The sequence below is a fragment of the Arthrobacter paludis genome (assembly GCF_056782315.1).
This window is the reverse complement of sequence record NZ_JBXAEW010000008.1, coordinates 57,672-112,401: the sequence shown is the minus strand read 5'-3', so window position 1 is coordinate 112,401 and position 54,730 is coordinate 57,672. Positions and strand designations below refer to the sequence as shown.

Here is a 54,730-nt window from a genome sequence, read left to right as displayed (position 1 = left end):
GGGCAGGCCGTAGCGGCGCATCGCGAAGCCGAGCAGGCCCAGGGCGAGCAGCAGCATGAGGTCGAACGCCTGCAGGTTGACCGCGTACGCGCCCAGCGCCGCGAAGAACAGGATCCCCGCGTACAGGTACGGGCGCGGGATCTGCAGCAGCTTGGCCCAGACGGGGGCCAGCGGCAGGTTGATCAGCACCAGCAGGGTGTTGCCGATGAACAGGCTCGCGATCAGCGCCCACACCAGCTCCGGCTCGTTCTCCAGGAGCAGGGGGCCGGGCTGGATGCCGTACTGGATGAACGCGGCGAGCATGATCGCCGCCGTCGCGTTGGTCGGCAGGCCGAGTGCCAGCATCGAGGTCATGGTGCCCGCGGCCGACGCGTTGTTCGCGGCCTCCGGGCCCGCCACGCCCTCGATCGCGCCGTGGCCGAACTCCTCGCGGTGCTTGGAGAGCCGCTTCTCCGTCACATAGGACAGGAAGGTGGGCACCTCGGCGCCGCCGGCGGGCAGGGCCCCGAACGGGTAGCCGTAGACGGTGCCGCGCAGCCACGGCTTCCAGGACCGCTTCCAGTCCTGGCGGCCCATCCAGGGCCGCCCCACGGGGATGGTGCTGGTCGGCTTCCGGCGCAGGTGCGCGGCGATCCACAGGGCCTCGCCGACGGCGAAGATGGCGACGGCGACGACGACGACGTCGAGCCCGTCCACGAGCAGGGGCTGGTCGAAGACCAGGCGCCGCTGGCCCGTGACGGGGTCCATGCCGACCAGCCCGATGCCCAGGCCGAGCCCGAGGGCGGCGAAGCCGCGCAGTTTGGACTGGCCCAGGACGGCGGTGACGGCGACGAGGGCCAGGAGCATGATCGCCAGGTAGCTCGGGTCCCCGAGGGAGACGGCGAACGCCACGACGATCGGCGCGACCGCGACGAGCAGCGCCGTGCCGATGGTGCCGGCGACGAACGAGCCGATCGCCGCCGTGGCCAGGGCCTGCGCGGCGCGGCCCGCCTTGGCCATCTTGTGTCCCTCGAGCGCCGTGATCACGGTCGCGGACTCGCCGGGCGTGTTGAGCAGGATCGAGGTCGTCGACCCGCCGTACATGCCGCCGTAGTAGATGCCGGCGAACATGATGAACGCGCTCGAGGCCTCGAGCCCGTACGTGACGGGGAGCAGCAGCGCGACGGCCATGGCCGGGCCGATGCCCGGCAGCACCCCGACGGCGGTGCCGAGCAGCACGCCGACGAACGCGTAGAGCAGGTTCATCGGCGTGGCGGCGGTCGCGAAGCCGTCCAGCAGCAGGTTGAGTGTCTCCACCTAGAGCACCCCCTCGAGGATCCCGGCCGGCAGTTTGATGCCGAGGCCGAGGTAGAAGCCGTAGAAGGTCAGGAGGGACAGGGCGACCGCGATCAGCGGGTCCCGGACCCAGTGGCGGCTGCCCAGCGCCGTCACGGCGCCCCAGAACAGCAGCGTGCCGGCGACGACCCAGCCGAGCGTGTCGATCACGAGGGCGGCGACCAGGAAGACGCCGATGAGCGGCAGGACGGTCTTCCAGTCGGTCGGCGTCCCGGGCTCGATGTCCTCGCCCTCCTCGGCCGGGGCGTGGTCGCCGCGGACGACGCGCACCGCGAGGACGACGGCGCAGACCAGCAGCAGGCCGCCCACGAGGTAGGGGAACGTCGCCGGTCCGATGGGGTCGGCCTGGGAGTACGGGACGCGCAGCCGGGACGCGTCCCAGATGGCGAGCGCCCCGGCCGCCCCGAGCAGGGCCGCGAGGCCCAGCTCGGAGCGGTCCTTCAGCCAAGTGCGGGCAGAACTCATTCCAGGCCCAGCTTCTCCAGCGTGTTGGCGACCCGGTCGTCCTGCTCGGTCAGGAACTGCTCGAAGTCGTCGCCGGTCTCGAAGGCGTCGATCCACTGGTTGGCCTCGAGCGCCTCGTCCCACTCCGGGGACTCGTGCATCCGGGTCACGGCGCCGATGAGCTGCTCGCGGTCGGCGTCGGAGATCTCCGGCGGGGCGACGATGCCGCGCCAGTTCGTGAAGACCAGGTCGATGCCGGAGTCCGTGAGCGTCGGGGCGTCGATGCCCTCGATGGGCTCCTCGCCGCTGACGGCCAGGACGCGGATGTCGCCCTTCTCGATCTGCTGCTGGAACTCGCTCGGGCCGGTGGCGGCCGCGTCGATCTTCCCGCCCAGCAGGGCGGGCAGCAGGTCGCCGCCGCCGTCGTAGGAGACGAAGTTGACCTTCTTCGGGTCGATGCCGACCGCCTCCGCCAGCTGCATCGGCAGCAGGTGGTCCGGACCGCCCGGCGAGGAGCCGCCGCCGACGCTGACCTTGGCGGGGTCCTGCTTCCACGCGGCGATCAGGTCGTCGATGGTCTTGTAGGGCGAGTCCTTCGGGACGACGATGGCGCCCGGCTCCTCGATGAGCTTGGCGATGGGGGTCGTGTCCGTCAGCTTCGCCTCGGTGTCGTTCGTGTAGCTGGCACCCACGACGCCCAGGCCCATCAGCATGGCCAGGTCGCCGTTGCCCTTCTCGTTGACGGTCCGGGCGAGCCCGACGGTGCCGCCGGCGCCCGCGAGGTTGAAGACCTCGATGGAGTCGGCGATGCCGGCGTCCTCCATGGCCTTGGCCGCGACGCGGGCGGTGGTGTCGTAGCCGCCGCCGGCCGTGTTGGGGACCATGATCCGCAGCCCCGTCAGCTGCTCCTGGGAGGCCGACGCACCGGCGGCGCCCTCCTCGGCGGTGCTGCCGCCGGTGACCCCGCAGCCGGTCGCGGCGAGTGCGAGGCCCGCGGCCATGGCCAGCAGGCCGGTTCCCTTGCGTACGCGCATTGTTCCGTCCTCTTTTGTCCTGTGGTGGGTGAACGAGACCCACGTTACGAATGCCGGTGACGCCGGTCACCGTTGTGGTCGCAGTGGACATTGTGGTCTTTGTGTTCCCGTACCCCGCCGGGGCGGGCGGCGCCCGGCGGTATCGTTTCACCGTCCCCGCCCGCCGTCGAAGGAGCGCCATGGCCCCCGGAACAGCGCCGCGCCCCCGGCGCCGGATGTCGCTGGCCGGCCAGTACCTGCTGCTGCAGCTGCTGATCGTGGCGGTCGTGCTCGCCGGGGTGTTCGCGATCTCCGTGGCGCAGTCGACGCGCGCGTTCGAGCGCACCGAGAGCCGGCGGGCGCTCTCCGCCGCCGAAACCCTCGCGGCCCTGCCGGTGGTCCGGGGGACGCTGCAGGACACCGAGCCGCGCATGGGGGCGGCCCTGCCGGCGGCCACCGAATCCGTGCGGGCGCTCTCGGGCACGAGCCTCGCGCTGCTGGCGACGCCGGACGGGACGGTCGTGGCCTCGACCGACCCGACCCTGCTGGGCGACGGGCTGCCGCGCCCCGCCGGCACGCAGCCCGGCCGCGCCTGGACCGGCCACGCGGGACTCGGCGGGCGGGAGACCCTGGCCGCGTACGTGCCCGTGATCGGCAACGACGGCGGGGTGGCCGGGACGGCCGTCGTGGCCCGCGAGTACCCCCCGTTCGTCGAACTGGCCGCGGCGGCGACACCGAACCTGGCCGTGTACCTGGGCATCTCCCTGGCCCTGGGCACGGCCGGGTCCCTGCTGCTGTCGCGGCGGGTCAAGCGGCAGACGCTCGGCCTGGAGCCGCGGGAGATCGCCGCCCTGGCGGAGCACCGCGAGGCCGTGCTGCACGGGATCAAGGAGGGCGTGGTCGCCGTCGACGGCTCGGGCCGGATCACCGTGGCCAACCTGCCGGCCCGGGACCTGCTGGGCCTGCCGCCGGACGCCGTCGGCCGTCCGGTCGCCGGGCTCGCGCTCGAGCCGGCGGTCCGGGACGCCCTGCTGGAACAGGACGCCATCACGGACCGCGTGGTCCTGGCCGGCGAGCGCCTGCTCGTGCTCAACCGCCGGCCCATCGGCACGGGCGGCCGCGTCGAGGGGGCCGTGACGACCCTGCGCGACCGGACGGAGCTGGAGACCCTGGAGCGTGAGCTGGGCACCACGCGGGCGACCACGGAGATGCTGCGGGCCCAGACCCACGAGTTCGCGAACCAGCTGCACACGATCTCCGGGCTGATCCAGCTCGGCCGCTACGACGCCGTCGTCGGTTTCGTGGACGGCATCCAGGAGGACCGGACGGCGTTCCGCGACGCCGTCGCCGCGCGCATCGCTGACCCGGCCGTGGCCGCCCTGCTGGTTGCCAAGTCGAGCCTCGCGGCCGAACGGGGGGTGCGCCTGGTGGTGGAGCCGGCCTCGTCCCTCGGGGAGGTCGGCGACGACCTGGCCCGGGACCTGTCCTCCGTCGTCGGCAACCTCGTCGACAACGCGCTGGACGCGTCGGCGGGCTCGCCCGGCGCGGAGGTGTCGGTCCGCGTCGAGGACGTGGGCGGGCGCGTCCGGGTCACGGTCGCCGACTCCGGGCCCGGGGTCCCCGAGGGCGACCTGGACGCCGTGTTCCGCCAGGGGTACAGCACCAAGGGCGCGCCGCGCGGGGACCGCGGCTACGGGCTGGCGATCGTCCGGGCGGTGTGCGCCCGCCGCGGCGGGCGCGTCGCGGTGCGCAACGACGACGGCGCCGTGTTCACGGCCGAACTGGGGAAGGGATCCGTATGACCACCGTCCTGATCGTCGACGACGACTTCATGGTCGCCAGCGTCCACGCGGGATTCGTGCAGGACGTGCCCGGCTTCTCCGTGGTGGGGGTCGCACACACGGGGTCGGAGGCCCTGGCCGCGGCGCGCCGGCTCCAGCCGGACCTGGTGCTGCTGGACATCTACCTGCCGGACGCGTTCGGGGTCGACCTGCTGCCCCGCCTGCGCGAGGCGTCCCCGCAGACGGACGTGATCGTCGTCAGCGCGGCGCGGGAGGCCGAGACCATCCGCCGCGGGCTGCGCGGGGGCATCGTCAACTACCTCATCAAGCCGTTCAAGGCCGCCGACCTGCGCGCCAAGCTGGAACAGTACCGCCGGCTGCACGAGTCGCTCGGCGCGGGGGCCGGACCCGCCGACCAGGCGGAGGTGGACCGGCTCTTCGGCGCGGCCGGGGACGCACGCCCGCCCAAGGGGTACAGCCAGGAGACGTTGAGCCTGGTCGAGGACCTGCTGCGCCGCCGCGGCGGGGACGTCTCCGCCACGGAGGCCGCGGAGGCGTTGGGGACGTCGCGCGTGAGTACCCGCCGGTACCTGGAGCTGCTCGTGGAGAGCGGGCGGGCGCGCGTGGGGCTGAAGTACGGGACCGTGGGCCGGCCCGAGCGCCGCTACGGGTGGATCGACCCGGCGGGCGGGTCGGCCCCGGGCGGGGCCGGGCCCTAGGAGCCGGCGGACGGGCTAGGCGTCGCCGGGCCCGGGGCCGTAGCTGCCGTGCGCGGGCGGCCCCGCCGTCTCGTACGTGTGGACGGCCAGGCCCGCCGTCGTCGACACCGACCCCACGAGGCGCAGCCCGGCCGGCGCGCCGCCGTCGGGAAAGAGCCGCCGGCCCTGGCCGAGGACGACCGGGGCGACGACGAGGCGCAGGGTGTCCAGCAGGCCCGCCGCCAGCAGGGACTGGGCGAGCGTGGCGCTCCCGTGGATCTGCAGCTCCCGGCCGGGCCGGGCCTTGAGCGCGGCCACCTCCTCGGGGACGTCGCCGGCGAGGAGCGTGCTCGGTTCCCAGTCCGCGGACTCCAGGGTGCGGGAGGCGACGTACTTGGGCAGCCCGTTCATCAGTCCGGTGAACGGGTCCCCGGGGTCCGTGATGCGCGGCCAGTCCCGGGCGAAGGCCTCGTAGGTCCGCCGCCCGAGGAGCAGCCCGTCCGCCTCGCGCAGCCAGGCGGCGGCCAGGTCGATGAACTCGCCGTCGACGAAGGGCACGAACCAGCCGCCCTGCGTGAAGCCGCCGCTCGGGTCCTCGTCGGGCGAGCCGGGGCCCTGGGCGACGCCGTCGAGGGACAGGAACTCGGTCAGGACCAGTTTCATGGGGACTCCTCCCGGTTGCGGCGGGCCAGCGACCGGGCGTGGCGCAGCACCACCTCGTCCACCATGCGCCCCCGGAAGCGGAACGCGCCAGACTCCGTGCGCGCGGCCTCCAGGACGCCGCGCGCCCATTCGAGCTCCCCGGGGTCGGGCGCGTAGGCCCGGCGGATCGCCTCCACCTGGGCGGGGTGGATGCACGCGGTGGCCGCGAATCCGCTGGCGACGGCGTCGCGGGCCTCCGCGCTCAGCCCCGCCTCGTCGGCGAGGTCGAGGTGCACGGCGTCGATGGCCGCCTTCCCGTGCGCCCCGGCGGCGAGGCGCACGGCGGCGCGGGCGTGGCGGGCGACGTCGCGGTACGTCCCGTCGGGGTGCCGGCTCGAGGTGCCGCCGAGGGAGGCCACCAGGTCCTCCGCGCCCCACATCAGGGCCACGGTGCCGGGCTCCGCCGCCAGCTCGCCGGCCCGGTGGACGCCGCGGGCCGTCTCGCACAGGGCGACGACCCCGTAGCCGTCGAGCGCGCGGACCTGCTCCGGGTCCTCGGCCTTCGCGAGCATGGCCAGCCGGTAGCCGGTGCCGCGCAGTGCCTCCAGGTCGCGGGCGAAGTCCTCCGTGCCGGCCGGGTTGACGCGCACGATCGTGCGCTCCGGGTCCAGCGGGGTCGCGGCCAGCGCCCGGCGCGCGGCCGGCCGGTCGGCGGGCAGCACGGCGTCCTCGAGGTCGACGACGACCGCGTCCGCGCGCGCGGCCGCCTTCGCGTAGCGCTCCGGCCGGTCCGCGGGAACGAACAGGATCGCCGGGCCCAGCCCGAACGCCGCCGCCCCGCCGTCGTCCGTTCCGGGCCGGAACCCGCCCTCCGGCGCGTTCACGCCGTCGTCTCCCCGCGCCGGGCCGCCTCGTGGGCCTCGCGCGTCCACATGAGGCAGCTGCGCGTGACCTCGGCGACGGTGGCGCCGTGCTGGTTGCGTCCGGTGTGCCGGAACGTGGCGATCCCCTGGCCGGGCCGCGACCGCGACGGGCGGGCCTCGACCACCTCCGTCTCCGTGTAGAGCGTGTCGCCGTGGTGGACCGGGTGGGGGAAGCGCACGTCGGTCAGCCCGAGCTGGCCGACGATCGTGCCCTGGGTCAGCTGGGGCACGGACTGCCCGACGACGGTGGCCAGCGTGAGCATCGAGTTCACGAGCCGCTGCCCGAACGGCTGCGTGGCGCTCCACGCCGCGTCCAGGTGCAGGGCCTGGGTGTTCATCGTCATGGTCGTGAACAGCACGTTGTCGGCCTCCGTGAGCGTGCGGCCCGGCCGGTGCACGTACACGGCCCCGGTCTGCAGCTCGTCCAGGTACAGGCCCCGCTGTTCGATGCGCGGCGCGTCGTCCATCTGCCGTCCCCTCCCCTACAGCCCGAGTTCGCGGGCGATGAGCATCAGCTGGACCTCGGTCGTGCCCTCGCCGACCTCGAGGATCTTCGAGTCCCGGTAGTGCCGGGAGACCAGGAACTCGTTCATGAACCCGTACCCGCCGAAGACCTGGGTGGCGTCGCGGGCGTTGTCCATGGCCGCCTCCCCGGCGACCAGCTTCGCGATGGCCGCCTCCGTCTTGAACGGCTTGCCCGCGAGCATCTTCGACGCGGCCGCGTAGTAGGCCAGCCGCGCCGTGTGGGCCCGGGCCTGCATGCGGGCGATCTTGAACTGGATGCCCTGGTGGCTGCCGATGTTCGTGCCGAACGCGTGGCGCTCCTTCGCGTAGCGCACGGACTCGTCGACGCAGCCCTGTGCGGCGCCGGTGGCCAGGGCGGCGATCGCGATGCGGCCCTCGTCGAGGATGGACAGGAAGTTCGCGTAGCCGCGGCCCCGCTCCCCCAGCAGGTTCGACTCCGGGACCCGGACGTCGCGCAGGGTCAGGGGGTGGGTGTCGGAGGCGTTCCACCCCACCTTGTTGTAGGCCTTCTCGGCGGTGAAGCCCGGGGTCCCGGCCGGGACCACGATGGTGGAGATCTCCTTCCTGACGCTGCCGTCCGGCCCCTCGCTGGTTCCGGTCACGGCGGTGACGGTGACGTGCTGGGTGATGTCCGTGCCGGAGTTGGTGATGAATTCCTTGGTCCCGTTGAGGACCCACTGCCCGTCCTCCAGCCGCGCCGTGGTGCGCGTGCCGCCGGCGTCGGAGCCCGCCTCCGGCTCCGTGAGCCCGAAGCCGGCGAGCGCCTCGCCGGACGCCAGGGCGGGCAGCCACGCCCGCTTCTGCTCCTCGGTGCCGAACCGGTAGACCGGCATCGCGCCGAGGGAGACCCCGGCCTCGAGCGTGATGGCGACGGACTGGTCGACGCGGCCGAGCTGCTCGAGCGCGAGGGCGAGCGCGAAGTAGTCGCCGCCCTGGCCCCCGTACTCCTCGGGAAACGGGAGGCCGAAGAGCCCGAGCTCCCCCATCTGCCGCACGATGCCGTACGGGAAGCTGTGCTCCGCGTCGTGGTGCGCGGAGACCGGGGCGACGACCTCGTCGGCGAATTCGCGGACGGTGTCGACGAGGTCCTGGTGTTCCTCGCTCAGTTCGAGGTTCGGCATGCTACTGGTTCCCTTCGGGGTCGGGGTGGACGGTGGCGAGCACCTGGCCCTTGGCCACCTGGTCGCCGAGGCGGGCGTGGAGGGTGACGGTGCCGGCGACGGCGGCGGTCAGGGCGTGCTCCATCTTCATGGCTTCGACGCCGACCAGCTTCTGGCCTGCCGCGACCCGGTCGCCCGTGGCAACCGCCAGCGAGGCGACCGTGCCGGGCATCGGCGCCTTCGCCTCCGGATCCGCGGGGGCGCCGCCGCGGTCGACGGCGGCCAGCTGGCGGGCCAGGCGCTCCCTTCGGTCCAGCAGGCGCACCCGTGCGCCCCCGCCGGACGCGCTGACCCAGACGGTGTGCCCTCCGGCGTCGGCGGGGTCGGGCAGCGCGTCCACGGGCAGCGTGTGGCCGTCGACGGCGTAGCGGCCTGCGCCGGGCACGTCGTCCACCGTGTGGGTGCGGTCCCCGAGGCGCAGCAGCACCCGGGTGCCGCCCCCGGGGGCGGGGCGCGGCGGCCCGGCCTCGACCGCGACCGTCTCCTCCCCCGTCTCGAGTTCGAGGCGGCGCGGGTGCGGGCGCCCGGCCCGCCAGCCGTCCGCGGCATGCCACGGGTCCGCGCTGGCGGGGACGGCGGTGAGCAGCCGGTGGGCCGCGGCCGCGAGCTCCGCGTCCGTGGGCGGCACCGGGGCCGGGGTGCCCCGGCGGTCGATGAGGTTGGTGTCGAGCCGCCCCGCGGCGACCGCCGGGTCGGCGAGCAGCGAACGCAGGTAGGCCGTGTTGGTCGCGACGCCGAAGACGCGGGTCGCGGCGAGCGCCGCGTCGAGCCGGGCGAGCGCCGTGGCGCGGTCGGGCCCGTGGGCGATGACCTTCGCGACCATGGGGTCGTAGTCCGGGCCGATGGTGGCGGGCCCGTCCAGCATCGCGTCCACCCGCAGGCCCGGTCCGGAGGGCGCCCGGTAGTGGAAGACGCGCCCGGTCGAGGGCAGGAACCCGGAGGCGGGGTCCTCGGCGTAGACGCGGGCCTCGACGGCGTGGCCGGCCAGGCCGACGTCCGCCTGGGCGATGGAGAGCCGCTCCCCCGCGGCGATGCGCACCTGCCACTCGACGAGGTCCACCCGCTCCCCGCGGACCCGCACGACCTCCTCCGTGACCGGGTGCTCGACCTGGAGCCGGGTGTTCATCTCCATGAAGAAGAACTCGTCCGGGTCGGCGTCGGAGACCAGGAACTCGACGGTCCCGGCCCCGGTGTACCCGACGGACAGCGCGGCGTCGACGGCCGCCCGCCCGAGCCGCTCCCGCAGCGCGGCGCCGCCGTCGTACCCCTCCAGCAGGGGCGCGGGCGCCTCCTCGATGACCTTCTGGTGGCGGCGCTGCAGCGAGCACTCGCGCTCGCCGAGGTGGATGGCGTGGCCGTGCGCGTCCGCGAGGACCTGGACCTCGATGTGGCGGGGGCTGCGGACGAGCCGCTCGAGCAGCAGCGTGTCGTCGCCGAAGGCCCCCAGCGCGGTGCGGCGCGCGGTGGCGAGCGCGTCGGGCAGCGCGTCCGGCGCCTCGACGGCGACCATGCCCTTGCCCCCGCCCCCGGCGGAGGGCTTGATGAGCAGCGGGAAGCCGACGCCGGAGGCGGCCGCGACGAGTTCGGGATCCGCGAGCCCGGGCCGGGCCACGCCGGGGACCGTCGGCACGCCCGCGGCGGCGACGTGGTTCTTGGCGCGGATCTTGTCGCCCATGACCTCCAGCGCGTGCGTCCCCGGTCCGATGAACGCGATGCCGGCCTCCGCGAGCGCCCGCGCGAACGCGGCGTTCTCGGCCAGGAACCCGTAGCCGGGGTGCACCGCCCGGGCCCCGGTGGCCCGGCAGGCGCGGAGCACGGCGTCGGTGTCGAGGTAGCTCTGGGCGGCCGGGGCCGGACCGAGCCGGACGGCCTCGTCGGCCTCGCGGACGTGCAGGGCGCCGGCGTCGGCGTCCGAGTAGACGGCGACGGAGCGGATCCCGAGGCGGCGCAGCGTGCGGACGACGCGCACGGCGATCTCGCCGCGGTTGGCGACCAGGACGGTGTCGAAGAGTTCCATGGGTGTGACCTACATCCGGAAGACGCCGAAGGAGGTCTCCGGCAGGGGTTGGCGGGAGACGACATCCAGGGCCATGCCCAGGACGCGGCGGGTGTCGGCCGGGTCGATGATGCCGTCGTCCCAGAGCCGGGCGGTCGAGTAGTAGGGGTTGCCCTGGGCCTCGTACTGCTCGCGGATGGGCGCCCTGAACGCCTCCTCGTCCGCGGCGGACCAGTCCTCGCCGCGGGCCTCGAGCCCGTCCCGGCGGACGGTGGCCAGGACGGAGGCGGCCTGGTTGCCGCCCATGACGGAGATCCGGGCCGCCGGCCACATCCAGAGGAAGCGCGGCGAGTACGCGCGCCCGCACATCGAGTAGTTCCCGGCCCCGAACGAGCCGCCGATCACGACGGTGAGCTTCGGGACCCGGCACGTGGCGACCGCGGTGACCATCTTGGCCCCGTCCTTGGCGATGCCCCCGGCCTCCGCGTCCCGGCCGACCATGAACCCCGAGATGTTCTGCAGGAACAGCAGCGGCACGCCGCGCTGGTCGCACAGCTCGATGAAGTGGGCGCCCTTGCGGGCCGACTCGGAGAACAGGACGCCGTTGTTCGCCACGATCCCCACCGGGTGGCCGTGGATGCGGGCGAACCCGGTGACGAGGGTGTCCCCGTGGCCGGCCTTGAACTCGTGGAAGGCGCTGGCGTCGACCAGCCGGGCGATGACCTCCCGCACGTCGTAGGGCGCGTTGACGTCGACGGGGACCACGCCGTAGAGCCCCTCCGGGTCGACGGCGGGGTCCTCGGCGTCCGCCACCTCCCAGGCGGGGGCCTGCGGCGGCGGCAGCGTGGCGACGATGTCGCGCACGATCTGCAGGGCGTGGGCGTCGTTCTCGGCCAGGTGGTCGGCGACGCCGGAGGTGTGGGCGTGCAGCTCGCCGCCCCCCAGCTCCTCCGCGGAGACCTCCTCGCCGATGGCCGCCTTCACGAGGGGCGGCCCGCCGAGGAAGATCGTGCCCTGGTTGCGCACGATCACGGTCTCATCGCTCATCGCCGGCACGTACGCGCCGCCGGCGGTGCAGGAGCCGAGGACGGCGGCGATCTGGGGCACCTTCGCGGCGGACAGGCGCGCCTGGTTGTAGAAGATGCGGCCGAAGTGCTCGCGGTCGGGGAAGACCTCGTCCTGTTTGGGCAGGAACGCCCCGCCCGAGTCGACGAGGTAGACGCACGGCAGCCCGTTCTCGAGGGCGATCTCCTGGGCCCGCAGGTGCTTCTTGACGGTCATCGGGTAGTAGGTCCCGCCCTTGGCGGTCGCGTCGTTGCAGACCACCATGACCTGGCGACCGTGGACCAGTCCGATGCCCGCGATGACCCCGGCCCCCGGGCTGGCGCCGTCGTACATCCCCTCCGCGGCGAGCGGTGCGACCTCCAGGAACGGGGACCCCTCGTCCAGCAGGCTGTCCACCCGGTCCCGCGGGAGGAGCTTGCCGCGGTCGGTGTGCCGTTTCCGTGACGCCTCGGGCCCGCCGAGCGCGACCGCGTCGAGGCGCTCGCGCAGCGCGTCGACCAAGGCGCGCTGGGCGGCCGCGTTCGCCGCGAATGCGTCGCCGGCCGCGTCCGCTCGGGTCTCGAGTCTCTCCATGTCGGCCTTCCCCGGGCCCGCCGCGGGGTCCCCGCCGGGCCGTTCGGTTAGTATCTATTAACTGAAATCGACGGTACTGTTCAGGCACCGGAATGTCCAGCAACTTCCGTGGCGCGGGCCACACGATCGGGGAAACCATGGCGATGGCGGACGGGGAGCCGACGACGGGGCGCAGCGCCGCGAAGGCCAGCCGCCGCTCGACGCTGCTCGCCGAGGCCGCCCGGCTGTTCGCGCGACACGGGTACAACGGGGTCTCCATCGAGGACCTCGGCGCTGCGTGCGGAATCAGCGGGCCGGCCGTCTACCGGCACTTCCCCGGCAAGGCCGCCGTCCTCGGCGCGCTGCTGGTGGGCGTGAGCGAGGACCTCCTGGAGGGCGGCCGGCGGGTCGAGGCCGGGGACGGGGACCCCATCGAGGTCCTGCGCCGGCTGTGCCGCTTCCACGCGGACTTCGCCCTGGACCACCCGGACGTGATCCGGGTGCAGGACCGGGACCTGTCGAGCCTCGCGCCGGAGGACGGGGCCCTGGTGCGCCGGCTCCAGCGCGAGTACGTCGACGTGTGGGCCGGACAGCTGCGCAGGCTCCACGGCGACGAGGACCTCGACGCCGCGCGGTCCCGGGCCCACGCGGTCTTCGGCCTCATCAACTCCACGCCGCACTCGGCCCATGCGGGCCGGACGGCGCGGGAGACGATGCACGCGCGCCTCGTCACGATGGCCGTGGCCGCCCTCACGGTCCCGGTAGGCTAGGCGCAGGACAACGACCCCGAGGAAAGGGATGGCAGTGAGGCTACGCCCCGTGGAGCCGACGGACTTGGACAAGTTCTTCGAGCACCAGCAGGACCCCGAAGCGCAGACGATGGCCGCCTTCATCGCGAAGAACCCGGCCGACCGCGGCGTCTTCAACTACCACTGGGGCCTCATGCTCCGCGACCCCGAGACGGTGGCGCGCACCATCGAGCACGACGGCGAGGTCGCCGGCTCGATCATCGCCTACCCCAACGAGGGCACCCCCGAGATCAGCTTCTGGACCGACAAGAAGTTCTGGGGCCGCGGCATCACCACCTCGGCCGTCGACGCGTTCCTGGCCGAGTTCACGCAGCGCCCCGTGCGGGCCCGCGTCGTCACCGACAACATCGGCTCCCAGAAGGTCCTCGAGCGCCGCGGCTTCAAGGTCATCGGCGAGAACGAGGACTTCGCCAACGCCCGCGCCGCGGTCGTGAAGGAATACGTCATGGAGCTCGCCTAACGAGTCCCGGGCGGGCCTTCCCCGCACCACTGGCCCCGCCGCCCCGCGCGTGTTACCCAAGACGCATGAGGCACACCACAGCATCGAAGTACGCATCCATGGCGGCGGCCGGGCTGCTGGCCACTGCCCTCCTGACGGCGTGCGACACCGGTTCCGACGCCGCCGAGGACGGGGCCGCGGGCGGCCCGACGGCCGCGCCCGACACCAGCTCCTCGGCGGCCGGGGGCACGTCCGCCTCGGATTCGGCCCCGCCGTCGTCCGGGTCCGCCGCCTCCGGCGGCGCCGCCGCGGGCGGGGACCAGGCGGTCGCCGCCATCGCGGCCGCGACGTCCGGTGGCGGCAAGGCCATCGAGCTGGACCGCGAGGACACCGAGGAGGGGTTCAAGGTCACTGTCCTGGAGGGCGAGACCGCCCGCGAGGTCCGGATCGGGCCGGACGGCCAGGCGCAGGACGAGGAGCGCGGGGAACGGCTGGACGCGGACGAGCTCGCCGCGGCGGAGGCCGCCACGGTCGAGCTCTCCGAGGCCCTGCGGACGGCCCTCGGCGAGGCCCCGGACCGCGTCGTCGACGAGGCCGAACTGGACGACCGCAACGACACGGTCGCCTGGAAGGTCTCGCTCGACTTGCCGGACCGCCCCGACGACAACCAGGAGGTCTACGTCGACGCGGCCACCGGCGACGTCATCAAGTAGCGCGCCGCGGACGGCCCGCGTCACACCATCGCGACCAGCATCCCGGGGTCGGACAGGATGGTGCCGACGTCGGCCAGGAACCGCGAGCCCTGCTCGCCGTCGACCACGCGGTGGTCGAACGAGAGGCTCAGGGTCACCACGTCGCGCAGCGCGATCCCGCCTTGGTGCTCCCACGGCAGGCGCCGGACCTGTCCCAGGGCCAGGATCGCCGACTCCCCGGGGTTGAGGATCGGCGTGCCGGCGTCGACGCCGAACACGCCGACGTTCGTGATCGAGACCGTCCCCCCGCGCAGGTCCTCCGGCCGGGTCGCGCCGGCGCGTGCGGCCTCCACCAGCCCGGACAGGGCAGCGGCCAGGCCCGTCAGGTCGAGGGCCTGCGCGTCCTTGATGTTCGGCACGAGCAGCCCGCGCGGGGTGGCGGCCGCGATCCCGAGGTTCACGTAGCCGAAGCGCACGATCTCCCCGGCCTCCTGGTCCCAGCGCGAGTTCAGCGACGGGTTGCGCGCCAAGGCCAGGCACACGGCCCTGGCGACGACGGCCAGCACGTTCAGCCGCAGCCCGCGGAACTCGGGCCGGCTCCGGATCCGCTCGAGCAGGGCCAGGGTCTCGGTGGCGTCGACGGTCAGGAACTCCGTGGCGTGGGGGGCCGTGAACGCGCTGGCCACCATGGCCTCGGCCGTCGCCTTGCGGACCCCCTTGATCGGCGTGCGCTCCTCGCGGGGCGCGCCGTTCAACGTGGGCGCCGCGCCGGCCACCGCCGGCCCGGAGGCGGGGGTGGACGGCGCGGCCGCCCCGGCCCCCGCCGCCTCCTCGACGTCCGAGCGCGTGATCAGTCCGCGGGGTCCCGTGCCGGAGACCGCGTCCAGGTCCACGCCCAGGTCCCTGGCGAGCTTGCGCACCGGCGGGGTGGAGCGCGGCCGCTCGGCGGGCGACGGGTTCCCCGATCCCGCGGCGCCGGCCTCGGTGGCGGACTGGGCGCCGCCCGCCGCGGCAGGGGCGGGGGCAGCAGGCGCCGGGGCTGGCGGCGCCACGGACGCATCCGCCGCCCGCCGGGTCCGGCGCGCGGGACGGCCGTTGGACTCCGCCGCGGCGCCGTAGCCGACGAGCGTCGGCGTGCGCCGCGGCGCCGCTTCGCCGTCGTCCTGCGCCCCGGCACCGCCGTCCGCGGTGCCGGGGCCCGCGGCGGCGGCCGCGCCCTCGCCCTGCCCACCCTCGCCCTCCCGGCCGGTGCCGGGCAGGTCGAAGGAGACGATCGGCTTGCCCACCTCGACGGTGGCGCCGGGCTGCTCGTGGATCCGCGCGATGCGTCCCGCGTAGGGCGACGGAAGCTCGACGACGGCCTTGGCCGTCTCGACCTCCCCGATCACCTGGTTCAGTTCCACGGTGTCGCCCTCGGCGACGCGCCACGAAACGATCTCGGATTCGGTCAGTCCCTCCCCCAGGTCGGGGAGCCGGTACACCTTCAGCACGGTACTCATCTAGCCTTCCAGACTGCTCAGTGAGTTGGGGCGGTCCAGGACCCGGTCGACGCCATCGAGGATCCGGTCCAGGTCGGGCAGGTGGTGGGACTCGAGCTTCGACGGCGGGTAGGGGATGTCGAACCCGGTCACCCTCACGGGGGCGTGCTCCAGGTGGTAGAAGCAGCGCTCGACGACGGACGAGGCGATCTCCGCGCCGAGCCCGACGTGCCGGCCCGCCTCGTGTGCGACGACGAGCCGGCCCGTCTTGCGCACGGACGCCTCCACCGTGCCGAAGTCGATCGGCGACAGCGAACGCAGGTCCACGACTTCGAGCGAGACCCCCTCGTCCGCGGCGGCCACGGCCGCGTCCAGCGCCGTCTTGACCATGGGGCCGTACGCCACGAGCGTCGCGTCCGAGCCCTCGGCCACGACCCGGGCCTCGCCCATCGGGATGCCGGCGTCCTCCTCGTCGAGCTCGGCCTTGACGTGGTAGCGCCGTTTGGGCTCGAGGAAGACGACCGGGTCGTCGCAGGCGATCGCCTGGCGGATCATCGTGTAGGCGTCCTGCGGGTTCGATGGGCTGACGACGCGCAGTCCGGCGGTGTGGGCGAAGTACGCCTCCGGGGATTCGGAGTGGTGCTCGGGCGAACCGATGCCGCCGCCATACGGGATGCGGATGGTCAGCGGGACGCGCAGGCTGCCGCGCGTCCGGTAGTGCAGCTTGGCGACCTGGCTGACGATCTGGTCGAACGCCGGGTACACGAAGCCGTCGAACTGGATTTCGACGACGGGGCGGAACCCGCGGTAGGCGAGGCCGATCGCGGTGCCCACGATGCCGGACTCGGCCAGCGGCGAGTCCAGGACGCGGTGCTCGCCGAAGTCCTTCTGCAGCCCGTCGGTGATGCGGAAGACCCCGCCGAGCCGGCCGATGTCCTCCCCCATGAGCACGACCTTCCCGTCGTCCTCCATGGCGCGGCGCAGGCCGGCGTTGATGGCCTTGCCGAACGTCGTGGCGGTCACCGCGGCTCCCCCGTCCCCTCGAATTGGTCCAGGTACAGGCGGTACTCCTCGCGCTGGCGCTCCAGCCACGGGTGCTCCTCCGCGTACGCGTGGTCGAACACGCTCAGCGGCTCGGGGTCGGCCATCTGCGCGATGCCCAGGCGCAGGTGCGCGGCCGCCCGGTCGGCCTCCGCCTGGGCCCCGGCCCGGACGGAGGCGACGTCGGCTCCCCGGAGCCCGAGCAGCGCCTCGACCCGGGCGATCGGGTCCCGGGCGCGCCAGGCCTCCAGGTCCGCCTCCGTCCGGTAGCGGGTGGGGTCGTCGGCGGTGGTGTGGGCGCCCATCCGGTAGGTGACGGCCTCGATGAAGCTCGGCCCGCTGCCGGTGCGGGCCCGGTCGAGCGCCCAGCGGGTGGCCCCGAGGACGGCGAGGACGTCGTTGCCGTCGACGCGCATGGAGGGGATCCCGAAGCCGGGCGCCCGGTCCGCGAGCGGCGTGCGCGACTGCACCGTGACGGGCTCGGAGATCGCCCAGCCGTTGTTCTGGCAGAAGAAGACGCAGGGCGCCTGGTAGCTCGCGGCGAACACCATGGCCTCGTTGACGTCGCCCTGGCTGGTGGCGCCGTCCCCGAAGTACGTGACGGCGGCCTGGTCGCCGCCGTCCATCGCGATGCCCATGGCGTAGCCGGCGGCGTGCAGGGCCTGCGAGCCGATGACGATCTGCGCGGTGGCCACGTTGAACTCGTGCGGGTCCCAGCCGCCGTTGGCGTTGCCGCGCCACACGCGCAGGATGTCCACCGTGTCGATGCCCCGCACGTACATGACGCCGGTCTCGCGGTAGGACGGGAACACGAAGTCGTCCCCGCGCAGGGCGTGGACGGAGCCGATCTGGGCCGCCTCCTGGCCCAGCAGTGGCGGCCAAAGCGCCAACTCGCCCTGCCGCTGCAGGGCGGTGGCCTCCGTGTCGATGCGCCGCGCCGCCACCATGTCCCGGTGCAGGCGGGTCAGCATCGCGTCGTCGACGTCCTCGACCCAGGGGTCGAGCTCGGAATCCGGGCGCCGTTCGCCATTCGGGGCGATCAGCTGGATGGGATCGCCACCCCGCCCCGTGTGGACCGGCGCTGCCTCGTGGACGGTCACGTCGCACACCCTTCCGTGGTTGGTCCGGCGGGGCCGCGCGGGGTGTGCGCGGTCCGCCGTGGGGCGTCATCGCCCCGTTGCTGTGACCGTACTCACATCGCACACGACGCACAACCACCCCGAGGAAACCTGCGCAGGATGCACTGTGTCGTCCACCACTACCATGCTACGGTTGCGCATCATGCACCCCTTGGACGAGACCGACCGCCGCCTGCTCGACGCGCTCGCGGAGGACCCGAAGGCCACCGTCGTCGCGCTCGCCCAGCGCCTCGGGATGTCCCGCAACACGGTGCAGGCGCGGATGGCGCGGCTGGAGAACCACGGGGCGTTCCTGCCGTTCGAGCGGCGCATCGACCCGGCGGCCCTGGGCTTCCCGCTGACCAGCTTCGTCCACATCCACGTCACGCAGTCCCTGCTGGCCGAGATCGTCCAGGAGCTGGCCCGGATCCCCGAGGTCGTGGAGGCGCACGGGCTGACCGGCAGCGCCGACATCCTGGCCCGCGTCGTCGCCCGCGGCGCCGAGGACCTGTTCCGCGTCCACGGCACGATCCTCGGGATCGCCGGCGTCGAGCGGGCGGACACGTCCCTGTCCATGACGGAGCTCATCCCCCACCGGACCCGCCCGCTGCTGCGCACGCAACCGTAGCCACCGGCGGCACAGCGCGGGGAGCGCGCACTCCCCGCGGCCGGGGGAACCCTCCGCGGCGGCCTCCCCCACGCGCGGAACCGGCCCCGCCGCGGGCTGCGGCGGGGCCGGTTCGGCCTCGGGGGCGCCGGTCGGCGGCGCGGGCCCGGCGCTAGTGCTCCACGGCTTTCTCGGCGCCGACGCCGGTGAGGGAACGGACCTCCATCTCGGCCGCGATGACCGGATCCTCCGTGCGGCGGTCCGTCACGGTGCCGATCCAGCCGAGCAGGAACGCCAGCGGGATGGACACGATGCCCGGGTTCTTCAGCGGGAAGAGGGCGAAGTCCGCGGTCGGGATCATCGAGGTCTCCGTGCCGGACATCACCGGGGAGAACACGATCAGCAGGATCGCCGCGGCGAGGCCGCCGTACATCGACCAGACGGCGCCGCGGGTCGTGAAGCGGCTCCAGAAGAGCGAGTAGACGATGGTCGGCAGGTTGGCGCTGGCGGCGACCGCGAAGGCCAGTGCCACCAGGAAGGCCACGTTCTGGCCCTGCGCGCCGATGCCACCCAGGATCGCCAGGACGCCGATGACCAGCACCGTCCGGCGGGCGACCTTGACCTCCTTCTCCGGGGTGGTGCGTCCCTTGGCGATGACGTTCGCGTAGATGTCGTGGGCGAACGACGCGGCGGCCGTGATGGTCAGGCCGGCGACCACGGCGAGGATCGTGGCGAAGGCGACGGCGGAGATGACGCCGAGCAGCAGGGACCCGCCCAGCTCGAACGCCAGCAGCGGGGCCGCCGAGTTCACGCCGCCCGGGGCGGCCTGGATGCGGTCGGGGCCGATGAGCGCCCCGGCGCCGTAGCCGAGGACCAGCGTGAACAGGTAGAACGCGCCGATCAGCCAGATCGCCCAGACCACGGACCGGCGGGCCTCCTTGGCCGTGGGGACCGTGTAGAAGCGCATCAGCACGTGCGGCAGGCCGGCGGTCCCGAGGACCAGGGCCATGCCGAGCGAGATGAAGTCGAGCTTGGACATCTCGCTGGCACCGTAGGCCAGGCCCGGGTTCAGCAGCGCCTCGTTGCCGGCCGTGGCGACGGCGTCGCCGAGCAGGGCCGAGAGGTTGAAGCCGTACATCGCCAGGACCCAGATGGTCATGATGAACGCGCCGGCGATGAGCAGGCAGGCCTTGATGATCTGCACCCAGGTGGTGCCCTTCATGCCGCCGACCAGCACGTAGAGGATCATCAGCGCGCCGACGACCGTGATCACCAAGGACTGGCCGAGCTTGTCGTCCACGCCGAGCAGCAGGGAGACGAGCGCCCCGGCGCCGGCCATCTGGGCCAGCAGGTAGAACACGCAGACGGCGAGCGTCGTGGTCGCCGCGGCGATGCGGATGGGGCGCTGGTTCAGCCGGAAGGACAGCACGTCCGCCATGGTGAACTTGCCGGTGTTGCGCAGCAGCTCCGCGACGAGCAGTAGGGCGACCAGCCAGGCGACGAGGAACCCGATGGAGTAGAGGAAGCCGTCGTAGCCGTTGATCGCGATCGCGCCGCAGATGCCCAGGAAGGAGGCGGCGGAGAGGTAGTCGCCGGCGATAGCGGTGCCGTTCTGGCCGCCGGAGAAGGAGCGGCCGCCCGCGTAGTAGTCGGCGGCGGTGCGGTTGTTCTTGCTGGCGCGCAGCACGACGACGAGGGTCACGCCGACGAACAGGGCGAAGATCAGGATGTTGACCCACGGGTTGCCGACGTTGGTCGTTTCGGCGGCGGCGGCCGCCACGGGGACGATGGCGCTCACTGGTTCTCTCCTTCGCGGGCGTCGCCGGCGGCGGCCTCGATGCGGTGGCGGATGGCCTCGGCCTGGGGGTCGAGCTTCTTGTTGGCGAACCGCACGTAGGCGGCGGTGATGGCGAACGTGGAGACGAACTGGAGCAGCCCGAGCACGAGGCCGACGTTGATGTTGCCGATCAGCTTGATGGACATGAATCCGTGCGCGTAGTCGGCCAGGAGCACGTAGGCGAAGTACCAGACCAGGAACGCGACGGTCATGGGGAACACGAAGCTGCGGTGCGTCCGGCGCAGCTCGCGGAACTCGGCGCTGGACTGCACCTGGGCGAAGTCCGTCGCCGGGTCCTGGGCGGTCCGTGCCTCGGACTCGGGGGCGTGCTCGCCGGTGGCGTGGGGGCCCATGGATCCTCCTCGGATGGGTGGGGCGGCGCCGGACGGCACCGCGTGATCCCCATCACTCTGCGGGAGGCGCGCCCCGCCTGTGAAGCGCGTCACGGTCCCGGTGGGGCCAGCGGCGCCGTTCGTGCGCCGAACGGCGTGCCGGCACGCCCAACGGCGAGGCCACCGGGCCGCGGCGGGGCCCGCCGGGGCACCGGCGGACTCGGCCGGGCCCTGCCGTGGCGCTGCGCGGCGAGGGCCGGGGCGCCCGGCGCCGGGGCGGCCGTACGCTGGGCGCATGCTCTCGCCCGCGTTGCAGACGGTCCTGGTCGCCGCCGTCGTCCTGGCCGCCGTCGCCCTCGCCTTCCTCGCCGGCCACCGGATCGTCCGCTCCTCGCGCGATCTGGGCACCAACGCCGACCGGGCCACGTACCGGACCCTGCACACCGTCTCCCTCGCCGCGCCCCACCTGGCGGAGGGGCTCACCGCCGACGGCGCGGCCCGCGCGGCCCGGCACCTGCGCACCCTGCTGGGGTGCGACGGGCTGCTGGTGGCGGGGACGACGGCGGTGCTCGCCCGGCACGGCGACCTGCCGGCCGGGCTGGACGACGCGACCGTAATCCCGCTGGCCGGGCAGGCGTGCGCGGACGGGCGCACCCTCGTCGAACGGATCGACGGCCGCGACGCCGTCGTCGCCCCCCTCGTCGTGGGCGACCGCTCGGTCGGCTGCCTGGTCGCGGTGTGGCGCCGCGCCGGCGCCTCCCCCGTCCGCGCCGCGCGCGAGGTCGCTGCCTGGGTGGCCGCCCAGCTGGGCCTGGCGGAGCTCGACGCGTCCCGGGCCCTGCTCATGGAGGCCGAGGTCCGCGGGCTGCGCGCCCAGATCAGCCCGCACTTCATCTACAACAGCCTGAACGCGATCGCCTCGTTCATCATCACCGACCCGGTGCGCGCCAGGCAGCTGGTCGTCGAGTTCGCGGACTTCACCCGCTACTCGTTCCGGCGCCGGGGCGACTTCACGACGCTCGCCGAGGAGCTCGAGGCCATCGACCGGTACCTGCTGCTGGAGAAGGCGCGGTTCGGCGACCGCATCCGCGTGAACCTGGAGATCGCGCCCGAGGTCCTCGGCACGGTGATCCCGTTCCTGTCGCTGCAGCCGCTCGTGGAGAACGCCGTCCGCCACGGGCTTGAGGCGACCGAGCACGGGGGGCTGATCACCATCGCGGCCCGGGACAGCGGCGAGCACGCGGTGATCACGGTCGAGGACGACGGCGCGGGCATGGACCCGGACGAGCTGCGGCGCGTCCTGGCCGGCACGACGCAGGACGTGCACGTGGGGCTGCGCAACGTCGACGTCCGGCTCCGCCAGTTCTACGGGGAGGGGCACGGGCTCGTCATCGACACCGCCCCCGGCGCCGGCACGCTGATCACGTTGCGGGTCCCCAAGTTCCGGCCGCGGACGCCCGCCTAGAATGGGTGCCATGATCAACGTGGTCGTCGCCGACGACGAGCTGCCGGCGGTGGCCGAACTGGCCTACCTCCTGGAGCAGGACCCGCGGGTGGGTGACATCCACCGGGCCACGTCCGGCGCGCAGGCGCTGAAGGCCCTCGAGGAGTTCGACGTCGATGCGCTCTTCCTGGACATCCACATGCCGGCCCTGTCCGGGCTGGACATCGCGCGCGTCCTCTCGCGGTTCAGCCGCCCGCCCGCGGTGGTGTTCGTGACCGCCGACGAGGCGCAGGCGCTCGAGGCCTACGAACTGGCGGCGCTGGACTACGTCCTCAAGCCGATCCGCCCCGAACGCCTGGCCGAGTCCGTGCGCCGCATCTGCGAGCAGGTCCAGGACCCGGGAACGCCCGACGAGATGGTGACCGTCGACCAGGGCGGGACCACCCGGATGATCCGGCGCGGCGACATCCGCTACGTGCAGGCCCAGGGCGACTACGCCCGGCTGCACACCGCCGACGCCAGCTATCTGGTCCGCGTGCCCCTGAACGACCTGGAGCGCCAGTGGGGCCCGGGGTACGTGCGGATCCACCGCAGCTACCTCGTGGCGCTGGCCCACGTCGATTCCATCCGGCTGGCCACGGGCAACGCCTCCGTGCTCGTCGGCGGAGCCCAGCTGCCCGTGAGCCGCCGCGCGCTGCCCCAGGTGCGCGAACGCCTCGCCGCCCACCGGGTCCGCCCGCTGTGACCGGCCAGGCGCCGCGCCGCGTGCGCGTCACGGCCCCGCCCGGTCCCGTCCGCCTCCCGGCCCACCGCCCGGGGCCCGACCCGCTGGACGACGTCTACGTGCGCTCCCTCGTCCGCGCCCAGCTGCGGCTGGCCCTGTCCGTGGCGCTGGGCTTCCTGCTGCTGCTCGTGGGCCTGGCCGTGCTCGTGGTCGCGTGGCCGCAGATCCACGACGTCCGGCTCTGGACCGTCCCGCTGCCGTGGGTGGTGCTCGGCGCCGGCGTCTACCCGATCGCGCTGCTCGGCGCGGTCGCGTACACGCGCGTCGCCGCCCGGAACGAGGCCCGCTACCGGGAGTTCGCGCAGCGGTGAACGCCGCCGTCGCCCTCGCCGCGGTCGCCGCCGTCACGGCGGCCGCCGTCGTGATCGCTGCCCTCGGCCTGCGCTTCTCCCGGACGACGGGCGACTTCTACGTCGCCTCCCGCACCGTGCGCCCCTGGTGGAACGCGTCCGCCATCGGCGGGGAGTACCTCTCCGCGGCCAGCTTCCTGGGCGTGGCCGGCCTGATCGTGGCGACGGGGCAGGACGCGCTGTGGTTCCCCATCGGCTACACGGCCGGGTACCTGATGCTGCTGCTGTTCGTCGCCGCTCCGCTGCGCCGCTCGGGCGCCTACACGCTGCCGGACTTCGCGCAGATCCGCCTCGGCCCCGGGACCGCCCGGCACACCACCAGCGTGCTCGTGGTCGTCGTCGGCTGGCTCTACATCGTGCCGCAGCTGCACGGGGCCGCACTGACGCTCGGGATCGCGAGCGGGCTGCCCGGCTGGGTCGGCTCACTCCTGGTCATGGCCGTCGTCTGCGTGACCGTGTTGTCCGGGGGCATGCGCTCGATCACGTTCGTGCAGGCGTTCCAGTACTGGCTCAAGCTCGCCGCCCTGGCCGTCCCGGCGGTGTTCCTGCTGGTGCACCTGGGCGTCGCCGGGCGCTCCCCCACGGCCGGCGGCGCGGTGTTCGACGCCGGCGGCGCGGGCGAGGGCGGCCTGTACGGATCGATCTCCGTCATCGTCGCGCTGCTGTTCGGCACGCTCGGGCTGCCGCACGTGCTGGTCCGCTTCTACACGAACCCGGACGGGCCGTCCGCGCGGCGCACGACGGTGATCGTCCTGGGCCTGCTGTCGCTGTTCTACGTGTTCCCCACGATCCTGGGCGTGCTGGGCCGGGCCTTCACGCCGGAACTGGCGGACACCGGCACCGCCGACGCCTCGGTGCTGCTGCTGCCCTCCCGCGTGGTCGGCGGGGCGGCGGGCGACGCGCTGACGGCGCTGGTGGTCGGCGGCGCGTTCGCGGCGTTCCTCTCGACGACGTCGGGGCTGGTCGTCTCGCTGGCCGGCGTCATCAGCCAGGGCCTGTTCTCCGGGACGGTGCGCGGCTTCCGGGCGGCCACGGTCATCGCGTGCGCCGTGCCGCTGCTGCTGGCCGTGACGATGGAGTCCTTCGCGCTGGCGGGCGCCATCGGCGCGGTGTTCGCCTTCACCGCGTCGACGATCTGCCCGCTGCTGCTGCTGGGGATCTGGTGGCGCGGCCTTACCCCCGCCGGCGCAGTGGCGGGGATGGCCGTGGGGGCGGTGGCCTGCGGCGGCGCGCTGCTGGCCGCCAGCCTGGCGCCGGGGCTGCCCCCGGCGGCGTTCGCCGCGCTCTCGCGGCCGGCCGCGTGGACCGTGCCACTGGCCTTCGCGGTCTGCGTGGCGGTCTCGCTGGCGACCCGGCCCGCGCGCGTGGACGCCGCCGCCGTCATGCGCGGCCTGCACGCCCCGGAGCGGCTCCCCGAGGCCGGGCCGGACGTCAGTCGATCGAGGCCATGAGCTCGACGACGCGGTCCAGGAACGCGTCGACCTGGCTCTCCTCGTAGCCCTCCTCGCCCCGGGACTCGCGGAACGTCGCGCGGCGGACCGTATCCACGCTCATTGGCGTGTCGTGGTCGAAGTAGCCGACGAGCTCGTCGCACAGCGCGTCGACGTCCTCGATGTTGTAGCTGGGGGCGTTGCGGCGGCTCGGGCGGCGGAAGCGCTCGCCCGGGGCGCGGTGCAGGCGGCCGCGCAGGATGGCGGAGAGCCGGCCCACCTGGCCGAGCCAGGCCTCCTCCCCCTCGGCGTCGATCAGGGCGTCGCGCTCGCGCTGCGCGAAGACGTCCTCCAGCCGGTCCAGGGCGGAGTCGACCTCCCGGGCGCTGTAGCCGCCCTTCTGGGGCTCGAACGCGGTCCGGCGGACCAGGTGGCTGGTCACGATGCTCTCGTCGTCGTCCGTCCCGTTGAACGTGGCGCGGGCGCGGGCCAGGAACAGGTCCACCTGGCGGGTGTTGTACCCGTACTCCTGCCGGTCCACCCTCTCGAAGGGGGCCTGCGTCTGCTGTGCGTTCTCCTGGCTCACTGGCTTTCCTTGGTGTCTGCGGCGGGGCGCGGTCTGAACGGGGCGGGGCGGGCGGCGTTCCGCCCAGACCATCCTAGCCGTGTGGCTACGGGCCGCCCGGCATCAGCAGCACGGAGATGGCGTACGCGACGGGCGAGGCGAAGACGACGGAGTCCAGCCGGTCCATCACGCCGCCGTGCCCGGGCAGGATGTTGCTCATGTCCTTGATGCCGACCTCGCGCTTGACCATGGACTCGGACAGGTCGCCCAGGGTCGCCGCGGCGACGGTCGCGGCGGCGAGCAGCAGCCCGGCCCACCACGGCTCGTCCAGCAGGAACACGCTGGCCAGCACGCCGACGCCTATCGCGCCGGCGACGGAGCCCGCGAAGCCCTCCCAGGACTTCTTGGGGCTGATCTTCGGGGCCATCGGGTGGCGGCCGAGGAACGCCCCCACCAGGTAGCCGAACGTGTCGTTGGCGACCACGAGCAGGAGCATGGTGGCGACCTTCAGCGGCCCGCCCGGCTCGTTGAAGAGCAGGATCGCGAAGCTCGTCAGGAAGGGGACCCAGAGCAGGATGAAGACCGAGCCCGCGACCGAGCGGTAGAGGTTGGCCCCGCCGTCGGCCACGCGCCACACCAACAGCAGCAGCGTCGTCGCGGCCAGGGCGAACCCCACCGCCTCCTCGCCGCCGAAGTGGGCCGCGAAGGGGAGCGCGACGGCGCCGACCGCGAGCGGCACCGCGGGGACGTCGATCCCGGCCACCGCCAGGGCGCGGCTGCACTCCCAGCAGCCGACGACGCAGAACAGCGCGACGAGCGCGACGAACGCGACCGGCAGCAGGAGCAGGCCCAGGAGCACGACGGCCAGCAGCACCAGGCCGACGGCGACCGCCGCCGGCAGGTCCCGCCCGGCCCGGGAGGGCCTCGCCTCGGCCTGCCGCCGCGCGCGGCGGGAGGCCGGCTCCCCGGCGTTGTCGACCGGGGAGCCGGCGGGGTTGCTCCCGCCGGCGCCGCCCGGCTCGGCGGGCGTGCCCATCAGACCTCCAGGAGTTCGGCTTCCTTGCGCTTGAGCAGGTCGTCGATCTCGTCGACCTTGCGCTTGGTCAGGACGTCGAGCTCCTTCTCGCCGCGCGAGCCGTCGTCCTCGCCGATCTCGCCGTCCTTGACCAGCTTGTCGATCGCGTCCTTGGCCTTGCGGCGGTGGTTGCGCACGGCGACCTTGGCGTCCTCGCCCTTGCCGCGGACCACCTTGACGTACTCCTTGCGGCGCTCGGCCGTCAGCTCCGGCAGCACGACCCGGATCGACTTGCCGTCGTTGGAGGGGTTCGCGCCGATCTCCGAGTCGGACAGCGCCTTCTCGATCTCGCGCAGCGCCGTGACGTCGTAGGGGGTGATGAGGATCGTGCGGGCGTCGGTGACGGCGAACGAGGCCAGCTGCTGCAGCGGGGTGGCGGAGCCGTAGTAGTCCACCATCACCTTGGCGTACAGGCCGGGGTTCGCGCGGCCGGTGCGGATGGACGAGAAGTCCTCCTTGGCCGCCTCCACCGTGCGGTCCATCTTCTGGGCCGCGTCCTGCAGGGTCTCGTCGATCACGTGGTTCTCCTTCGTGGTCCGCGGCCGGTCCGCGCCGCCGCGGTGTTGGTCCGCAGTGCTTCGTTCATCCTATGCCACGGGCCGCCGCCGCCGGCGCGGGACGTGCCCGCCGGGCGCGGTCCGGGGAGGTCAGGCCGTGACGCGCGTGCCCATCGGCTCGCCGAGGATGGCGCGGGTGACGTTGCCTTCGCCCTCCATGCCGAAGACAACCATCTCGAGCCCGTTGTCCTTGCACATGGTCATCGCCGTCTGGTCCATGACCCGGATGTTCTTCAGCAGGGCCTCGTCGTAAGTGAGGGTGTCCAGCCGGGTGGCGGCGGGGTCCTTTTTCGGGTCCGCCGTGTAGACCCCGTCGACGCCGCTCTTGGCCATCAGGACGACGTCGGCGTGCACCTCGAGGGCGCGCTGGGCGGCCACGGTGTCCGTGGAGAAGTAGGGCAGGCCGGCGCCGGCCCCGAAGATCACGACCCGGTCCTTCTCCAGGTGCCGGATGGCGCGGCGCGGGATGTAGGCCTCCGCGACCTGGGCCATCGAGATGGCCGACTGCACGCGGGTCTCGACGCCGGCCTGCTCGAGGAAGTCCTGCAGGGCCAGGCAGTTCATGACCGTGCCGAGCATGCCCATGTAGTCGGCGCGCGAGCGGTCCATGCCGGACTGGCTCAGCTCGGCGCCGCGGAAGAAGTTCCCGCCGCCGACCACGATCGCCGTCTCGACCTCGCCGACCGTCGCCGCGATCTGCTCCGCGACCCCGCGCACGGTCACCGGGTCGACGCCCAGCTTGCCGCCGCCGAACACCTCGCCCGAGAGCTTGAGCAGGACGCGCCGACGGCCCGGGGCCGGGCGGAGTTCGTCGGGCGTGGGCAGGGTCGATTCCATGGTGCCTCCTGGGCGTGGCGGTGCGCCGCCGTCGTTCTCTGCTGGGTCTGGGGGGTCCTGCTGGGAGGATACCGGCACGACAAGGGGGTGGCCACCATGGGTGGCCACCCCCCTGCGCGCGTTGGCGGGCGGACGTGCCGCCGGCGCCCGCTAGTTCCCGACGCGGAAGCGGGCGAAGGCGGTGGCCTTCACGCCGGCTTCCTCGAGGACCTTGCCGACGGACTTCTTCGCGTCCTTGGCGAAGGCCTGGTCGGTGAGGACGATCTCCTTGAAGAAACCGGTCAGGCGGCCCTCCACGATCTTCGTCAGCGCGGCCTCGGGCTTGCCCTCGGCGCGGGCGGTCTCGTCGGCGATGCGGCGCTCGTTCTCGACGGTCTCGGCCGGGACCTCCTCGCGGGAGAGGTAGGTCGGGGCCATGGCGGCGGTGTGCACGGCGACGTCGTGGGCGACGGTCTGCGCACCGTTGCCGGAGCCGTCGACGGCCATGAGGACGCCGACCTGGGCCGGGAGGTCCTTGGCGGTTTTGTGGAGGTAGGCGTCGACCAGTGCGCCCTCGACGCGGGCCAGGCGGCGCACGACGACCTTCTCGCCGAGCACGGCACCCTCCTCGACGACGACCTCGGAGAGCGACTTGCCGTCAACGCTGGCGGCCAGGAGGGAGTCCAGATCCGCGGCGCCGGAGGCGACGGCGGTGTCCAGGACCTTGTTGGCCAGGGCGATGAACTTCTCGTTCTTGGCGACGAAGTCGGTCTCGCAGTTGACCTCGACCATGTAGCCGACGGTGCCGTCGACGACGGTGGCGGCCACGAGGCCCTCGGCGGTCGAGCGGCCCTCGCGCTTGGTCGCGCCCTTCAGGCCCTTGATGCGGATGATCTCGATGGCCTTCTCGGCATCGCCGTTGGCCTCGTCGAGGGCCTTCTTGACGTCCATCATGCCAGCGCCGGTGCGCTCGCGGAGGGCCTTGATGTCGGCGGCGGTGTAGTTCGCCATATGCAACTCCTCGTGGTGGTTCTGACTGGTGACCGGGCCGCGCCTGGTGGGCGCGGCCCGGTTGTCCGGTCCGGCGGGGCTGGCCCGCCGGACCGGGAGTCGGATTGCTACTTGGCGTCCTCGGCGGGGGCCTCGGGGGCCTCCGTCGCGGCCTGGCCCTCGGAGGCGGGGGCCTCGGGCGCCTGGCCCTCGGCGGCCTGGCCCTCGGCGGCCTGGCCCTCGAGCAGCTCGCGCTCCCACTCGGCCAGCGGCTCGGCCGGGGCGTCGGCGTTGCCCGAGTTGCGGTTGTTGCGGGCGATGAGGCCGTCGGCCACCGCGTCGGCGACCACGCGCGTCAGCAGGTTGACGGAGCGGATCGCGTCGTCGTTGCCCGGGATCGGGAAGTCGACCTCGTCCGGATCGCAGTTGGTGTCGAGGATGGCGACGACCGGGATGCCCAGCTTCTTGGCCTCGTCGACCGCGAGGTGCTCCTTCTTGGTGTCGACCACCCAGAGCAGCGACGGGGTCTTGGAGAGGTTGCGGATGCCGCCCAGGTTGGACTGCAGCTTGGTCAGCTCGCGCTGGAGCAGCAGCAGCTCCTTCTTGGTGTGGCCGGAGCCGGCGACGTCCTCGAAGTCGATCTCCTCGAGCTCCTTCATGCGCTGCACGCGCTTGGCGACCGTCGCGAAGTTGGTCAGCATGCCGCCCAGCCAGCGCTGGTTGACGTAGGGCTGGTTGACGCGGGTGGCCTGCTCGGCGATGGCCTCCTGGGCCTGCTTCTTCGTGCCGACGAAGAGGACGGTTCCGCCGTGGGCCACGGTGGCCTTGACGAACTCGTAGGCGCGGTCGATGTAGGACAGCGACTGCTGCAGGTCGATGATGTAGATGCCGTTGCGCTCGGTGAAGATGAAGCGCTTCATCTTCGGGTTCCAGCGGCGGGTCTGGTGGCCGAAGTGGACACCGCTGTCGAGCAGCTGGCGCATGGTCACGACTGGCATGTCGTGCTCCTTCCGGCAGTGGCGGGCCGGCCCGGGCGGGCCGCGGTAACTGCCTTGTTGTTGTTTCGGTTGACGGCGCCGCACCAGGTCGGGTGGCGCCCCTGGCAGGCTGTCCCCCGTGGGGCCTGCCGCCCTCCGGGTCTTCCGGACCGTGGGCGGCGCGGTCCACCCGAACCAGGTGGTGGGTGGAGGCGTCCTGCGCGAAGTCGGCTCCCGAACCGGCGCCCGGACAGGGGGCATCGGCGCATGGAACCGCAGGCAAAAGTGTACTACACGCGGCGCGCCGGTCGGCGCCGTCCGCCCCTCCACAGCCGGGTGTGGGGCGGACCATGTCCACATCCGCCGCCGCCCCGGCCCGGGGCCGTTCCGCGCGGCGGAGGATGGCGGGGAACCAGGCCGGGCCGCCACCGCCGGCGACCGCGTGGCGGGGCGGCGGAACCGTCAGGAGGAACCGTGCAGCATCCCTGCAAGGGAAGAACGGCGCCGGGCGCGCGGAGGCGGGGCGCCCCGGGCCGTCCCGGCGGGCCGCCGTGGAGCTGGGGGCAGCCGCGGGACTCGCGGCCGGCGCGGGACTGGCGGCCGGCGCGCGGGACTCCGCCGCCCCGGCGGCGGGGGCACCGGCGGCGGGGGCGGCGCGGCTGGGGGCGCGCCCTCCGGTTGGCCGCCATCGCGGCCGCCCTGTGGGCAGGCACCGCTTCCGCGGTCCCCGGGCCGGACGCGGACCCCGGTCTAGCGCCGGAAGCCCCGTGGCGCTGGCCCGTCGGGCCCGGGGCGGCCGGGCCGGCCGTGGTGGCTGCGTTCGATCCGCCGCCGGAGCCGTGGGCCGCCGGCCACCGGGGCGCCGACCTGGAGGCCGCGGGCGGGGCCGCCGTGCGCGCTCCCGCCCCCGGGCGGGTGGCGTTCGTCGGCACCGTGGTGGACCGCCCGGTGCTGACCATCGAGCACTCCCCGGGACTGGTCTCGAGCTACGAGCCGGTCGTGGCCACCGTCGCGCCCGGGCAGCCGGTCGCGGCCGGGCAACGGGTGGGAACGGTCGCCGCCGGGGGGCACTGCTCGCTGCGCTGCCTGCACTGGGGGCTCCGGGTCGACGGCGCGTACGCCGACCCGCTGAACACGATCCGCGACCGCAGGCCGTCGGTGCTCCTGCCGGTACCGGACGGCTAGGTCCGCGCGTCGGCGGCGGGGGCGGCCGCCAGGACCCGCCGGTAGACGCCGAGCATCTCGCGCGTCTTGGCCGACTGGAGGAATCCGGAGGGATCGTACGCCGCCGTCGTGGGCCCGGTCCCGGCGGCGATGTCGGCGGTGGCGGTCCGCAGGGCCGCGGCCAACCCGTCGCGGGTCTGGGGCGCCGACGCCAGCCAGGCGGCCCCGGCGGGCAGGTCGGCGGCGATGCGGTGGTCGCAGAGAACGGACGGGGTGCCCAGGGCCGCCGCCTCGAAGACCGTCATCCCCTGGGTCTCGAAACCGATGGACGTCTGGACCAGCGCGTCGGCGCCGCGCAGGGCGGCGAGCATCTCCGGGTACGCCACGGAGCCGTGGAAGCGGACATCCGCCGGACGGATGCGGGCCGCGCGCGCCTCGGCGCGCCGGCGCAGGGCGCCGTCGCCGTACACGTGCACCTCGGCGTCGGTCCCGGAGGCGTCGAGGGCGTCCAGGAACTCCAGAAGGCGCTTTTCGGCGCTGAACCGCCCCGTCCAGACGAGGAGCGGACGACGCCCGGGCGGGCGTCGGGGAGTCGCGCGGAGGCGCTCTCCCCACTCGTCGTCCAGGCCGTTGGAGACGACGTCGACGGCCCGATACACGCCCCGCTCCTGGAGGAGCAGGGCGAAGTGCGACGACGGCGCGGTCACGGCCGCCGCCCGGTCCGTGTACCTGGCCAGGAAACCCCACGCGTCCCTGGCGGCGGGGCGGCCCGTGCGGAGGGCGGCGCGCTGCCACAGTCCCAGCCCCCGGAACACGAGTCCGGGCGCGGGGGCCGTCGCCTCGATCCCGACGTCCAGGCGGTTGTGCATCGTGTGGACGACCGGCGCCCGGTGCCGGGCCGCAAGGCGGTAACCGGCCAGGGCGCCCCAGAAGTCGGCCTGCACATGGACGAGGTCCAGGGGCGGGCGTCCGGCGAGGAACGCGTCGGCCGCCTGGTCGGACCGGCGCCCCGGCACCAGGGCGGAGTACTCCCCCGGCCCCAGCGGCAGGCTCGGCTGGGGCATGGTGTGCGGGTCCACCGCCGCGGCCCCGCGCCGGGGTGCGGGCGCGAGGATGCTCACCAGGTGCCCGGCCCGCTCGAGGTGGTCCCGCTGCAGGCGGACGGAGGTCTGCATGCCGCCGAGCGTGGACGGGTGCTGGTCCACGGCGATGGCCACGTGCAGCGGCTGCATCCACGCCTCCGTTCGCGTTGGTAGGGCGAGTGGGGCTTGAACCCACGACCCAGGGATTATGAGTCCCTTGCTCTAACCGACTGAGCTATCGCCCCCAAGTCCGGGGGTGCGACACCGGACTGCATCCATCCTAGTGGACCGGCCGCCGGCGGCCGGTGCGCCTACCCGGCGGCGTGGCCGCGCCAGCCCGTGGTGATCTCCGCGGCGGCCGCGCCCCGGTAGATGCGTTCGAACGCGTCGATGGTGCGTCCCTGGCTGTGCGCCGCGGCCTTGGCGTGGCCGGCCTCCCCCATGGCGCGGCGGCCCGGGGCGTCCAGGCCCAGGACCGCGTCGAGCTTCGCGGCCAGGTCGGCGGCGTCCCCGGGTTCGAAGAGGTACCCGTTGACGCCGTCGTCGACCAGGTGGGGCAGGGCCATGGCGTTGGCCAGCACGACCGGCCGGTACGCCGAGAGCGCCTCGAGGGTGACCAGGGACTGCAGCTCCGCCGTGCCGGGCTGGCAGAAGACGTCGCAACGCAGGTAGGCGCGGCGCAGCTGTTCGTCGTCGACGTGGCCCAGGAAGCTGACCCGGTCCGCGATGCCGCGTTCCGCCGCCCGCCGCTCCAGGTGCGGGCGCTGCTCGCCGCCGCCGATGATTTCGAGGCGGGGTGCGGGCTCGGTCCGGCTCGCGGCGACGGCGTCGATGAGCACGTCGATGTTCTTCTCGACGGCGAGCCGCCCCACGAAGAGCACGGTCGGGGCGTCCGGGCGCTCAATCGCTTCCCCGGGCCGCGGCTCGTAGTGGGCGGAGTCGATGCCGTTGGACAGCGGCAGGACATCCGCCAGCCGGGCATGGCGGCGCATGGCGTCCGCCGCCAGCGGGGTGGGCGTGGTGACGACGTCCGCCCGACGCATGACCCGGCCCATGTCGCGCCAGGAGTTGCGGGCAACGATCCGCTTGAACCACTGCGGGAACGGCAGGAACGGGTCGAGGTTCTCCGGCATGAAGTGGTTGGTCGCGACCGTGCGGATCCCGCGGCGCCGGGCCTGGGTGAGGGCGGCCTGGCCGACCATGTAGTGGCATTGGGCGTGGACGACGTCGGGGCGAACCTCGTCCAGGATCCGGGCCAGGTCGCGGGTGGCGTCCCAGGGGAAACAGATCCGGTACGACTCGTGGGTCGGCACGGCATGGGACTTCAGCCGGTGGACCACCGCCTCGGGGTGGGTCTCGACGGTGCCGGGGCCCGCGGTGTTGCGGGCGGCGACCACGTGGACCTCGTGCCCGCGGGCCGCCATGGCGGTGGCCAGCCGGTGGCAGAACACCGAGGCCCCGTTCACGTCCGGCGGATACGTGTCCGCGGCAATCAGAATCTTCAGGGGCGACTCACCGGTCACGTGTCTGGGGCTCCTCATGGTTCATCGGCGGTGCGGTCACTACTACCACTTCCCGGATCGCCGGAAAGTTCCCGCCGTCGGCGGGGCCCCGCGCTACCGGCCGGCCGCCTGGCGCCGCCGGGCCTCCTCCCGCCGCTGCAGCACGTCCGGGTGGTGGCGGGAGAGGGCAACGACGCCCACGATAGCAACGATCCCGGCCAAGACCATGGACAGCGCGGCGACGGGGTGCACATCCGGCCGGAGTTCCTCGAGGATGCCGATGCCGATGGCAATGCCGACAATCGGGTCGATCACGGTCAGCCCCGCGATCACGAGATCCGGGGGGCCGCTCGAGTACGCGTTCTGCACGAACCACGAGCCCAGTAGCCCCGCGACGACGACGGCGAGCACGACGTACCAGGACAGGTTGCCCAGGAAGCGCCCGTTGGGGTCCAGCAGCGCGATCGCGATCGTCCGCACGAGCACGGCCACGAAGCCGAACAGGACCCCCGCCCCGAGGATGCACCAGAACGCTCCGAGGCTGCCGCGCCGCACGAGCGCGAGCCCCCCGAACAGGGCGACCACCACGGCGAGCAGCAGCACCGTCGTGGCCTTCTGGCCCGTGGTGATCGAGTGGTTCTCGGCCGTGACGCTGATGGCCAGCAGGACGAACGCGATGCTCCCGGTCAGGCAGGCGGTCACGGCGAGCACCGTCGGGCGGTTCATGCGGATGTCCTGCTCGCGTGCGTTGACGACCGTGGTGATCACCAGGGCGATGGCCCCGATGGGCTGGACGACGGTCAGCGGGGCCGTGGCCAGCGCGTACACGTTCAGGGCCATGCCGATCACCATGAGCAGCAGCCCGAAGAGCCACCGTCCGTTCGTCAGCAGCCGTACGATGCCGCGCGAGCCGACGCTGAGCCCGCCGCTGGACGCCCGGACCGCACCGCCCTGGCGCTGCGCGCCGAACGCAAGGAAGAACGCGGCGGCCACGGCGCAGGCAACCGCTAGCCAGACCATCAGCGGTGGTGCCGGCGCGCCGCGGCCTTGCGGTGGGCCTGCACCAGGTATCCGGCGGACGCTGCCACGTGCAAGGCCGCGCCGGCCGCGAGCAGGACGGTGGCCACGGCCCCGAGGGGCCCCCCGTCGAGCCCCGGCACCCGGCTGAGCAGCACGAGCGGCGTGGCCGCCATGAGCACCGCGGTGCGGAGCTTGCCGAGGAGGGTCACCGGCAGTTCGGGGCTGCCGCGGAAGAGGATGAGTGCGTTCACGACGAGGACGACGTCGGGGACGATGATCGCGTACACGAACCACAGCGGCGCCAGGCCGGCGACGGTGATGGTCGCGGCGACGATGAACAGCGAGAGCCGGTCGGCGAGCGGGTCCAGCCACGTCCCGACCCGGGAGATCTGGTTGAGCCGGCGGGCGAGGTAGCCGTCCACCCAGTCCGTCGACCCGAGGAAGGCGAGCACGCCGGTGGCCCACGCGTACTCGTGGATGGCGACCAGCCACACGAAGACCGGGACGAGGAGGAACCTGACCAGGGTGACGACGTTCGGGAGCGTCCAGAAGGTATCGAGCACGCGGTACTCGATACCCCGGCGGAACCCGGCGCCGACGAACCTCATCGGTCCCCCCTCTTGAACCCCTGCGGACCGGCCGCGGACGGCCGACCCGTGCCGGCTAGCGCTTGGCGAGCTGGCGGACGAACCCGGCCAGGGCGGCCAGGGACACGGCCATCACGGCCAGCGGCTGCCAGCGCTCGCGCACCAGCTGGCCCGCGTCGTGGCCGGCGCTTCCGGCAGCGCCGGAGAACGACGCGACTGCCTTCTCCCGCTCGGCGGCCGCGCGGGCCTTGACGTTGACCTTCGGCTCGATCTCGTCGCGGATCCGGGCCAGGTGCTCGCGGCGCTCCTGCGTGCGGCGCAGCAGCTCCTTGTAGGGGACGGGCTCGGGCTTGGGCGCCTTGTCCTTGTCCTTGTCGGCCTTCTCCTGCTTCTCCTTCGGCTCGTCCAGGGAGGACGGGTCGAACGACGTGCCTTCGGCCAGGACGCCGGCGTCGTACTTGAGGCCGCGGATGGCGTCGGCGGGCACCAGCGGCATGGCCTTCTTGAACCGGCTGACGCCGACCAGGCCGAGGATCGCGGCGATGACCAGGAAGAGCGCGGCCACGAGCAGCGCGGAAAGCCACAGCGGCATGACCTGCGCGAGGCCGGCGATGGCCGCCACGAGCAGGGCGACGACGAGGAAGGACACGAACAGCAGGGCGCCGACCGCGAGCCCCGCCCCCACGCCGACGTGGATCCCCTTGCCCTTCATCTGGGCTACGGCCAGCGCGATCTCGTCGTTGAGCTGTTTCGGTGCCAACCGGGCGGCGGTCTGCGTCAAGCCAGTCAGGGTTGACGGGTGTCCAGTGCCGGTGCGTGCCATTGCTGTGCCTCCATCCTGTGCTGCCCCGTCGGGCCGAACAGTCCCCAAACTACCATCACGCCGGATCAGTCCAAGTCGGGGAGGAAATCCGGGGATTGAAAAGGGGCCCCGCCGTGTGGCGGGGCCCCTGGCCGCTCCCCCGACTGGACTCGAACCAGTAACCCTTCGATTAACAGTCGAATGCTCTGCCAATTGAGCTACGGGGGAATGAAGCGAAAAGCACTCTACCAGCCGGCGGGGCGGGCCGCGAAATCCGGGGCGGGTTGGACGTGCGGTCGGCGTGCTTGGAGACTGTCCCCATGACGCACAGCACACCGCACCTGCGGGTCGACGCCGGGATCCTCCAGCAGAACATCGACGCCATGGCCGCCCATGCCCGGGCCGCCGGCGTCGCCCTCCGGCCCCACGCGAAGACCCACAAGACCCTCGAGGTGGCCCGCCTGCAGCTCGAGGCCGGCGCCGTCGGCCTCAGCGTGGCCACCGTCGGGGAGGCGGAGGTGTTCGCTGCCGGGGGCTTCCGCGACCTGTTCGTCGCGTACCCCCTCTGGGTCGACGACGCGAAGGCGCGCCGCCTCCGCACGCTGGTCCGGGGCGGGGAGGACGACGGCGGGGCCCGGCCGGTGCGCCTCGCGGTCGGCGTGGACTCGGTCGAGGGGGCGCTGCGCCTCGGCCGGGCCTTGGGCGAGGACGCCGGGCGTGTCGCAGTCCGGGTGGAGGTCGATTGTGGCCACCACCGCAGCGGCACGGACCCCTCGTCCGCCGGGGATGTGGCCTTGGCCGCCGCGGGGGCCGGACTGGCGGTGGAGGGCGTGTTCACGTTCCCCGGCCACGGCTACGGGCCGGGCAACGCCGGGGCCGCCGCGGACGACGAGGCACGCGCACTGTCCGCGGCGCGCGACTCCGTCCTCGCGGAGGGCCTGGAGTGCGGGGTCGTCAGCGGCGGGTCCACCCCGACTGCCATGCTCTCCGCGGGTTCCGTGGTCACGGAGCTGCGACCCGGCGTGTACGTCTTCAACGACGCCCAGCAGCTCGAGGGCGGCACGTGCGGCGAGGACGGCGTCGCGCTGTCGGCCGTCTCGACCGTGGTCAGCAGCTCGGGCCGACACGCCGTGGCGGACGCCGGCAGCAAGGTGCTGGGGGCGGACCGGCCGGGATGGACGACCGGGTACGGCCGTGTCGCCGGGACCCCGGAGGCCCGGATCACGGCGCTCTCCGAGCACCACGCGACGCTTGAGTACCCCGAGGGCTCGACGGTTCCGCGGCCCGGGGACACCGTGCGCCTCTACCCGAACCACGTGTGCACGGCCGTGAACCTGGTGGACGAACTCGTCGTCGAGGGCGAGAGCTTCGGCGGCACGTGGCTCGTCCGGGCCCGCGGCCGAAACGCCTAGCCGGACCGCCGTCGCGGATCCGACCAACCGCCGCGCTTCCGAAAAACCGTCGCGGATCGGACAAGCCGTCGTCCCTCCGGCAGCACTCTGTCGGATTCGCGGCGGTGTGTCCGCGGCGGGTCAACGACATCGCCGCGTTCCGGGAGGCCAAGCTGCCGGGACGCGGCCCGTGCCGGCCTCGGCAGGAAAGACGAAGGTCCTGGCCGCTGAACGCGGACCAGGACCCTCAGACGCTCCCCCGACTGGACTCGAACCAGTAACCCTTCGATTAACAGTCGAATGCTCTGCCAATTGAGCTACGGGGGAAGGCAACGGATACGACTATACAAGAGCCGGGGCCCGCATGCTAAATCGGGGCTCCGCGGCGACGCTGCCCCCCGAAGGGCGGCGCACCCCGAAGCGGCCGGCCGCAGGGGCCGCGGCGGCGCACCACGCGCTGCCCTCGGCCCTTGCGCCCGTTCCTAGTCCTCCCGCAGGGACCGGCGGCGGAGCTCCAGCTCCATCAGCTCGCGGTTCAGGGCCTGGAACCCCTCGGGGTCGGAGGCCGGGTCCATCCGCTGGAGGCGGCCGATGAGCTCGGACTTCTGGTGCGTGATCTGCAGCTCGAACAGCCGGTTCATGATGTCCCGGCAGTACCGGGCCAGCGCCTCCTGGGAGTTGGCCGGGATCGGCGTGACGGCCAGCTCCGAGACGAACCCGCGCAGCGGCTCGGGGACCTCCTGGCGGATGGCCTCGACCCACTGCGAGAGCGTGGTGCCCGAGGCCCCCGCCGCCCGGACCGCCCCGTGCACGACCGCGTGGGCCGGCGCCATGAACCGCGCGTCGTAGAACGCCTGCCACTGCTCGGGCGTGAGCATCGCCGGCTGTTGGATGACCACCTCCAGGGACTCGCGCTCCATGCGCGTGACCGGGTCGTGCGGGTCCGGGCGCTGCAGGGCGGGGGCCCCGCCGTCGTACCCCTCCGGCTCCGCCGCCCCGCCGGAGGCGCGGCGCCCGTCCGCGGGGTTTCCGGACGGCCCGCGCCCGGGCCCGCCCGCGGGGCCCCTGCCCGGTTCGCCGGGGTGCCCCTGGCCCGGACCGCCGGTCCGGCCGGCCGCGGCGCCCGGGCCCCCGCCGGTGTTGCCCGCCTCGCGGGCGCGGCGCACGGCGGCCTGGACGGCGCGGCTGACGTCGTCGACGTCCATGCCCAGCCACCCGGCGAGTTCGCGCGCGTAGGCGGGCCGGATCGCGGAGTCGCGGATGCCGGCGACGATCGGGGCCGAGGCGCGCAGCGCGGCGACGCGGCCCTCGACCGTGTTCAGGTCGTGGCGCTTGAGCCCGGCCCGGATCGCGAACTCGAACAGCGGCCGCTTGCGCTCGATCAGCTCCAGCACGGCCTCCGGCCCGCGGTGCTGGCGCAGGTCGCAGGGGTCGGCCCCGGAGGGCTCGACGGCGACGTACGTCTGGGCGACGAACCGCTGGTCCTCCTCGAACGCGCGCAGGGCGGCCTTCTGGCCGGCCTCGTCGCCGTCGAACGTGAAGACGACCTCCCCGCCGGTCCCGTCGTCGCGCAGCAGGCGCCGCGCGATCTTGATGTGCTCGGCCCCGAACGCGGTGCCGCACGTGGCGATGGCCGTGCCGACACCCGAGAGGTGGCAGGCCATGACGTCCGTGTACCCCTCGACGACGACGATCCGCCGCTCCCGGGTGATGTCGCGCTTGGCCAGGTCGACCCCGTAGAGGACCTGGGACTTCTTGTATAGGGCCGTCTCCGGGGTGTTGAGGTACTTGGGGCCCTGGTCGTCGTCGTACAGCTTGCGCGCGCCGAAGCCGATGGTCGCCCCGGTCAGGTCGCGGATGGGCCAGACGAGCCGGCCGCGGAACCGGTCGTAGAGCCCCCGGTTGCCCTCGGAGAACATCCCGGTGAGCTTGAGTTCCTCGTCGCGGAAGCCCTTGTTCCGCAGGTGGCGCAGCAGCGAGTCCCACCCCTGGGGCGCGTAGCCGACGCCGAACCGGGTCCCGGCCTCCTCGTCGAAGCCGCGTCCGGAGAGGAAGCGGCGCCCGGTCTCCCCCTCGGGGGTCCGCAGCTGGGCCGCGAAGAACTCCTCGGCGACCTTGTGCGCGTCCAGCAGCCGCTGCCTCCGGCCCACCTCCTGCCGGTCCGGCCCGCGACCGCCGTCCTCGTAGCGCAGCTCGAAGCCGATGCGGGCGGCGAGCCGCTCGACGGTCTCCGTGAAGGTCGTGTGGTCCATCTTCTGGACGAACGAGATCACGTCGCCGGATTCGCCACAGCCGAAGCAGTGGAACGTGCCCACCTGCGGGCGGACGTGGAAGGAGGGCGTGCGCTCGTCGTGGAACGGGCACAGGCCCTTGTAGGAGCCGACGCCGGCGCCGCGCAGGGTCACGTACCCGTCGACGATTTCCTTGATGTCGGTGCGTGAGCGGACCTCGTCGATGTCCTCGCGCTTGATGAGTCCGGCCATGCGTTCCATCCTAGTGAGCCGCGCGGGACCGGCCGGCCCCGCGCAGCGGGTTGTGGACACCGGCCGCGCGGGCGGCGCGGCCGGCGGGAGGGGCGCCGGTCAGAAGAGCTCGGCGCTGAAGGACAGGCCCTGCACCAGCGTGGCGTGCCACTCCAGGGCGGACGCGTCCGTCAGGGAGGCGACCTGGTCGACCACGGCCCGCAGGCGCCCGGCGTCGTCGCGGGCGTGGCGCCAGTCCTCGGCGAACATCGGCTCCAGGTAGCGGTCCCCCGTCTCGTCCAGCAGCTGCACGAGCTCGGTGAGGACCTCGCGCTGCCGGTGGTAGATCGGCTGGCGCTCCTCGCTGGTCATCACGTACGCGGCGGCCAGGCCCTTCATGGCGGCGATCTCGTGCTCGGTCTCCGTCGGCACCACGATCCGGCCGTTGAACCGGGTGAGTGGGGCCGGGCCGAACTCGGCGCGCGTCGCCTCCATCGCGGCCTGGCAGAACCGGCCGATGAACTGGCTGGTCATGTCCTTCAGGGCGGCCATCGCCCGGCGCGTGCCGTCCGCGTGCGCGACCCACTCGTGGGTGGCCTCGAGCCGCGCCAGGGCCCCGTCGATGGCGGCGTCCTCCACGTCCGGCAGGTACCAGCGGCGCGTGCAGTCGATGACGCGGGCCCGCTGCTCGGCGTTGCGGATCCAGCGCAGCTGGAAGCGCCCGGCCACGATCGCGTCCTCGACGTCGTGGACGGAGTAGGAGATGTCGTCGGCCAGGTCCATCACCTGGGCCTCGACGCACGTCTGGCCGGCCGCCGGCGCCGGGGCCCCGCCGTCGTCCCCCGCGCGCAGCCACTCGAAGACCGGCAGGTCGTCCTCGTAGACGCCGAACTTCGGCGTCGGGCGTCCGCCGCGCAGCGGCGCGTCCGCGCGGGTCCAGGGGTACTTGCAGGCCGCGTCCAGGGACGCGCGGGTCAGGTTGAGCCCGGCGGAGGAGCCGTTGTGCCGGAACGTCTTGGTCTCCAGGCGCGTCAGCAGGCGCAGCGTCTGGGCGTTGCCCTCGAAGCCGCCGATCCCGTCGGCCAGGTCGTTGAGCGCGCGTTCCCCGTTGTGCCCGAAGGGCGGGTGGCCCAGGTCGTGGGACAGGCAGGCGGCGTCGACGACGTCCGGGTCGCAGCCCAGCGTCGCGCCCAGCTCGCGGCCGACCTGCGCGACCTCCAGCGAGTGCGTCAGGCGGGTGCGGACGAAGTCGTCCGACGACGGCGCGACGACCTGGGTCTTGGCGCCCAAGCGGCGCAGCGCGGACGAGTGCAGGATCCGGGCCCGGTCGCGCTCGAAGCTCGTCCGGTAGGACTTCTTCGCCGGCTCCGGGACCCAGCGCGCCTCGTCGTAGGGCGTGTATCCCGGGGTGGCCCGCGGCCCGGCCGCGCTAGCCACCGGAGACGTCCGACTCGGCGGCGGAGATCATGGCGCGGTGCTCGGCGGACAGCTCCCGGCTGGACAGCCAGCCGTCCGGCAGGGCCGGGCGCTTGGGCGAGCCGGCCCTGCCGCGCGGGCCCTCCGCGTCCGCGCCGGGGTAGGGGGCGGCGGGGTCCAGCTGGTCCAGGAGCCCGCGCAGCTGTTCCAGCGTGCCCACCGCGGCCAGCGCCGCGCGCAGCTCGCCGCCGACCTGGTAGCCCTTGAAGTACCAGGCGACGTGCTTGCGGATGTCGCGCAGCGCCTGCTCCTCGTTGCCGAAGTAGTCGATCAGCAGCTCCGCGTGGCGGTAGAAGGCCTCCCCGACCTCCTGCAGGCCCGGCGTGTGGCGGCGGTCGCTGCCCTCGAACGCGGCCTGCAGGTCGCCGAACAGCCACGGCCTGCCCTGGCAGCCGCGCCCGACGACGACGCCGTCGACGCCCGTGCGGCGGACCATCTCCACGGCGTCCTCCGCGCTCCAGATGTCCCCGTTGCCGAGCACCGGCACGTCCGGCAGCGCCTCCCGCAGCCGGGCGATCGCGTCCCAGTCCGCGGTGCCGGAGTAGAACTGGTTCGTCGTGCGCCCGTGCAGCGCGACGGCCGCCACGCCGTGGTCGCGCGCGATGCGGCCGGCGTCCAGGTAGGTCAGGTGGTCCTCGTCGATGCCCTTGCGCATCTTGATCGTCAGCGGGACGTCGCCGTGGGCCGCCTCGGTGGTGGCGGCGCGGACGATGGCCGTGAACAGGTCCGTCTTCCACGGCAGGGCGGAGCCGCCGCCCTTGCGCGTCACCTTCGGCACGGGGCAGCCGAAGTTCAGGTCGATGTGGTCCGCGCGGTCCTCCTCGACCAGCATCCGCACCGCGGCGCCGACCGTCTTCGGATCCACGCCGTAGAGCTGGACCGAGCGGACGTCCTCGTCGTCGTCGTGGGAGATGATCCGCATCGACTTCTCGTTGCGCTCCACCAGGGCGCGGGACGTGACCATCTCGGCGACGTAGAGGCCCCCGCCGTGTTCGCGGCACAGCCGGCGGAACGCCTTGTTCGTGATGCCGGCCATGGGGGCCAGCACGACGGGCGTGTCGATGGTGAGCCCGCCGAGGCGCAGCGGGGGCAGCTCCAGCCGGGGCGGCGCGGCGGGCGCGGGGGCCGGGGCGTGGGTTTCGGGGGCGGAGAGGGAGGCGGTCACTATCCCATTCTCCCAAACGGGCGCAAATCGGCGCGCGGCGGTCAGCCCCGGTCCTCCCCGGCCAGCGCGCGGGCCGCGAGCCGCTCCTGCCCGGCGGCCTCCCACACCTCCCACGCCGCGTGGAAGGCGATGGCGACGATCCCGAAGCCGAGCACGATGTCCGGCCAGCCGCTGCCCGTGGCCGCCGTCAGCAGGGCGACCGCGACGATCGCCGCATTGACGAGGACGTCGTTGCGCGCGGAGAGGAACGCGGCGCGGCCCACCGACCCGCCGTGCCGGTGGTGGCGTTTGAGCAGCCAGGCGCACAGGAGGTTGACGGCGGCGGCCCCGAGGGCCGTCGCCAGCAGGGGCCCGGGGGCGGGGGCCTCCGGGTCCAGCACCTTGCGCACGCCCTGGACGACGGCGGCGGCCGCCGGGGCGAGCAGCACCAGGGCCATGGCCCGCCCCGCCAGCGCGCGCCGGGACAGGCTCCAGCCGAGGGCCATCGCGACCAGCACGTTCAGGGCGGTGTCCTCCAGGAAGTCCACGGAGTCGGCGAACAGGGACACGGAGCCGATCGCGAGGGCGACCCCGGCCTCGACGAAGAAGTAGGCGAAGTTGATGCCGGCGACCGCGAGCACGGTGCGCCGCAGCGCGGTGATGGCTCCGCCGGCGGGATCGCTCACGCGCCGAATCCTACGCGCCGGAGGGCGGGACGCCATCCCGGGCGCGGGCGGGCGCTGGCATGGCCGGCCACCCTAGCCGCGGCGCGCCGGGGTCTCGCCCTCCGGGGCCGACAGCGCGGGCGCGCCCTCGGCGCCGGTCCGGCCGCGGGGCGCGGTCTGGCGGGGCGCTCCCCCGCGCCCCGGGCCCACCGCCTTGACGACGGCCACGGCGATCGCGGTGGTCACGGGGATCGCGAGGACCAGGCCGATGGAGCCGACGAGGGTCCGCACGACCTCCTCGGCCAGCTCCCCGCTGCCGAGGCTCTCCAGCAGCGAGCGCTCGTAGAGGCTCACCAGGATCAGCACGGGCAGGGCCGCCCCGGCGTAGGCGAACGCGATCGTGTAGACGGTCGACGCGATGTGGTCGCGGCCGATGCGCATGGCGGACGAGAACAGGTCCCGCGCGCTGCGGTGCGGCGACGCCTCGGCCAGCTCCCACACGGCCGAGGACTGCGTGATGGTCACGTCGTTGAGCACGCCCAGGCCCGCGACGAGCAGCCCGCACAGGATCACGCCGGACAGGTCCAGCGTCGGGACCTGGTTGACCAGCGAGAAGGCCGCGTCGTCGCCCACCCCCGTGAGGTAGGTGGCGTCCGTGGCCCAGGCGGCGAGCAGCGCGGTGACGGCCAGGCCGAACATCGTCCCGAGCAGCGCCGTCGTCGTCCGCGCCGAGAAGCCGTGGGCGAAGTACAGCACCGCGATCATGATCGCCGAGGACCCGACCAGCCCGACCAGCAGCGGCGGCTTTCCCTCCACGAGGGCGGGCAGGATGAACCAGGCGAGGATCGCGTACGCGCCCACCAGTCCGAGCAGCGCCCGCGCGCCGCGCCAGCGGGCGACGAGGCAGACCACGAACGCGTACGCGACGGCCAGGAGCAGGATCGGCGCCGTCCGCACGAAGTCGACGAAGACGTACGGGGCGGCGGAACCGGTCACCGCCCCGCGCAGGTCCAGATAGCGCACCCGGTCCCCGGCGTCGACGCCGCGGGAGGCCACGATCTCCGGCGGCACCTCGACCGGGACGGCCGCGCCGCCGGCGTCGGGGACGACGTAGGAGACCTCGCACTGCTGGGGCGTGCCGCCCACGTCCGCCGTGGCGCCCGCGGAGGGGCACTCCTCGGTGACCGTCTTCTGCACCGTGCCGGAGGTGAACACCACGCCCGCCGCCGTGGAGTACGGGTCCGCGAGCTGGATGCGGTCCGCGGCGGGGCCGGGCCAGAGCGCCGCCAGGCCGATGCCGGTCAGCAGGGCCAGCGGGACCAGGAAGGCCCCGAGGATCGCGGTGGCGCGGCGGCGGCGCACCGGGTCCGTCAGCGTCGGGCCGTCGTGGGAGTGCGTGTGGCCCATCGGGTCCTTCCGGGGCGCGGTCAGTCGGTGCTGACGATGTGGGTGGTCGTGACGACCGTGGCCTGGCCGGCGGCGATCAGGGAGTCGACGATGTCATTCAGCGGCACCATGGAGTCGTCGACCTCGAGCTTGACCGGGTACTGGTGCACCAGCATGGCCAGCAGGCCGCGCAGGTGCTCGCGCGCCTCGGCGTCGCCGAGGGTGGGGTCCCAGCCCATTAGCACGTCGGCGGGCGCGTCGACCCGGTCCGGCTCGTAGCTGATGGCGAAGACGAGGATGCGCCCGCCGTCGTCCTTGGGCCGGTCCCGCAGCACGACGGCGCCCTTGGCTCCGGTCGGTTCCGACAGCAGCATGGTCTGCGCGCGGCCCAACGTCATCTCGGAGCGGTCCCAGCCGTGGACGGCGTTGTAGAAGTCCGCGACGACCTGCGTCAGCTCGACGGAGCCGGTGGGCGCCTCCTCGAGCGTGAGCCCGTGCTCGTCGAAGACCGGCAGCTTCAGCGACTCGGGCTCGATGACGACGGCGCGGGAGCGCTGGATCGGCTTCTGCCCAAGCGATGCCGTGAACGCCGCCGCGGCGTCGGCCTCCTGCCCCTCGCCCGTGTAGCGGGACTTCAGGGCGGTCGCGCCCGAGGGCGGCTCCTCGGCGCGCAGGCGCCGGAGCAGCTCGGTCGCGATGCCCTGGCGCCGGTGGTCGCGGGCGACCTCGACGAAGAACCACAGCCGGTCGGGGTGGAGCGAGGACTCGAACACCGTGCCGGCGCCGATGGGCACGCCCTGGTCCTCGGCCACCAGGGTGCGCGCCCAGGGGTCGTCGGAGGACGCGCGCAGCATGGTCCGGTCGATGTGGGCCTGCGGCGTGGACGGGTCCCCCCACACCTGCAGGAGCGCCAGGTCGTCGCCGTCGCGCCAGGGGCGGTACGTGATCTCAGCCATGTCCGCCTCCCCTACGCGCCCGCCAGCCGGTCGGACAGGTACGACCGGACCTTGTCGAGCGCCACCCGCTCCTGGGACATGGTGTCCCGCTCGCGGATCGTCACGGCCTGGTCCTCCAGCGTGTCGAAGTCCACGGTGATGCAGAAGGGGGTGCCGATCTCGTCCTGGCGGCGGTACCGGCGGCCGATGGCGCCGGCGTCGTCGAAGTCGATGTTCCAGGTCCGGCGCAGCTCGTTCGCCAGCTCGCGCGCCTTCGGGGAGAGGTCCGCGTTGCGGCTCAGCGGCAGCACGGCCGCCTTGACCGGGGCCAGGCGCGGGTCGAGGCGCAGCACGGTGCGCTTGTCCACGCCGCCCTTGGCGTTGGGCGCCTCGTCCTCCGTGTAGGCGTCGACGAGGAACGCCATCATGGAGCGCGTCAGCCCGAAGGACGGCTCGATCACATACGGCGTGAAGCGCTCGCCCGTGGTCTGGTTGAAGTAGGACAGGTCCGTGCCGGACGCCTTCGTGTGGCTGGACAGGTCGAAGTCCGTGCGGTTCGCGACGCCCATGAGCTCGCCCCACTCGGACCCCTGGAACCCGAAGCGGTACTCGAAGTCGATGGTGCCCGCGGAGTAGTGCGCGCGCTCATCGTCGGGGACGTCGAACTGGCGCATGTTTTCCGGGTTGATGCCGAGGTCCAGGAACCAGTTCCAGCACGAGTCGACCCAGTGCTTGAACCACTCGTTGGCCTCGTCGGGCGCGGTGAAGAACTCGATCTCCATCTGCTCGAACTCGCGGGTCCGGAAGATGAAGTTGCCGGGCGTGATCTCGTTGCGGAACGCCTTGCCGATCTGGCCGATGCCGAACGGCGGCTTCTTCCGGGAGGCGGTCAGCACGTTGTTGAAGTTCACGAAGATGCCCTGGGCGGTCTCCGGCCGCATGTAGTGCAGGCCGGTCTCGTTGTCGACCGGGCCGAGGTACGTCTTGACCAGGCCGGAGAACGTCTGCGGCTCGGTCCACTGGCCCTTGGTGCCGCAGTCCGGACACGGGATCTCGCCCATCCCGTCCTGCGGCGCCCGGCCCTTCTTGGCCTCGAACGCCTCGAGCAGGTGGTCCTGGCGGTGGCGGTGGTGGCACGAGAGGCACTCGACCAGCGGGTCGGTGAACGTGTCCACGTGGCCGGAGGCGGCCCAGACCTGCTTCGGCAGGATGATCGACGAGTCGAGGCCGACCATGTCCTCGCGCCCCCGGACGAAGGTCTGCCACCACTCGCGCTTGATGTTTTCCTTGAGCTCGGTGCCGAGCGGCCCATAGTCCCAGGCGGAGCGGGAGCCTCCGTAGATCTCGCCCGCCTGGAAGACGAATCCGCGCCGCTTGGCGAGCGAGATGACCTGGTCGAGCTTGGACTGGGGCGCCATGTGTGAACTCCAATGGTGGTTAACGAGGCCGCTGGGTGCGGTCCGCCGGGCACGTACGGGCCCAGCCTAACGCGGGGCCATGCGGCACGGGGAATCCCGTCCGGTCAGCGGCGCGCGGGCAGGGCGGCCACGGCGACCGCGGCCAGGGTGAGTGCCGTGCCGGCGATCGTGGCGGGGGTGACCACCGTGCCGGGGGCCGGGACCAGCACATCGAGGGCCAGCGAACCGAGCAGCTGCCCGGCCACCATGCACAGTCCGGAGACCAGGACCCCGAGGCCGCGGACGACGACCGCCCCGACCGCGATGAACAGGCAGCCGAAGATCCCGCCGGTGTAGAGCCACCAGTCCCCCGGCGGCGTCCCGGGACGGGCGCCGAGCAGCAGCTGCGCGCCCCAGACCACGGCCAGGACCGCGAAGCCGGCGGCGAAGTTCACCAGCGTCGCCGTGACCGGGGTGCCGTAGTGGGCGGTCTGGGTGCCGTTCATCGCCTGCTGGAACCCCATGAGCAACCCGGCCGTCGCCGGCAGCAGGATCGGGAGCCACTCCGAGCCGCCCTCGCCCAGGCGCGGGGAGACGGCCCAGGCGACAGCGGCGACCATGAGCGCGGCCCCGCCCATGCGGCGGAGGCTCACGGGCCGCCTTCCTCCCGGCCCGAAGCCGACCCGGTCCACGAGCAGCCCGCTCGCGGTCTGGCCCGCCACGATCGCCACCGTGAACAGGGCGACACCGACCAGGGGGACGGCCGCCGCCTGGCCGAAGACCAGGTAGCCGCCGCCGACTCCGGCCAGCAGGTACCAGCGGGGGAAGTCGCGGCGCCGGAGGCTGGCCGCCATCGCGCGCAGGCCGGCGCGGCCCGCGGGCGCCAGGACGCTGAAGGCGGCGAGCAGCGCAAGCCCGCCGCCGAAGCTGATCGTGGCCGCCGCGAGCGGGTCGCCCAGCCGGGATCCGAGGGCCCCGTTGATCCGGCCCTGCGCGGGCATCAGCAGCCCGGCGGAGACGGCGAGCAGGATCGCGGCGGGCGCCGGAAGCCCCGGGGCGGTGCCTGTCACGCGCACCCCTCCCCTCGCCGCCCGGCCCCGCCCGGAGGTGGCAGCGGGGTCGGGATGCGGGAGGATGGGGGCATGAGCGAACCGACACCCGTGCAGATCCGGGACGAATCGATCCGGCTGGGCCAGCTCCTGAAGCTCGCCGGCCTCGCGGAGGACGGCCTGCAGGCCAAGGAGTTCGTGGAGCACGGGCTGGTGACGGTGAACGGGGACATCGAGACCCGGCGCGGCCGCCAGGTGCGGCCCGGGGACACGGTGGAGGTCAACGGCGAGGCGGTCCGGGTCGAGTCACGCGCATAGCCGTCCGCCCCGGGCGGCACGGTCCTACTCGGCGACGCCCGCGCCGTCGCGCAGGACGTGGTGGTCCAGGAACTCGCGCACGTGGCCGAGCTCGGCCTCGTTGATGCTGTGGGGCAGTCCCGCGTAGAGCATCTTCGTCAGGTCGGCGTGCTCCGTGGCCCACTGGAGCGTGTACTCGATCTTGTCCGGCGTGATGACGGTGTCCTCCTGCCCGCGGCCCCAGAACAGGGGGGTCCTGGCGGACTTGACGGCGTCGTCGTCGAAGAACGGGTGCCCGCCGTCGGGCACGGCGAAGCCGGACAGGCCGACGACGGCGGCGATCTCGTCGGGCCGGTGGCGCAGGACGCTGGTCGCGACGGCCATGCCCATGGAGAAGCCGAGCAGGGTCACGGAGCTGTGGCGCTGCTTGACGGTGTCCAGCCACGCCCAGACGTCCCCGGCCGCCTTGACGACCTTCTCGACGGAGAAGTCGGGCTCGTGCATGAGCGGGAACCACGTGAAGCCGGGGCCCAGCGCGTGCGGGGCGCGCACCGAGGCGAGCGTGAACCCGTCGGGCAGCATCGGGGCCAGCCCGATCAGGTCGCGCTCGTGGGACAGGTAGCCGTGGAAAAGCACCAGCAGCGGGGTGCCGTCGCGCTCCTCTTCGGGGCGCGACCAGACGACGGTGGGGTTCCAAGGGGTTTCAGCCATGGTGGCCATTCTTCCAGAGCGGTGCCGTGCGCGCCCGGCCCGTGACCCGCGACGACGTCCCTGCGACACTGTCCGCGTGGGAAACGTCACCTCGGCCTCCTCGCCGGCGTCCGGCCCCGGACCGGTGGGGCCCCCGCCAGAGACGCCGCACCCGTGGCGGCGGTTCGTCGCGCTCGGCGACTCGTTCACCGAGGGCATCGGCGACCCCGATCCCGGCTCCCCCGGCGGCCACCGTGGCTGGGCGGACCGGGTGGCGGAGGAGCTGGGCCGCCAGTCCCCCGGGTTTTCCTACGCCAACCTGGCCATCCGGGGGCGGCTCCTGCAACGGATCGTCGACGAGCAGGTCGGCCCCGCGTTGGAGCTGCGCCCCGACCTGGTCAGCATCTGCGGCGGCGGCAACGACGTCCTGCGTCCCGGCGGCGACCCCGACTCGCTGGCCGTCCTCATGGACGACGCGGTGGGCCGCCTGGCCTCCGGAGGGGCGACGGTCCTGCTGTTCACTGGCCCCGACATCGGGCGCACCCCGGTGCTGGGCGCCCGTCGCGGTCGGGTGGCCGTCTACAACGAGCACCTGCGCATCGTCGCGGCGCGCCACGGCGCCGTCGTCGCCGACCTCTGGGCCCTGCCCGAGCTGCACCAGCCAGCCATGTGGGCGGAGGACCGCCTGCACTTCTCGCCGCTGGGGCACCACACGATCGCCCTCATGGTGCTGGACACCCTCAACGTGCCGCACCGGCTGGAGCCGCTCGAGGTGGCCCCGCCGGAGCCGACAACCTGGCGGCAGGCCCGGCGCGAGGACCTCGTCTGGGCGCGGACCCACCTGGCCCCCTGGGTCATCCGCGGCATCCGCCACCAGTCCACCGGCGACGGCATCACGCCGAAGCGCCCGCTGGCGGAGCCGCTGGAGACCGGTACCGTCGGGGCGGGGCACCCCGACGCGCAGGACGGCGCCGAGGGCCCCGGCCCGGGTGGGGGCTAGCCCGTCCGATCGGCCCAGACGACCCAGTTGCCCAGGTAGTGCCCCGACTGGAACGGGGTGCTGGCATCGCACGTGAACAGCCGCAGCCGGGGCGCGCTGCCTCCCGGGCGCCAGATGCTTCGGGCCAGGGCGCTGTGCTCCACGTCGGTCGCTTCCGCCTTGTCCACCGGCTCCGAGCGCACGACCCTGAAGCGCGCCGTCTCGCCCGAGTCGTAGGACACTTCCACCGTGTCCCCCGCGCGCAACAGGTGCAATTCGTAGAAGTGGTCCGGCACCACGCGCCCCGCCCCGTCGAGCTTGCTCACGTGCGCCGCGACGATGGACGGTCCCGGCGCCCCCGGGACGCGCTCCGCCCACCCCGCCTCGGCATACCAGCCGGCGGCCCCATACGGAGGCACCAGCTCCCCGCGGGGATTCGTCCCCGTCGGCACGAGCGGGGCCGAGAACAGCGTCCGGCCCCCCTGGTGGGCCGTCACGCGCACCGGCTTTCCGCGCGGAACGGCCCAACCGCTCCCCCCGCCGGCCGAGGTCCGGCCCGCAGCGGAGCCCACGGTGGCGGACGCCGACGCCGGGGGACGCGGCGCCGTGGCCGAGGGGGCCGCGGACGACGCCGGGGCGGGCACAGACGACGAGGCGAACCGGCCCGTCGGCGTCGGCCGCCCCGGCGGGGACGCCGTCGATCCAGGCGCCGGGGCGGCGGCCTGGGCCGGTGGTGCCGTCAGGACCGGCGGCACGGCGGACGCCTCGGGGCCGCCCCGCGGCGGACCGCCGAGGACGGCACCGGAGGCCCCCAGCAGGAGGCCGGCCGCCACCAGCACCGCCGTCGCCGGTGTGGCGGAGCGCATCGCACCCGCCCGCTAGTCGTCGGCTCCGGAGCGCCGCGTCCTGGCGGTGTTGGCGACCGCCGCGGCCCCGAGCAGCCCGAGCCCGCCCAGCGTCGCCGCGAGTGTCCACGCGGACGAGGCCGTGCTGGACGCCGACGTCAACTCCCCGCCGTCCGTGTGCACGATGCCGGGGACCGGGAAGCCGCCTGTCGTCCCTCCGCCGGTGGGCCCGCCGCCCGGACCCGCGACGCCACCCACGGGCTGCCCGCTCGGCGAGTCCGATGGCGTGGGGTTGGGGGTCGGGTCGGGGCTGGGCGGAACCGGTTGCGTTCCCCCGGCTGGGCTGGGCGATGGAGACGCGGTGGGCGTGGGCGTGGGCTCCTGCGGCTCCTTGGTCTGCGTCGGCGTGGGCGTCGGCGTCGGCTCCTGCGGCTCCTTGGTCTGCGTCGGCGTCGGCGTCGGCGTGGGCGTCGGCGTCGGCTCCTGCGGCTCCTTGGTCTGCGTCGGCGTCGGCGTCGGCGTGGGCTCCTCCGTCTTCGTCGGCGTCGGCGTCGGCGTCGGCGTGGGCTCCTCCGTCTTCGTCGGCGTCGGCGTCGGCGTGGGCTCCTCGCTCTTCGTCGGCGTCGGCTCCGGCTCCTCGCTCTTCGTCGGCGTCACGCTGGCGCTCCCGGACGGTTCCCCGCCCGTCTCCGTCGGTTCCGGGTCCTCCGTCTCCGGGGGCGCGCTCGACGGCGCGGGCCCCTGGCAGAGGATGACGTGGCTGATCTCCTTGTCATTCGACGCGCCGTACGAATTCCCGGCGACGATGTCGCTGGAGTAGACGGTGTTCTCGCCGTCGCCCGAGCCGGCCTTGACCACGACGCCCAACCAGACGTGGCCGGGGCTGGGGGCGCCGATGGTGTAGCTGGTGGCGCCCGGAGCGAAGCCCTCGACCTTGGTGCAGCTGCCGCCGAAATAGGCCTCCCAGTAGGCGGTGCCGTTCGTCTGGTCGCCGGAGTTGTCGGCGGTCACGCCTGTCGGCGGCGAGGCAGGCACGATGGCCTGCAGGGCATAGGCGGTGGAGCCGCCCACCGCGAGTGTGGCCGCGGCCGTCACGGCGGCGGCGGACCAACGGATGTTCGTCATGATGATCCCCAAGTGATTCGGTTGTGTGCCGAACCGCCGCAATCCCCACGATGCGGCGCCCCAAATTCGGCGGGGCGCCCCCCACGGGCGCCTTGCCGGGAAACCTACCAGCGGGTTGGTCCGTTGCAAGGGGCGAAGGACCATGCGCGTCAAGGCCTCACAGCGGGTGGATTATGTTGCACTGCGGCGGGGAATCCGGGAAGCGTCGAGGGCCGTGATGACGGCCTTTTGGCGGTCAGGGGGACCGCGGGGGCGCCACCAGCGCGCACTGGACTGCACTGTGCGCGCGCAGGCGGCGGGTGGAGGGCGCGCTTGGCCGGGCCCGTCTCCCCAGGGGGCCGGACAGCGCGGAGGGACGGCGCCTCAGGCGAAGATGGTCTCCCGCAGGACGCCGTCCAGCTGCTGGATGTCCGTCAGGAACCCGTCGTGGCCGAGGGGCGAGGAAATGTACTGCACGCCCGGCGCGCCGGGCAGGAGGGAAGCGAGCCGCTCGGACTGCTCCGGCCAGTAGAGCCGGTCGCTGTCGACGGCGGCCACCATGAACTCGACGCCCGCGAGCCCCGCCAGGGCCGCCTCGACGCCGCCCCGCCCGCGGCCGACGTCGTGTCCGACGAGTGCGTCGTTCAGGACGAGGTACGCATTGGCGTCGAACCGCCCCACCAGCTTGTCCGCCTGGTGGTCGAGGTAGCTTTCGATCTGGAACCGCCCGCGGTCCCGCGTGGCCGATCCGTACGGGTCCTCCGCGCCCTGCGCCCGGTTGCCGAACCTCAGGTCCAGCTCGGGCTCGGCGCGGTAGGTGATGTGCGCGATGCGCCGGGCCAGGGCCAGGCCAGCGTCCGGGAATCCGCCGTCCGCGTAGTAGTCCCCGCCCCGGAATCCGGGATCGAGGCGGATGGCCGCGGACTGGGCCTGGCCGAACGCGATTTGCTCCGCGCTGGCCGCGGCCGTCGCCGCGATGACCAGGCAGTGCCTGACCCGCTCCGGGTGGCAGGCCGCCCATTCCAGGGCGCGGGCCCCGCCCATGGAACCGCCGAGCACCGCGTGCCAGGCGCCGATCCCAAGCGCGTCGGCGAGCCGCGCCTCGAGGCGCACGGAGTCGCGGATGGTCGTGAAAGGAAAGCGCGAGCCCCACGGGTTCCCGTTCGGGTCCGGGGACGCGGGTCCGGTGGTGCCGTAGCAGCCGCCGAGCATGGCCGGCGCGACCACGAAGAAGCGCTCGGTGTCGACCGTCAGGCCCGGGCCGACGAACCCGTCCCACCAGCCGGGCTCGTCGCCTTCACCGCGGGCGACGTGGGTGTCGCCGGTGAGGGCGTGCAGCAGCAGGACGGCATTGGAGGCGTCCTCGTTCAGCGTGCCCCAGGTCTCGAACCCGATGTCGACGGCGGGCAGCCGGCCCCCCGTCTCGAAGTCGAACGGCCCGGTGTGCAGGCGCCGCAGGACGCCGTCGGGTGCGGTCCCGACGGCGCCCCGCGTCACCTGCGGAGTGTCCACGTTGGTGCTCACCGCACCGCCTGCGCCGAGGCCGTCGGGTGCGCGCCGGCGGACGCGAAACCGGACTCCAGGTCGGCGATGATGTCGTCGATGTGCTCGATCCCGACGGCCAGGCGGACGAGGCCCGGCTTGACGCCGGCGGCGAGCCGCTCCTCCTCGCTGAGCTGGGCGTGCGTCGTGGACGCCGGGTGGATGGCCAGGGAGCGCACGTCGCCGAGGTTGGCGACGTGGGAGTGCAGCGACAGCCCGTCGATGAAGGCCTGCCCGGCGTCCTTGCCCCCGGCGATCTCGAACGCGACGATCGCGCCGATGCCCTTCGGCCCGTACTTGCGGCCGCGCTCGTACCAGGGGCTCGAGGGCAGGCCGGCGAAGGCCACCGACTCGACCTGGGGGTGGGCCTCGAGGAACTCGGCGACACGCTGGGCGTTGGCGGCGTGGCGCTCCACGCGCAGGCTCAGGGTCTCGAGCCCCTGGGCGATCAGGAAGGCGTTGAGGGGCGCGACGGCGGAGCCCAGGTCGCGGAGCAGCTGCACGCGGGCCTTGAGGATGTACGCGAGGTTGGCCCCGAGGATGCCGTTGGCGCCGAGGTCACGGGCGTAGACGAGCCCGTTGTAGGACTCGTCCGGCGTGTTGAACCCGGGGAACCGCTCGGGGTCGGCCGCGAAGTCGAAGTTGCCGGAGTCCACGATGGCCCCCGCGATGGCCGTGCCGTGGCCCCCGAGGTACTTGGTGGCCGAGTGCACGACGATGTCGGCGCCCCATTCGATCGGCCGGACCAGGTACGGGGTGGCGAGCGTGTTGTCCACGATCAGCGGCAGCCCGGCCGCGTGCGCCACGCCGGCCACGCCCTCGATGTCGAGGACGTCCTGGCGGGGGTTGGAGACGACCTCGCCGAACAGGGCCTTCGTGTTCGGGCGGATCGCCGCCCTCCAGCCCTCGAGGTCGTCGGGGTCGGCGACGAACGTCGTCTCGACGCCGAGCTTGGCCAGCGTGTGCTTGAGCAGGTTCTGCGTGCCGCCGTACAGGCTCGGACTGGCCACGATGTGGTCCCCGGCCTGGGCGAGGTTGAGGATCGCGAACGTCGTCGCCGCCTGGCCCGAGGCCAGCAGCAGGGCCCCGATGCCGCCCTCGAGGTCGGCGATGCGGGTCTCGACGGCCTCCTGCGTGGGGTTGCCGATCCGCGTGTAGATCGGCTCCAGCTCCTGCAGGGCGAACCGGGCGGCCGCGCTCTCCGCGCTGGGGAACACGAACGAGGTGGTCTGGTAGATCGGCAGGGCCCGGGCCCCCGTCGCCGGGTCGGGCGCCTGGCCGGCGTGGATCTGGCGGGTCTCGAAGTTCCAGTTCTGGGACATGGTCTCCCCTTCTCGTCGGGGCCGCCTCCACGCCACGCACGCCAGCGGCCTGCGTGCGGGATCGACCCGCGCTTGTCCGTTGCCTTGTGGCAACGGACCTGGTCCTCACCCGGGGCACCCCACCGCGAGTGGAGGGTTGCCGGCCAGCAAACCGGGGTTTGACGCTGGCGCTCATGACCGTCCCCCAAGTCTCCGGCACCCGGGGCCGCCGCGGCAAGCCGCCCCGTCGCAATGTGACGCACCGCCCTCCGGGCCCTACACCGTCGGGTCCGCGATCGCCGCATTGTTGCGCCGGTTAGGCCACCCTAAGTCGAGACGCACTTCACAAGGTGACATCATGAATCCATGAGGTTGGACCATGTTTCTTACGCCTGCGGACCCGACGGACTGACGGCCACGGCCGAGCGGGTCGCC

Annotated in this window: 54 protein-coding genes, 3 tRNA genes and 1 riboswitch (2 of these 58 only partly in view); of the genes, 16 read left to right on the top strand and 41 right to left on the bottom strand. The window is 73.6% G+C overall.

Translation table 11 applies throughout. From position 1 onward, the window contains the following. The 3 genes in view from AC1Q5D_RS08555 to AC1Q5D_RS08545 are tightly spaced (at most 51 nt apart) and all read right to left on the bottom strand, a layout consistent with a single transcriptional unit that may run on beyond the window. A protein-coding gene (locus AC1Q5D_RS08555; RefSeq protein WP_481738226.1) for a tripartite tricarboxylate transporter permease crosses the window boundary here: on the bottom strand, positions 1-1,245 show its 5' portion. Its footprint begins 351 nt before the window's first position; only the first 1,245 of its 1,596 coding nucleotides appear in the window; it begins with the start codon at positions 1,243-1,245; its stop codon lies beyond the left edge, outside the window. 51 nt (positions 1,246-1,296) lie between these two features. Then, positions 1,297-1,800, bottom strand: a complete 504-nt coding sequence (locus AC1Q5D_RS08550) for a tripartite tricarboxylate transporter TctB family protein (RefSeq protein WP_481738162.1) — start codon at positions 1,798-1,800, stop codon at positions 1,297-1,299. Then, complete coding sequence (locus AC1Q5D_RS08545; RefSeq protein ID WP_481738161.1) at positions 1,797-2,813, bottom strand: Bug family tripartite tricarboxylate transporter substrate binding protein; 1,017 nt, start codon at positions 2,811-2,813, stop codon at positions 1,797-1,799. The genes AC1Q5D_RS08550 and AC1Q5D_RS08545 overlap by 4 nt, the downstream gene beginning before the upstream one ends. Before the next feature lie 215 nt (positions 2,814-3,028). On the opposite strand from AC1Q5D_RS08545, the gene AC1Q5D_RS08540 reads away from it, so the two are divergent. Together AC1Q5D_RS08540 and AC1Q5D_RS08535 are read left to right on the top strand one after the other, a co-directional pair. After that, a complete protein-coding gene (locus AC1Q5D_RS08540; protein WP_481738225.1) occupies positions 3,029-4,594 on the top strand; it encodes a sensor histidine kinase in 1,566 nt (521 codons plus the stop codon). Continuing rightward, a complete protein-coding gene (locus AC1Q5D_RS08535) occupies positions 4,591-5,292 on the top strand; it encodes a response regulator (protein ID WP_481738160.1) in 702 nt (233 codons plus the stop codon). The genes AC1Q5D_RS08540 and AC1Q5D_RS08535 overlap by 4 nt, the downstream gene beginning before the upstream one ends. Before the next feature lie 15 nt (positions 5,293-5,307). Here the strand turns inward: AC1Q5D_RS08535 and AC1Q5D_RS08530 are convergent, their stop codons facing one another. From AC1Q5D_RS08530 to AC1Q5D_RS08505, 6 genes are read right to left on the bottom strand one after another with little or no spacing between them, the layout of a single operon-like run. Continuing rightward, positions 5,308-5,934, bottom strand: a complete 627-nt coding sequence (locus tag AC1Q5D_RS08530; protein WP_481738159.1) for a dihydrofolate reductase family protein — start codon at positions 5,932-5,934, stop codon at positions 5,308-5,310. Continuing rightward, on the bottom strand, positions 5,931-6,797 hold the full coding sequence (locus AC1Q5D_RS08525) for an HpcH/HpaI aldolase/citrate lyase family protein (protein WP_481738158.1): 867 nt from the start codon (positions 6,795-6,797) through the stop codon (positions 5,931-5,933). The genes AC1Q5D_RS08530 and AC1Q5D_RS08525 overlap by 4 nt, the downstream gene beginning before the upstream one ends. Further along, the gene (locus tag AC1Q5D_RS08520; protein ID WP_481738157.1) at positions 6,794-7,303 is read right to left on the bottom strand and encodes a MaoC family dehydratase; all 510 of its coding nucleotides are present in this window, start codon (positions 7,301-7,303) and stop codon (positions 6,794-6,796) included. The genes AC1Q5D_RS08525 and AC1Q5D_RS08520 overlap by 4 nt, the downstream gene beginning before the upstream one ends. A 15-nt stretch (positions 7,304-7,318) precedes the next feature. Then, positions 7,319-8,482: an acyl-CoA dehydrogenase family protein gene (locus AC1Q5D_RS08515; protein ID WP_481738156.1), complete on the bottom strand. Its 1,164-nt coding sequence runs from the start codon at positions 8,480-8,482 to the stop codon at positions 7,319-7,321. Position 8,483: 1 nt separating this feature from the next. Then, complete coding sequence (locus AC1Q5D_RS08510; protein WP_481738155.1) at positions 8,484-10,538, bottom strand: acetyl/propionyl/methylcrotonyl-CoA carboxylase subunit alpha; 2,055 nt, start codon at positions 10,536-10,538, stop codon at positions 8,484-8,486. 9 nt (positions 10,539-10,547) lie between these two features. After that, complete coding sequence (locus AC1Q5D_RS08505; RefSeq protein ID WP_481738154.1) at positions 10,548-12,155, bottom strand: carboxyl transferase domain-containing protein; 1,608 nt, start codon at positions 12,153-12,155, stop codon at positions 10,548-10,550. Between the two features lie 92 nt (positions 12,156-12,247). Here AC1Q5D_RS08505 and AC1Q5D_RS08500 point away from each other — a divergent pair, with 92 nt between their 5' ends. The 3 genes from AC1Q5D_RS08500 (at position 12,248) to AC1Q5D_RS08490 (ending at position 14,095) form a co-directional block, all read left to right on the top strand. Next, positions 12,248-12,904 (top strand): SACE_7040 family transcriptional regulator, encoded by a 657-nt coding sequence (locus AC1Q5D_RS08500; protein WP_481738153.1) that lies wholly within the window; start codon positions 12,248-12,250, stop codon positions 12,902-12,904. A 28-nt stretch (positions 12,905-12,932) separates the two neighbouring features. Continuing rightward, positions 12,933-13,403 carry a GNAT family N-acetyltransferase gene (locus AC1Q5D_RS08495; protein WP_481738152.1) on the top strand — a complete coding sequence of 157 codons (471 nt, stop codon included), beginning with the start codon at positions 12,933-12,935 and terminating at the stop codon, positions 13,401-13,403. A gap of 65 nt (positions 13,404-13,468) precedes the next feature. Further along, the gene (locus AC1Q5D_RS08490; protein ID WP_481738151.1) at positions 13,469-14,095 is read left to right on the top strand and encodes a PepSY domain-containing protein; all 627 of its coding nucleotides are present in this window, start codon (positions 13,469-13,471) and stop codon (positions 14,093-14,095) included. A 20-nt stretch (positions 14,096-14,115) separates the two neighbouring features. Here AC1Q5D_RS08490 and AC1Q5D_RS08485 read toward each other — a convergent pair whose 3' ends face one another. The 3 genes from AC1Q5D_RS08485 to pdhA are packed head-to-tail and all read right to left on the bottom strand — an operon-like array spanning position 14,116 to position 17,693. Then, entirely contained in the window at positions 14,116-15,573 is a 1,458-nt protein-coding gene (locus AC1Q5D_RS08485) for a dihydrolipoamide acetyltransferase family protein (protein WP_481738150.1), read from the bottom strand. Beyond that, positions 15,574-16,575 (bottom strand): alpha-ketoacid dehydrogenase subunit beta, encoded by a 1,002-nt coding sequence (locus tag AC1Q5D_RS08480; RefSeq protein WP_481738149.1) that lies wholly within the window; start codon positions 16,573-16,575, stop codon positions 15,574-15,576. Then, entirely contained in the window at positions 16,572-17,693 is a 1,122-nt protein-coding gene (gene pdhA / locus AC1Q5D_RS08475; protein ID WP_481738148.1) for a pyruvate dehydrogenase (acetyl-transferring) E1 component subunit alpha, read from the bottom strand. The genes AC1Q5D_RS08480 and pdhA overlap by 4 nt, the downstream gene beginning before the upstream one ends. A gap of 181 nt (positions 17,694-17,874) precedes the next feature. Between pdhA and AC1Q5D_RS08470 the strand changes: the two genes are divergently transcribed. Further along, on the top strand, positions 17,875-18,339 hold the full coding sequence (locus AC1Q5D_RS08470) for an Lrp/AsnC family transcriptional regulator (protein ID WP_481738147.1): 465 nt from the start codon (positions 17,875-17,877) through the stop codon (positions 18,337-18,339). Between the two features lie 151 nt (positions 18,340-18,490). Here the strand turns inward: AC1Q5D_RS08470 and AC1Q5D_RS08465 are convergent, their stop codons facing one another. Together AC1Q5D_RS08465 and AC1Q5D_RS08460 are read right to left on the bottom strand one after the other, a co-directional pair. Continuing rightward, positions 18,491-20,116 carry a solute symporter family protein gene (locus tag AC1Q5D_RS08465; protein ID WP_481738146.1) on the bottom strand — a complete coding sequence of 542 codons (1,626 nt, stop codon included), beginning with the start codon at positions 20,114-20,116 and terminating at the stop codon, positions 18,491-18,493. Further along, complete coding sequence (locus tag AC1Q5D_RS08460) at positions 20,113-20,508, bottom strand: DUF485 domain-containing protein (RefSeq protein WP_481738145.1); 396 nt, start codon at positions 20,506-20,508, stop codon at positions 20,113-20,115. Before AC1Q5D_RS08460 ends, AC1Q5D_RS08465 begins: the two co-directional genes overlap by 4 nt. Before the next feature lie 274 nt (positions 20,509-20,782). Here AC1Q5D_RS08460 and AC1Q5D_RS08455 point away from each other — a divergent pair, with 274 nt between their 5' ends. The 4 genes from AC1Q5D_RS08455 to AC1Q5D_RS08440 are packed head-to-tail and all read left to right on the top strand — an operon-like array spanning position 20,783 to position 24,516. Next, the gene (locus tag AC1Q5D_RS08455) at positions 20,783-21,952 is read left to right on the top strand and encodes a sensor histidine kinase (RefSeq protein WP_481738144.1); all 1,170 of its coding nucleotides are present in this window, start codon (positions 20,783-20,785) and stop codon (positions 21,950-21,952) included. A 10-nt stretch (positions 21,953-21,962) separates the two neighbouring features. Further along, a complete protein-coding gene (locus AC1Q5D_RS08450) occupies positions 21,963-22,676 on the top strand; it encodes a LytR/AlgR family response regulator transcription factor (protein ID WP_481738143.1) in 714 nt (237 codons plus the stop codon). A 20-nt stretch (positions 22,677-22,696) separates the two neighbouring features. Continuing rightward, complete coding sequence (locus AC1Q5D_RS08445) at positions 22,697-23,026, top strand: hypothetical protein (RefSeq protein ID WP_481738142.1); 330 nt, start codon at positions 22,697-22,699, stop codon at positions 23,024-23,026. Then, positions 23,023-24,516: a sodium/solute symporter gene (locus AC1Q5D_RS08440; RefSeq protein ID WP_481738141.1), complete on the top strand. Its 1,494-nt coding sequence runs from the start codon at positions 23,023-23,025 to the stop codon at positions 24,514-24,516. Before AC1Q5D_RS08445 ends, AC1Q5D_RS08440 begins: the two co-directional genes overlap by 4 nt. Here the strand turns inward: AC1Q5D_RS08440 and AC1Q5D_RS08435 are convergent. The 6 genes from AC1Q5D_RS08435 to rpsB all read right to left on the bottom strand — a co-directional run bounded on the left by AC1Q5D_RS08435 (position 24,497) and on the right by rpsB (position 29,496). Next, positions 24,497-25,081: a DivIVA domain-containing protein gene (locus AC1Q5D_RS08435; protein WP_481738140.1), complete on the bottom strand. Its 585-nt coding sequence runs from the start codon at positions 25,079-25,081 to the stop codon at positions 24,497-24,499. The two genes, AC1Q5D_RS08440 and AC1Q5D_RS08435, sit on opposite strands and share 20 nt — an antisense overlap. Before the next feature lie 85 nt (positions 25,082-25,166). Further along, positions 25,167-26,096: a phosphatidate cytidylyltransferase gene (locus AC1Q5D_RS08430; RefSeq protein ID WP_481738139.1), complete on the bottom strand. Its 930-nt coding sequence runs from the start codon at positions 26,094-26,096 to the stop codon at positions 25,167-25,169. Further along, on the bottom strand, positions 26,096-26,653 hold the full coding sequence (frr, locus tag AC1Q5D_RS08425) for a ribosome recycling factor (RefSeq protein WP_481738138.1): 558 nt from the start codon (positions 26,651-26,653) through the stop codon (positions 26,096-26,098). The genes AC1Q5D_RS08430 and frr overlap by 1 nt, the downstream gene beginning before the upstream one ends. A gap of 129 nt (positions 26,654-26,782) precedes the next feature. Next, complete coding sequence (gene pyrH / locus AC1Q5D_RS08420) at positions 26,783-27,529, bottom strand: UMP kinase (protein ID WP_481738137.1); 747 nt, start codon at positions 27,527-27,529, stop codon at positions 26,783-26,785. 150 nt (positions 27,530-27,679) lie between these two features. Continuing rightward, a complete protein-coding gene (gene tsf, locus AC1Q5D_RS08415) occupies positions 27,680-28,519 on the bottom strand; it encodes a translation elongation factor Ts (RefSeq protein ID WP_481738136.1) in 840 nt (279 codons plus the stop codon). Between the two features lie 107 nt (positions 28,520-28,626). After that, entirely contained in the window at positions 28,627-29,496 is an 870-nt protein-coding gene (gene rpsB, locus AC1Q5D_RS08410) for a 30S ribosomal protein S2 (protein WP_481738135.1), read from the bottom strand. 789 nt (positions 29,497-30,285) lie between these two features. On the opposite strand from rpsB, the gene AC1Q5D_RS08405 reads away from it, so the two are divergent. Next, positions 30,286-30,660 (top strand): murein hydrolase activator EnvC family protein, encoded by a 375-nt coding sequence (locus AC1Q5D_RS08405; RefSeq protein ID WP_481738134.1) that lies wholly within the window; start codon positions 30,286-30,288, stop codon positions 30,658-30,660. Here AC1Q5D_RS08405 and AC1Q5D_RS08400 read toward each other — a convergent pair. From AC1Q5D_RS08400 to AC1Q5D_RS08370, 7 genes are all read right to left on the bottom strand, one after another. Further along, positions 30,657-31,871: a glycosyltransferase gene (locus tag AC1Q5D_RS08400; RefSeq protein ID WP_481738133.1), complete on the bottom strand. Its 1,215-nt coding sequence runs from the start codon at positions 31,869-31,871 to the stop codon at positions 30,657-30,659. The genes AC1Q5D_RS08405 and AC1Q5D_RS08400 overlap by 4 nt on opposite strands. 18 nt (positions 31,872-31,889) lie before the next feature. Further along, a tRNA-Ile gene (locus AC1Q5D_RS08395) sits at positions 31,890-31,966 on the bottom strand. A 66-nt stretch (positions 31,967-32,032) separates the two neighbouring features. Next, on the bottom strand, positions 32,033-33,244 hold the full coding sequence (locus AC1Q5D_RS08390; protein ID WP_481738132.1) for a glycosyltransferase: 1,212 nt from the start codon (positions 33,242-33,244) through the stop codon (positions 32,033-32,035). A gap of 93 nt (positions 33,245-33,337) precedes the next feature. After that, a complete protein-coding gene (locus AC1Q5D_RS08385) occupies positions 33,338-34,243 on the bottom strand; it encodes a DMT family transporter (RefSeq protein ID WP_481738131.1) in 906 nt (301 codons plus the stop codon). Then, positions 34,243-34,851 (bottom strand): CDP-alcohol phosphatidyltransferase family protein, encoded by a 609-nt coding sequence (locus tag AC1Q5D_RS08380; RefSeq protein WP_481738130.1) that lies wholly within the window; start codon positions 34,849-34,851, stop codon positions 34,243-34,245. The genes AC1Q5D_RS08385 and AC1Q5D_RS08380 overlap by 1 nt, the downstream gene beginning before the upstream one ends. 55 nt (positions 34,852-34,906) lie before the next feature. Continuing rightward, positions 34,907-35,611 (bottom strand): phage holin family protein, encoded by a 705-nt coding sequence (locus AC1Q5D_RS08375; RefSeq protein ID WP_481738129.1) that lies wholly within the window; start codon positions 35,609-35,611, stop codon positions 34,907-34,909. A 176-nt stretch (positions 35,612-35,787) separates the two neighbouring features. Next, positions 35,788-35,860, bottom strand: a tRNA-Asn gene (locus AC1Q5D_RS08370). 92 nt (positions 35,861-35,952) lie between these two features. Between AC1Q5D_RS08370 and AC1Q5D_RS08365 the strand changes: the two genes are divergently transcribed. Further along, a complete protein-coding gene (locus AC1Q5D_RS08365) occupies positions 35,953-37,044 on the top strand; it encodes an alanine racemase (protein WP_481738128.1) in 1,092 nt (363 codons plus the stop codon). A gap of 233 nt (positions 37,045-37,277) precedes the next feature. Here the strand turns inward: AC1Q5D_RS08365 and AC1Q5D_RS08360 are convergent. The 9 genes from AC1Q5D_RS08360 to AC1Q5D_RS08320 form a co-directional block, all read right to left on the bottom strand. Continuing rightward, positions 37,278-37,350, bottom strand: a tRNA-Asn gene (locus AC1Q5D_RS08360). Positions 37,351-37,505: 155 nt separating this feature from the next. After that, positions 37,506-39,506 carry a DNA primase gene (gene dnaG, locus AC1Q5D_RS08355; protein WP_481738127.1) on the bottom strand — a complete coding sequence of 667 codons (2,001 nt, stop codon included), beginning with the start codon at positions 39,504-39,506 and terminating at the stop codon, positions 37,506-37,508. Between the two features lie 99 nt (positions 39,507-39,605). Then, positions 39,606-40,922: a deoxyguanosinetriphosphate triphosphohydrolase gene (locus AC1Q5D_RS08350; RefSeq protein ID WP_481738126.1), complete on the bottom strand. Its 1,317-nt coding sequence runs from the start codon at positions 40,920-40,922 to the stop codon at positions 39,606-39,608. Then, positions 40,915-42,126: a tRNA dihydrouridine synthase DusB gene (gene dusB / locus AC1Q5D_RS08345; protein ID WP_481738125.1), complete on the bottom strand. Its 1,212-nt coding sequence runs from the start codon at positions 42,124-42,126 to the stop codon at positions 40,915-40,917. The genes AC1Q5D_RS08350 and dusB overlap by 8 nt, the downstream gene beginning before the upstream one ends. Before the next feature lie 41 nt (positions 42,127-42,167). Then, positions 42,168-42,791: a cation efflux transmembrane domain-containing protein gene (locus AC1Q5D_RS08340; RefSeq protein WP_481738124.1), complete on the bottom strand. Its 624-nt coding sequence runs from the start codon at positions 42,789-42,791 to the stop codon at positions 42,168-42,170. A gap of 72 nt (positions 42,792-42,863) precedes the next feature. Further along, positions 42,864-44,177 (bottom strand): YibE/F family protein, encoded by a 1,314-nt coding sequence (locus AC1Q5D_RS08335; protein ID WP_481738123.1) that lies wholly within the window; start codon positions 44,175-44,177, stop codon positions 42,864-42,866. A gap of 20 nt (positions 44,178-44,197) precedes the next feature. Then, the gene (locus AC1Q5D_RS08330; RefSeq protein WP_481738122.1) at positions 44,198-45,112 is read right to left on the bottom strand and encodes a GNAT family N-acetyltransferase; all 915 of its coding nucleotides are present in this window, start codon (positions 45,110-45,112) and stop codon (positions 44,198-44,200) included. An 11-nt stretch (positions 45,113-45,123) separates the two neighbouring features. Further along, positions 45,124-46,509 carry a glycine--tRNA ligase gene (locus AC1Q5D_RS08325; RefSeq protein WP_481738121.1) on the bottom strand — a complete coding sequence of 462 codons (1,386 nt, stop codon included), beginning with the start codon at positions 46,507-46,509 and terminating at the stop codon, positions 45,124-45,126. Positions 46,510-46,613: 104 nt separating this feature from the next. After that, positions 46,614-47,558: a DMT family transporter gene (locus AC1Q5D_RS08320; RefSeq protein ID WP_481738120.1), complete on the bottom strand. Its 945-nt coding sequence runs from the start codon at positions 47,556-47,558 to the stop codon at positions 46,614-46,616. 72 nt (positions 47,559-47,630) lie between these two features. On the opposite strand from AC1Q5D_RS08320, the gene AC1Q5D_RS08315 reads away from it, so the two are divergent. Beyond that, positions 47,631-47,855 carry an RNA-binding S4 domain-containing protein gene (locus tag AC1Q5D_RS08315; RefSeq protein ID WP_481738119.1) on the top strand — a complete coding sequence of 75 codons (225 nt, stop codon included), beginning with the start codon at positions 47,631-47,633 and terminating at the stop codon, positions 47,853-47,855. A gap of 24 nt (positions 47,856-47,879) precedes the next feature. Here AC1Q5D_RS08315 and AC1Q5D_RS08310 read toward each other — a convergent pair whose 3' ends face one another. Then, positions 47,880-48,545, bottom strand: a complete 666-nt coding sequence (locus AC1Q5D_RS08310; RefSeq protein ID WP_481738118.1) for an alpha/beta hydrolase — start codon at positions 48,543-48,545, stop codon at positions 47,880-47,882. 76 nt (positions 48,546-48,621) lie between these two features. Between AC1Q5D_RS08310 and AC1Q5D_RS08305 the strand changes: the two genes are divergently transcribed. Beyond that, positions 48,622-49,524 carry an SGNH/GDSL hydrolase family protein gene (locus tag AC1Q5D_RS08305; protein WP_481738117.1) on the top strand — a complete coding sequence of 301 codons (903 nt, stop codon included), beginning with the start codon at positions 48,622-48,624 and terminating at the stop codon, positions 49,522-49,524. On the opposite strand, the gene AC1Q5D_RS08300 is transcribed toward AC1Q5D_RS08305, so the two are convergent. Beyond that, on the bottom strand, positions 49,521-50,000 hold the full coding sequence (locus AC1Q5D_RS08300) for a class F sortase (RefSeq protein ID WP_481738116.1): 480 nt from the start codon (positions 49,998-50,000) through the stop codon (positions 49,521-49,523). The two genes, AC1Q5D_RS08305 and AC1Q5D_RS08300, sit on opposite strands and share 4 nt — an antisense overlap. A gap of 76 nt (positions 50,001-50,076) precedes the next feature. Here AC1Q5D_RS08300 and AC1Q5D_RS08295 point away from each other — a divergent pair, with 76 nt between their 5' ends. Next, positions 50,077-50,385 (top strand): hypothetical protein, encoded by a 309-nt coding sequence (locus tag AC1Q5D_RS08295; protein ID WP_481738115.1) that lies wholly within the window; start codon positions 50,077-50,079, stop codon positions 50,383-50,385. Here the strand turns inward: AC1Q5D_RS08295 and AC1Q5D_RS08290 are convergent. From AC1Q5D_RS08290 to AC1Q5D_RS08280, 3 genes are all read right to left on the bottom strand, one after another. Further along, entirely contained in the window at positions 50,382-51,473 is a 1,092-nt protein-coding gene (locus tag AC1Q5D_RS08290; RefSeq protein ID WP_481738114.1) for a hypothetical protein, read from the bottom strand. The genes AC1Q5D_RS08295 and AC1Q5D_RS08290 overlap by 4 nt on opposite strands. 363 nt (positions 51,474-51,836) lie before the next feature. Beyond that, entirely contained in the window at positions 51,837-52,976 is a 1,140-nt protein-coding gene (gene metX, locus AC1Q5D_RS08285) for a homoserine O-acetyltransferase MetX (protein ID WP_481738113.1), read from the bottom strand. Continuing rightward, positions 52,973-54,316, bottom strand: a complete 1,344-nt coding sequence (locus tag AC1Q5D_RS08280) for a bifunctional o-acetylhomoserine/o-acetylserine sulfhydrylase (protein WP_481738112.1) — start codon at positions 54,314-54,316, stop codon at positions 52,973-52,975. Before AC1Q5D_RS08280 ends, metX begins: the two co-directional genes overlap by 4 nt. A 63-nt stretch (positions 54,317-54,379) precedes the next feature. Beyond that, positions 54,380-54,495: riboswitch (SAM riboswitch) on the bottom strand. 166 nt (positions 54,496-54,661) lie between these two features. On the opposite strand from AC1Q5D_RS08280, the gene AC1Q5D_RS08275 reads away from it, so the two are divergent. After that, positions 54,662-54,730, top strand: the beginning of a protein-coding gene (locus AC1Q5D_RS08275) for a VOC family protein (protein WP_481738111.1). 579 nt of this gene lie beyond the right edge of the window; 69 of the gene's 648 nt are visible here — the first part of the coding sequence; it begins with the start codon at positions 54,662-54,664; its stop codon lies off the right edge, out of view.

What these genes read in the sequence shown, in the direction of transcription:
- AC1Q5D_RS08550 (WP_481738162.1), bottom strand. Translation starts at nt 1,800, where the DNA reads ATGAGTTCTGCCCGCACTTGGCTGAAGGACCGCTCCGAGCTGGGCCTC.
- AC1Q5D_RS08545 (WP_481738161.1), bottom strand. Translation starts at nt 2,813, where the DNA reads ATGCGCGTACGCAAGGGAACCGGCCTGCTGGCCATGGCCGCGGGCCTC.
- AC1Q5D_RS08540 (WP_481738225.1), top strand. Translation starts at nt 3,029, where the DNA reads ATGTCGCTGGCCGGCCAGTACCTGCTGCTGCAGCTGCTGATCGTGGCG.
- AC1Q5D_RS08535 (WP_481738160.1), top strand. Translation starts at nt 4,591, where the DNA reads ATGACCACCGTCCTGATCGTCGACGACGACTTCATGGTCGCCAGCGTC.
- AC1Q5D_RS08530 (WP_481738159.1), bottom strand. Translation starts at nt 5,934, where the DNA reads ATGAAACTGGTCCTGACCGAGTTCCTGTCCCTCGACGGCGTCGCCCAG.
- AC1Q5D_RS08520 (WP_481738157.1), bottom strand. Translation starts at nt 7,303, where the DNA reads ATGGACGACGCGCCGCGCATCGAACAGCGGGGCCTGTACCTGGACGAG.
- AC1Q5D_RS08515 (WP_481738156.1), bottom strand. Translation starts at nt 8,482, where the DNA reads ATGCCGAACCTCGAACTGAGCGAGGAACACCAGGACCTCGTCGACACC.
- AC1Q5D_RS08510 (WP_481738155.1), bottom strand. Translation starts at nt 10,538, where the DNA reads ATGGAACTCTTCGACACCGTCCTGGTCGCCAACCGCGGCGAGATCGCC.
- AC1Q5D_RS08505 (WP_481738154.1), bottom strand. Translation starts at nt 12,155, where the DNA reads ATGGAGAGACTCGAGACCCGAGCGGACGCGGCCGGCGACGCATTCGCG.
- AC1Q5D_RS08500 (WP_481738153.1), top strand. Translation starts at nt 12,248, where the DNA reads ATGTCCAGCAACTTCCGTGGCGCGGGCCACACGATCGGGGAAACCATG.
- AC1Q5D_RS08495 (WP_481738152.1), top strand. Translation starts at nt 12,933, where the DNA reads ATGGCAGTGAGGCTACGCCCCGTGGAGCCGACGGACTTGGACAAGTTC.
- AC1Q5D_RS08490 (WP_481738151.1), top strand. Translation starts at nt 13,469, where the DNA reads ATGAGGCACACCACAGCATCGAAGTACGCATCCATGGCGGCGGCCGGG.
- AC1Q5D_RS08485 (WP_481738150.1), bottom strand. Translation starts at nt 15,573, where the DNA reads ATGAGTACCGTGCTGAAGGTGTACCGGCTCCCCGACCTGGGGGAGGGA.
- AC1Q5D_RS08470 (WP_481738147.1), top strand. Translation starts at nt 17,875, where the DNA reads ATGCACCCCTTGGACGAGACCGACCGCCGCCTGCTCGACGCGCTCGCG.
- AC1Q5D_RS08460 (WP_481738145.1), bottom strand. Translation starts at nt 20,508, where the DNA reads ATGGGCCCCCACGCCACCGGCGAGCACGCCCCCGAGTCCGAGGCACGG.
- AC1Q5D_RS08455 (WP_481738144.1), top strand. Translation starts at nt 20,783, where the DNA reads ATGCTCTCGCCCGCGTTGCAGACGGTCCTGGTCGCCGCCGTCGTCCTG.
- AC1Q5D_RS08450 (WP_481738143.1), top strand. Translation starts at nt 21,963, where the DNA reads ATGATCAACGTGGTCGTCGCCGACGACGAGCTGCCGGCGGTGGCCGAA.
- AC1Q5D_RS08430 (WP_481738139.1), bottom strand. Translation starts at nt 26,096, where the DNA reads ATGGGCACGCCCGCCGAGCCGGGCGGCGCCGGCGGGAGCAACCCCGCC.
- pyrH (WP_481738137.1), bottom strand. Translation starts at nt 27,529, where the DNA reads ATGGAATCGACCCTGCCCACGCCCGACGAACTCCGCCCGGCCCCGGGC.
- tsf (WP_481738136.1), bottom strand. Translation starts at nt 28,519, where the DNA reads ATGGCGAACTACACCGCCGCCGACATCAAGGCCCTCCGCGAGCGCACC.
- rpsB (WP_481738135.1), bottom strand. Translation starts at nt 29,496, where the DNA reads ATGCCAGTCGTGACCATGCGCCAGCTGCTCGACAGCGGTGTCCACTTC.
- AC1Q5D_RS08400 (WP_481738133.1), bottom strand. Translation starts at nt 31,871, where the DNA reads ATGCAGCCGCTGCACGTGGCCATCGCCGTGGACCAGCACCCGTCCACG.
- AC1Q5D_RS08385 (WP_481738131.1), bottom strand. Translation starts at nt 34,243, where the DNA reads ATGGTCTGGCTAGCGGTTGCCTGCGCCGTGGCCGCCGCGTTCTTCCTT.
- AC1Q5D_RS08380 (WP_481738130.1), bottom strand. Translation starts at nt 34,851, where the DNA reads ATGAGGTTCGTCGGCGCCGGGTTCCGCCGGGGTATCGAGTACCGCGTG.
- AC1Q5D_RS08365 (WP_481738128.1), top strand. Translation starts at nt 35,953, where the DNA reads ATGACGCACAGCACACCGCACCTGCGGGTCGACGCCGGGATCCTCCAG.
- dnaG (WP_481738127.1), bottom strand. Translation starts at nt 39,506, where the DNA reads ATGGCCGGACTCATCAAGCGCGAGGACATCGACGAGGTCCGCTCACGC.
- AC1Q5D_RS08335 (WP_481738123.1), bottom strand. Translation starts at nt 44,177, where the DNA reads ATGGGCCACACGCACTCCCACGACGGCCCGACGCTGACGGACCCGGTG.
- AC1Q5D_RS08330 (WP_481738122.1), bottom strand. Translation starts at nt 45,112, where the DNA reads ATGGCTGAGATCACGTACCGCCCCTGGCGCGACGGCGACGACCTGGCG.
- AC1Q5D_RS08325 (WP_481738121.1), bottom strand. Translation starts at nt 46,509, where the DNA reads ATGGCGCCCCAGTCCAAGCTCGACCAGGTCATCTCGCTCGCCAAGCGG.
- AC1Q5D_RS08315 (WP_481738119.1), top strand. Translation starts at nt 47,631, where the DNA reads ATGAGCGAACCGACACCCGTGCAGATCCGGGACGAATCGATCCGGCTG.
- AC1Q5D_RS08310 (WP_481738118.1), bottom strand. Translation starts at nt 48,545, where the DNA reads ATGGCTGAAACCCCTTGGAACCCCACCGTCGTCTGGTCGCGCCCCGAA.
- AC1Q5D_RS08290 (WP_481738114.1), bottom strand. Translation starts at nt 51,473, where the DNA reads ATGACGAACATCCGTTGGTCCGCCGCCGCCGTGACGGCCGCGGCCACA.
- AC1Q5D_RS08280 (WP_481738112.1), bottom strand. Translation starts at nt 54,316, where the DNA reads ATGTCCCAGAACTGGAACTTCGAGACCCGCCAGATCCACGCCGGCCAG.